Below are 57,473 nucleotides of genomic sequence, written 5' to 3'. Positions count from 1 at the left end.
CTCGCGACCGCCCACCCGGACTCCATGCCCGACACCGCAAGCGGCACGGATGCGCCGGACGACGTGGCGCTCCTGAGCGATCCCAGCTCGGTTCAGATCGTGGTCGCCGGAGCGGACAACGCCGGGGTCTCGAGCGTCGTGGAGATCTTCACCCTCAATCCGCCGCGCAAGGAACCGTTCTCGGCCGTGCGGGTCCAGACGCGCTGACGGGAGGCGGGGAGCCGGCGGGGCTCACGGGCGGCCCCCGCCGGCTCCGCGCGACCGCCGCGGTCTTCCGCCGGCGGGGAAAGGCCCTGCCGCACTGCCCCCTCGCGGGCGTAGCCTGGCATCCCGGTCGGGTCGGCGCGTCCGACTCCCGGCGCGGACGGAGCGGGCGACGAGGCCCGCCGACAGCGTGGAGGCGAGCATGAGCGATACCCGCGAAGCGCGGAGCACGCAGACGACCGGCGGCGAGCGGCCCGTTCCGCGCTCGATCGACCGAGCGCTGTCGGTGATCGACACCTTCCGCCACGACCGCACCCGCCAGACGCTGTCGGAGATCAGCCGCCACTCCGGGCTTCCCATCGCGACGACCTACCGCATCGTGGAGCGTCTGACCGCGTGGGGCGCCCTCGAGCGGGAGCCGGGCGGTCGGTACCACATCGGGCTGAGGCTGTGGGAGGTCTCGACCCTCGCCCCCAGGTCCATGGCGCTGCAGCGAGTCGCGCGGCCCTTCATGCACGATCTGTACGAGATCACGCACTACTCGGTGCACCTCGCGATTAAGGAGGGCCTGGAGGTCGTGTTCGTCGAACGCTTCCAGAGCCCTCACCAGGTGCTGCACCGCGGCCGGGTGGGCGGTCGGCTCCCGATGTACCACTCGGCCACGGGCAAGGTCCTGCTCGCCTACGCCCCTCCCGAGGAGCGGGAGGAGACGCTGCGGGCCCTGGCGGACGCCGAGGATGGGCTGCCGCCGCTCGACGAGGTGCGCAACGTGCTCGCGCACGTGCACGCGCGCGGGTACGCGACGAGCAGTCCGGAGCTCAACCCCGACTACATGGCCGTCGCGGCGCCCATCGTCGCCCCCGGCGGGGCCGTCATCGCGTCACTGTCCCTCGTGGTCAAGGCGGGCGACACCGCCGAGCGGGACGCGCTGCACCTCGTCCGCGTCGCAGCCGGCGGCATCACCCGCGCCCTCGCCGGCCGACGGTGACCCGCGTCGGCCGGCGCTGCCGGTCGATGGAGGTCAGACCCCGACGGAACCCGCGGACAGCGCGGGCGCGTCGGGCGCCAGGTCGGTGCCGAGGTAGACGCCGTCGGCTACGAGACGCTCCTGCAGCGTCGACACGTCCACGTCGCCCACGGGGGTCCCCGCGGCGAGCGCGAGCGCCGCGGCGGTACCGGCCGCCTGGCCCATCGCGAAGCAGGGGCCCGTCACGCGTCCCGACGACTGTCCGCCCTGCGTCATGGATGCGCAGCGGCCCACGACGAAGAGGTTCTCCACCCGCTGCGGCACGATCATCCGGAACGGCAGCTGGTGGAAGCCGCGCGAGTCCTCCGCGCGCGGGAAGACGAAGCGGACGTCGCCCTGCACGTGCGCCTCGGTCGGCCAGCCGTTGACCCCGATCGTGTCGGGGAAGTCGACGCAGTCGAGCACGTCGTCCTCGGTCAGCTGATACCGGCCGACGATGCGCCGGGTCTCCCGGATGCCGATCTGCGGTGCGATGTCGACCACGTACGCGTCCTCGAAGCCCGGGGTGTGCTCGCGGATGAACGCGAACACGTCCTTCACCTGCTGCCGGCCCTGGATCTCGCCGTGGGTGAGCTGGCGCACGTCCGTGCCGTCGACCGCCGTGCCGTCCGGGTTGCTGAGCTGCGTGACGTTCGAGCGCCACTCGATGGGGTTGCGCTGCGGCCGCACGATCGGCTTCTTGCGGGGGAACGAGTGCGTGCCGGCCGCCTCGGCGGCCTCCATCCGCTCACGTACCGTCTGCCAGGCCGGGCCCGCCTTGACCGGATCGACGCCGTTGATGCGGAACATGATCGAGGGGTACAGCAGCCGCTCGGCGCGCTCGAACGGCGCACCCGACCACGCGGCAAGGTCGCCGTCCCCCGAGCCGTCCACGAAGATCCGCCCCCGCACCGCCTGCCGACCCGACTTCGACTCGATCACGACCGCGTCGATCCGGTGCTCGTCGGCCATCACGAGATCAACGGCCTGGGCGTGGAACAGCAGGTCGGCGCCCGAGGCGAGCACCATCTCGTCCGCGGCGATCTTGTACGCGGAGATGTCGAACGACACCGCCATGATGCGGTCCTCGATCGTCAGGTGCGGCCGGTTGATGCCGTCGAGTCGTTCGAGCCGCTCCAGGAGCTCGTCGGTGTGCCCCCGCACGACCCGGACGTCCTCGCCGTGGACGCGAGCGTGCAGGCCGCAGAACGTCGCCAGGCCGCCCATCGTGCCGGCGCCTCCGAGGAAGCCGTAGCGCTCCACCAGCAGCGTCGACAGCCCCTGGCGGCCGGCGGAGACGGCGGCGAACAGCCCCGCCGGCCCGCCCCCGATCACGACGACGTCGTACTCGCCGATCACCGGGACGTCGGCGGCGGGAAGGTGCACGGTGGCGGTCATGGGGCCTCCTTGAGGATCGGGATGTCGGCGCCGGCCGGTGCCGCCGCGGTCTCGCGCTCGCACCGGCCCGCGTCCTTGCGAGCGCACAGCACCGCACCGCAGCTGAGGGGCTGCACGAGCTGCTCGTACTGGTCGAGGAAGCCCCCGCCGGTGTCACGATCGGCGGGCGGCTGGAAGGCGGGACGCTCCGCGAGCTCCTCGGGGTCCACGAGGAGGTCGAGAGCACCCGTGCGCAGGTCGATGTCGATGACGTCGCCGTCGCGCACCTTGCCGAGCGGACCTCCCGCGGCCGCCTCGGGCGAGACCTCGCCCACGGTGACCCCCTGGTTCACCAGGCCGCTGAACTGACCGTCCGTGACGAGCGCGACGCTGTGCTGCAGCCCACGCGCGTGCAGCGCGAAGATGAACGCGCTCGTCATGCCCATGCCCGGGGCCCCGGAGACGCCGATGCCGCGGATGACGGCGACGTCGCCCTCGCGCAGGCGCCCGCTCGTGATGCCTGCGATCGCCTCCTCCCGGTTGGAGAACACCCGCGCCGGTCCGGTGAACCGATGCGGTCCGGGATCCGGGACGGGCCGTTTGGCGACCGCGCCGCCCGGGGCGAGGCTGCCGCGCAGCACCGTGATGGCGGGATCCGTGCCGAACGGGCGGTCGAGCGGACGGATGATCTCCCCGTCGGCGGGCCGCGCCTGCGCGCACACCTCGGCGAGCGTCCGTCCCGTGACGCTGAGCTGATCGCCGTCGAGCAGGGGCAGCAACTCGCGCAGCACCGTGGCGGCGCCGCCGGCGTCCTCGAACTGCTCCGTGAGGGCCGGTCCGTTCGGCCGCACCGACGCGAGCAGCGGCGTCTGCCGCCCCAGGACCCGGAACTCCTCCCAGACGTCGATCTCGACGCGGGCCTCGATCCCGATGGCCTGCAGGTGCTTGATCGTGTTGATGGAGCCGCCGACCGCGAGCATCGTGCGCACGGCGTTGCGGATGGATCCGGCGGTGATGAGCGTGCGGGGACGCCGGTCGTGCTCCAGCGCATCGACGAGTGCTGCGGCGGATCGGCGCACGCTGTCCCACATCCGCTCGCTGCCCGCGCGCACGGGCGCCGCGCCCGGGACGGCCATCCCGAGCACCTCGGCGATGATGTGCATGGAGTTGGCCGTCGCAAGCCCCGCGCACACGCCCGGGCTGAGGATCGCGTCGTCCGCGAGCTCCTCCAGCTCGTCGGTCGGGCCGCCCGTGACGGCCGCCTTCGACGCGAGCAGGAAGACCTCCTCGACGTCCGCCTCACGGCCCGCCGCGAGGCCCGAGTGCTGATATCCGCACGGGATGACGACGGTGGGGATGTCGAGGCGGCCCGCCGCCATGAGGTGGCCGGGCGTGGTCTTGTCGCACGACGACAGGCAGATCATCGCGTCGAGCTTGGCGCCTTCGACGGCCGCCTCGATGTCGTCGACGATCAGGTCACGGCTCGGAAGGATGTAGCGGCCGGCGCGGCCGGCGCTCGTGACGAAATCGGACGGCGCCGTCGTGCGGATCTCGAAGGGGATCACACCGCGGGCGCGCAGCTCGTGCTTGAGCACGGGGACGATGTCGTCGAGGTGGGCGTAGCACGCGGCCAGATCGCTCGAGGTGTTGACGATCGCCACCTTGGGTCGCGTGAGGTCCTCGGCGGGGATTCCCAGCGACCGCCAGTGCGCACGGCGGGCGATGCCGAGCGCGGACGTCGGGGGGAGGTTGCTTCGCAGGTCGCGCATGGTGGTCCTCTCCATGCCCTCGTCATCGAGGGGCGGATGGGTCCATCCTGGCGAGCCCGCGCCGCGTCGCCAGGCCCGTTTCCGATCAGCGAAAGCGCCGTGCGCGGCTCAGCTCGAGGCGGCGCGCACGCGCCCCTCCTCCTCGCCGTCCTCGTCGTCGTCGGACGCCTCGAGGCGGATCGGGGTCGTCTGCGCGCCCTCGTTGCTGAACTCCTCCGGAGCCACCACGGGCTGCGGACGCGTGATGACCGAGATCGGCCGCGTCTCGTCGAGCTCGAGGCGCAGGCCTCCGGATGCGCGGCGGTGCAACCGCCCGGAGGCGATCACCCACGTCACTCCGATGCCGCACGCGACGAGCCCGCCGGCCGCGCCGACCAGGATCGCGACGCGCGGCCCGAACTCGGCCGCGACCCAGCCCACGACGGGCGCGCCGAGGGGAGTGCCGCCCATGAGCACCGCCATGTAGAGGGCGAGCACGCGGCCGCGCACCGACGGATCCGTGGTCGTCTGGACGTAGCCGTTGGCGGTCGTGAGGGTGGTGACGACCGCGAACCCGACGAACACCAGGCACAGCGCGTACAGCGGATACAGGGGCATCGCGGCCGAGACGATCGAGACCACGGCGAACAGGCCCGTGGAGAGGATCGCCACGCGCATGCGGGCGCGGGCCCGGCGCGCGGCGAGCAGCGCCCCCGCGAGGGACCCGATCGCGAGGATCGAGCTGAGCAGGCCGAAGCCGTCGGCCTCCTGCCCGAACTCCAGCGCCATGGTCGAGGCGAAGATCGGGAAGTTCATCGCGAGCGCCCCCATCAGGAACACCATCGCGAAGAGGACCAGCAGATCGGGGCGCCGCGCGACGTACCGGAACCCGTCCGCGAGCCGCGCGCCGGCGTCCATGGCGCGGCGCGGCACGAGCTCGCCGGCCCGGATCATCATCAGCGCGACGACCATCGCGATGTACGTGGCCGCGTTGATCAGGAAGACCCATCCCGTGCCGACCGCGACGATCAGCACGCCTGCGACGGCAGGCCCGATCATGCGCGCGCCGTTGAAGGACGCGGCGTTGAGCGCCACGGCGTTGGAGGCATACTCGCGCGTCACGAGATCGGACACGAACGCCTGCCGGGCGGGGTTGTCGAACGCCATCACGAGCCCCGTCGCGAGCGCGAACCCGAACATCATCGGCAGCGTCATGAGACCGAGCAGCAGCAGGATGCCGATGGCCGTCGAGAACAGCAGCAGGGTGCTCTGCGTCACCATCAGGATCCTGCGCCGATCGAAGCGGTCGGTGACCCATCCCGAGACGCCGACCAGGAGCAGCGGCGGCCCGAACTGCAGCGCCATCGTCACGCCCATCGCGGACGCGTCGTTGTCGGTCAGCTGGGTGAGCACGACCCAGCTCTGCGCGGTCTGCTGCATCCACGCGCCCACGTTCGACACGAGCGCGCCGATGAACCAAACGCGGTAGTTGAACGACGCGAAGGAGCGGAACATCGTGCTCATCGCTCGATCGCCTCCAGGATGATGGCGGCGGCCGCGCGCAGCGTCGCGCGATCCTCCTCGGGGAGCTGGGCCAGCACACCCGCGAGCCACTCGTTGCGCCGGTGCGCGGTCTCCTCGACGACCGCGAGCCCCGCCTCCGTGATGGCGATGTTGACCTTGCGCCGGTCGTCGGCATCCGGCTCGCGCGTGACGTACCCGAGCTCCTCGAGGCAGTTGACGGTGCGGTTCATGGAGGGTGCCGTGACGTCCTCACGCTCGGCGAGCGCCGTAAGCGTGTGCGGACCGCGGAACTTGAGGGCGATGAGCACCGAGAACTGGCCGTCGGACATCGTCGTCACGGCGCGCTGCTGACGCAGGCGGCGGGACAGGCGGAAGGTGGCGGCGCGGATCTCGGCGGCATCGGAGGAGAGATCTGGCATCGTGTTTCTTAGCATAGCTCATTAGTTAGGCTAAGGATTGGTCCTCGCTGTGCGCGCTCCCGGGGAGTGAGAGGATCGGGGCATGCCCGAGTTCGTCGACGACCACGGTGTCGCGATCGTCTATGACGTCCATCCCGCGCGCGGCGGCGGGGACGCCCCGGGAGCCTCGGGCCCCGTTCGCGGCGTGGTGCAGCTGCTGCACGGGGTGGGCGAGCACGCGGGCCGGTACGGCGCGGTGATCGACGGGCTCACGGCCGCGGGCTTCTCGGTCTACGCGGCCGATCACCGAGGACACGGGCGCACCGGCATGCGCCAGCACGGCGACGCGGCGAAGCTGGGACGGCTCGGCGTCGGCGGGCACCGCGCGGCCGTGGCGGCGTGTCGGCGGCTGGGGGAGATCATCCGCGAGGAGCATCCGTCCAGCCCGCTGATCCTGCTCGGCCACTCGTGGGGGTCGTTCGTGGCGCAGATGCTGCTCGACCGGGATCCCGAGCGATACGACGCGCTCATCCTGTCCGGATCCGCGCTGCGCTGGCCGGGTTCGCTGAACCCGGGCGACCTCAACGCGCAGTGGAAGACGCCGGGCGCGATGGGGACGGAGTGGCTGTCGTCGGACCTGTCGGTGGGCCGGGCGTTCCTCGACGACCCGCTCACGACGACCGTGCCGCTGCGCAAGCTGTTCGGCGTGGTGGACGCGGCACGGCTGTTCGGGCTCCCCCGCCGCGGTCTGCGCGCTCTCGCGGGGCACGACATCCCGGTGCTGCTGATGGTCGGCCGCGACGACCCCGTCGGCGGCCCGCACTCGGTCCACCGGCTCGCGCGCGCCTACCGCGAGCGCAGCGGCCTCGAGGACATCACGACCCTGGTCTACCCCGACGCGCGCCACGAGATCTTCAACGAGGTCGGCCAGGCCGCCGTGCGCGCCGACCTCCTGGCCTGGCTCGACGCCCGCTTCCCGGCCCCCTGACCGCCCGACGTCCCCCTCCCGCGCACGATGTCCCACTTCGTGCCGGGTCATGTCCCACTTCGTGCCGGATTGGGGTGCTCTTTCCGGCAGGAAGTGGGACACGGTCCGGCAGCGATCAGGCCTTCAGGGTCAGCGCGAGCTGCTCGAGGGCCCAGTCGAGCTCGGTCGCGCGGATCACCAGGGGCGGCGCGATCCGCAGGGTCTGGCCGTGCGTGTCCTTCGCCAGCACGCCGCGCGCGAGCAGGCGCTCGGCCACCTCGCGGCCGGTGCCCACCTCGGGGTCGATGTCGACGCCCGCCCAGAGGCCGACGGAGCGCACCTCCGTGACGCCGCCGCCCACCAGGCGGTCCAGGCCCGCGCGCAGGTGCGCACCCAGCTGCGCCGCCCGCTCCTGGAAGCGACCCGTGCGCAGCAGCTCGACGACCTTGAGGCCGACCGCGGACGCGAGCGGATTGCCGCCGAACGTCGAGCCGTGCTCGCCGGGCCGGATGACCCCGAGCACGTCCTCGTCCGCGACGACGGCCGAGACGGGCACGATGCCGCCGCCCAGCGCCTTGCCGAGCAGGTAGACGTCCGGCACGACGCCCTCGAGCTCACACGCGAAGGTCGCTCCCACCCGCCCGAGGCCGGTCTGGATCTCGTCGGCGATGAACAGCACGTTCCGGGCGGCCGTGATCTCACGCACGCGGCGCAGATACCCGGCCGGCGGGATCACCACGCCGCCCTCGCCCTGGATCGGCTCGATCAGCACGGCCGCGGTGTCGTCGTCGATCGCGGCGGCGAGCGCGTCCGCGTCGCCGAACGGGACGGCGACGAAGCCCGGCGCGTACGGACCGAAGTCGGCGTGCGCCGTCGGGTCGTCGCTGAAGCCCACGATGGTCGTCGTGCGGCCGTGGAAGTTGCCGTGGGCGACGACGATCTTCGCGCGACCGGCGGGGATCCCCTTCACCCGGTATCCCCACGCCCGGGCGACCTTGATGCCGGTCTCGACCGCCTCGGCGCCGGTGTTCATCGGCAGGACGAGGTCCTTGCCGCACAGCTCTGCCAGCGCGGCGGCAAAGGGGCCGAGCCGGTCGTTGTGGAACGCGCGGCTGGTCAGCGTCAGGCGCCCGAGCTGATCCTTGGCCGCGGCCACCAGCTCGGGATGCCCGTGCCCGAAGTTGAGCGATGAGTACGCCGACAGCAGGTCGAGGTAGCGCCGCCCGTCCGCGTCGGTCACCCAGGCACCCTCGCCCGCCGACACCGTCACGGGCAGCGGGTGATAGTTGCGCGCGACGTGCGCCTCGTCGGCCGCGGTCACGCGGCGCTCCCGCCGGCCGCGCCCCGCAGCTCCAGCGTGCAGCACTTGATGCCGCCCCCGCCCCGCAGCAGCTCGGACAGGTCCACCGCGACCGGGTTGTAGCCGCGCTCGCGAAGCTGCTCCGCGAAGCCGACCGCGCGCGGGGAGACGATCACGTTGAAGCCGTCGCTCGCGGCGTTCAGGCCGAACACCGCGCCGTCCTCCTCCGACGCGCGGATCGCATCGGGGAAGCGGCGCTCCAGCTCCGCGCGGGAAGCGTCGTCGAACGCGCTCGGCAGGTACGCGATGTTCACCCGACCGTCCGCATCCGGGACCGGATCCAGCACCGCCAGGGCGGTGTCGAGGTGGTAGAACCGCGGGTCGACGAGCGTGAGGCTCACGACCTCCCTGCCGAAGACCCGGCCGAGCTCCGCGTGGCTGTCGCCCGTGGAGCGGAAGCCCGTGCCGGCGAGGATCACATCCCCGGCGAGCAGGAAGTCGCCCTCGCCCTCGTTCACCTCCTCCGGCTCGCGGGTGTCGAAGCCGTTCGCCCGGAACCAGGCGATGAAGGCGGGCGCCTCGCCCTGCCGCTCGACGTATCGGAACTTGGGGCCGTACGCGATCCCGTCGATCACGAACCCGCCGTTCGCGGTGTAGACCATGTCGGGGTATCCGGGCAACGGGTCGATCAGCTCGACCTCGTGACCGAGCTCCCGGTACGCGTCGTGGAGGGCCTGCCACTGGCGCACCGCGAGCGCCGTGTCGGTGGGGCGGGACGGCTCCATCCAGGGGTTGATCGAATAGCTGACGGTGAAATGCTCGGGACGGCACATCAGGTAGCGCCGCTTGTGCGCGGTCCGCTGGGGGCGGGCGGCGGACTCCGTCGGGCGGGACGCGGTGTCGGACATCAGGCTCCTCTGCGAAGTGCGGCGGACGCTGTCCAGAGGCCCGGCGGGGCTGTGGGAAGCCGACGGCACGGGCACGCCGGTTCGATTCTCGCACGCGGGGACCGGCGCGGCCCGTGAGTCCGCCCGACGGCGTGGGCCGCCGTCAGTCGAGGTCCGGCACGACGACGACCTTGCCGACGGTGCGCCCGGCGTCGACGTGCGCGAGCGCCGCCCTCGCGTCATCGAGCGGGTAGGTCCGCTCGATGACCGGCCGCACCGTGCCCGCGTCGACGAGTTCCAGGAGCCGGCGGAGCATCTCGGGCCGGCCCTGCGCCATCAGCGGCACGATGCGCCGCCTCGGACGCGACGTGAACAGCGCCGCGAAGATGCGCGGGATGGGCCCGAGCACGCCCCCGCCGTCACCCGCGACCAGCACGGCCGTGCCGCGGTCGCGCAGCGCGCGTCGCAGCGAACGGAGCGGGGCCGTGCCCGCGATGTCGACGATCACATCGCACGACGAGGGCGGTAGGTCCCCGACGCCCGTGCCGCGATAGTCGTGCACCTCCGTGGCCCCGAGGCCAGCGACGAGGCCACGGTTGCGCTCGCCGCACAGCGCCCAGACCTCGGCCCCGCGCGCGACGGCCAGCTGGACCGCGAACGTGCCGACCCCGCCCGACGCGCCCACGACCAGCACGCGGCGGCCGGCGAGGTCGGTGCGGGCCAGCTCGAGCGCCTGCCACGCCGTGCCCGCCGCGACCGGCACGGCGGCCGCGTCCGCGGCGGTCACGGTCTCGGGCCGTCCCACGAGCGCGGTCGCGGGCGCGACGACGTACTCCGCGAGGCCGCCGCCGGGCAGCTCGCCCACCACCTCGTCGCCGACGGCCCAGGCATCCACGCCCTCGCCGAGGGCGACGACGGTTCCCGCGACGTCCATCCCGCGGCCCGGCACGCGCGGTCGCGTCAGGCCGAAGAAGGCGCGCACGAGGTAGGGCGTGCCGCGCATGACGCGGATGTCTCCCGCGTTGAGGGCGGTGGCGCGCACCCGCAGCAGCACCTCGCCGCGGCCAGGCTGCGGCAGGTCGATGCGCTCGCGGGTGACCGTCTCGGGTCCGCCGTAGCGGCGCTGGCGCCAGGCGGTGATGGTGGCGGGAAGGGCCGTGGCGGCGTCCCCGTCGAGGCTGAGGTCGGGCATGGGGTGCTCCTTCGGGTGGGACGCCGGCGGATCAGCCGGACGCGGACTCGGGATAGTGGAAGACGTCTTCGACGCCGACGCCGAAGACGCGCGCGATCTGGAACGCGAGCTCCAGCGAGGGCGAATAGCGGCCCTGCTCGATCGCGATGACGGTCTGGCGCGTCACGCCGATGCGGCGGGCGAGCTCGGCCTGCGTGAGGTCTCCGCGCTCGGTGCGCAGCTCGCGGATGGTGTTGGTCACGCGGGTGGGCTTGGGTCCCATCAGAACCCCCGCCGGTACACGACGATGCGGGCGATGCCGCCGACGACGCTCGAGAGGAAGAACCCGGCGAAGATGGCGTTGCCGATCCAGAACCGCGGCGCGTCCACCATCACGAGGACCAGCGCGCCGAGCCCGCCCAGCACCAGGAAGGCCTGGCCGACACGGTCGCCCAGCCAGCCGATCTCGCGGTCGCGCTGATCCGATCCGGTCGCGTCCTCGCGGTCGCGCATCCCGGCGAGGATGCCCCACACGATCGACAGCACGATGCTCGCGACGATCGCGCCGCCGATCGACCACAGCATCGGCACGATCCAGCCGATCTCCTGGACCGGCCGCTGCGCCAGCTGCGGCAGCACGACCAGCGCGTATGCCGCGGTGAAGACGACGCTCGCAATCACCTGGGACCAGGTCGTGCGCTCGATGTACCCCATGCCACCCCTCCGGTGTCAAACTTTCTTTACACCGAAGTAAAGCGCCCGCACGGGAGGCGTGTCAAGTATCTTTTACATCCGAGCGTCCTCGCGCCGGCGGGACGCACGCGGGACCCGGTCGAGGGCGAGCACCGCGGCCGCAGCACCCAGGCTCGCTACCGCCGTCACCGTCGAGGCCACGACGACAGGAGCGGACGGTGCGACGATCGGCTCGCCGATCAGGGCCTGCCACGTGAGGATCGCGAGGAAGGCCGCGAAGGCGACCGCGCCGATGCCCACCAGGCGCAGCCGCACGCGCGGATCGCGGAGCGCGCGGATTCGCCGGGAGAGCGCCTCGAGCGCGAGCGCGCCGAGGGGGATGGCCTGCAGGGCATGCAGTCCCACGAAGTGGGGGATGCGCAGGTCACCGCCCTCCGTGCTCCAGCCGAGGAAAGGCAGGCCGGGGCCGCCGTCCGCGACGCCGACCGCGTGGGCTCCCGCGATGCCCTGGAAGTCGTCGAGCTGGTGAGGCTGCGGGCCGGTCATGAGGAACGCCAGCGCCATGCCGATCAGGCCCAGGACGACCCCCGACCGCACCGCGAGATTCCGCGCCGCGTCGGGGCCCGGGTTGAGCGCCACGACGACGCCGAGCACGAGGGTCGCGAGCCAGACGACCGTGATCGAGATCGCCATGACGGTCCACAGCGAGGTGTTGAGCGGCGTCGCGACGTTGAAGTGGCTCGTCGTGCCGACCGCGGCGGCGCCGGCGATGATGACGATCTCGATCACGAGCCCCACCACGGCGACCGTGCCGAGAGCATCCGCGAGACGTCGGCGTCGGCGCACCTGAGCGATCAGCCACGCGAGCGTGAGGGCATAGAGCCCGATCGAGAGTGCGAACTTCATGGGCTTGAACCACGCGTTCTGTCCGAGGATCTCCCTCGGGTCCACGATGGCGAGCACGGCCGTCACGATCGTGAGCGCGGCCATCGCGAGCGCGAGGCCGACGAGCGGGCGATGCCAGCGATCGGGACGGAGCCAGGGAGCGCGGGCGGTGGCGTCGGCCGGCCTGGCATCGGCGAGCGGGGATGAGGCGGTCATGCGGGCTCTTTCCTGTCAGTGGGGACGACGCCGCCTCGATAGCGACGGTGCGAGAGGGACTCCTGGGCGATCCGTCGCAGCCCGGCCAGCAGGGCATCGCCGAGCGCGATGCCCACGACGACCGCCTCGGCCATCCGGTCGCGGTCCCCGCTGCCCGCGACGAGATCGAGATCCGCCTCCGCGACGAGATCCACGGCGGCCGCGTAGCGGGACACCAGCTCGGCCACATCGGTGCGCCCGGTCTTCGCGAAGTCGTCGATCACAGCGGCTGCGAGGGGGATCCCCGGGTTGCCCGCAACGGTGGCCCAGCCTCGTTCTCGCATCACCGCGCGCACCTGCTCGAGCGCGTCCTCGGAGGGCGACGCGACCTCGCGCGGCACGGCCCGCTGGGCCACACCGAGCACAGAGTCGACGGGCACGTCGGGATCGTCGATGGCCGCGATCACTCGCGCGGCGGCGGCCACCGTGAGGCCCCCGGTGTCGATCAGCGCCCGGATCAGCCGGAGCCTCGCGACGTGCGCCTCGTCGTACTCCGTCGAGTTGTATCCGGTGCGCGCCCCCGCAGGCAACAGGCCCTCGCGCGCGTAGTACTTGATCGAGGCGGGGCTGACGCCCGTGCGGTCGCTGAGCTCGGAGATGCGCATATCGATAGTATGCCTATCGATAGAGAAACTATCAACCGAGAATCGAGAGCCGAGGCTCGACGGCTCGGCCTGCGTGTCAGAGGCCGAGCAACTGCTCGGATCGATCCCAGAATCGGCGCGCGAGGTCAGCATCGAGGGCCTGGCGGTTCTGCGGTGTGATCGGCTTGCGCTTTGAGAAGTACCGGCCAGGCTCCCAGTCGCGACCAGGCTCGGCTTCGGCGAGCCACACGAGCGTGTCCGCTCCGCGGTCCGGGCTGATGAGCATGAGGCGCCGCGTGATCGGGTTGGTGGCGATGAAGCGCATGAGCGTGCTCTCGGACTGCGCGCCGAAGCTCGAGGCCACATTGCCGGGGTAGAACGAGGCTGCCGAGATCCCCCGGGCGCCGAAACGGCGGTGCAGCTCGGTGGTGAACAGGACGTTCTCCAGCTTCGCGGCCGTGTAGGCCCGGACGGGACTGAAGTTCTTGTCGTGGTCGAGGTCGTCGAGGTCGATCTCTCGCGCGAACTGCAGGGTGCTCGAGGTCTGGATGACGCTCGCGCGGGACTCGACGAGGGTGTCCATGAGCAGCCGCGTGAGGAGGAACGGCGCCAGGTGGTTGATCTGGAATGTGCGCTCGAACCCGTCGACGGTCTTCGTCGGGTCGCCGAAGACACCACCCGCGTTGTTGGCGAGCACATCGATGCGGGGGTAGGCGGCCTTCAGTTCGTCGGCGAGGCTCCGGACCTGCTCGAGCTCGGTGAAGTCGGCGAGGAAGTGATCGGCCCCGATCTCCCGCGCCACGGCGGCGGTCTTCTGAGGCGAGCGCCCGACGACGACGACGCGATGACCGTCGCTGCTCAGCCGTCGGGCCGCCGCGGCCCCGATCCCGTCGCTCGCGCCCGTGATCACGATGGTCTTCGACTCGGTCATGCCAACTCCCGTGGGACTCTATCTCGATCATGAAACACTGTAACGTGTACGGACTGTTGTACCATGATCCGATGGTGCGACAAAGCGGACAGGGTGGCGCGCGTGAGCGTGCGCGCCGGGCCATGCGTGCCCAGATCTCCCAGATCGCCCTGGACCTGTGCGTGGAAGCCGGCTACGACGGCACGACCGTGGAGCAGATCTGCGCCGCTGCGGACATCTCGCGCACGACGTTCTTTCGCTACTTCGCCTCGAAGGACGACGCGCTGCTCGGAGACGTGGACTCCATCGGCCTGGAGCTGCTCGAGGCGCTGCGAGAACGTCCCGACGAGGAACCGGTGTGGCACTCCCTCCGGCACGCGCTCGGAGCGCTCATCCGCGGTTACGCCTCAGACCCCGACCGGACCCGCCAGGTGATCACGCTGATGGACAGCGCTCCGTCGCTGGCCGCCGCCCACCTGGGCAAGCACGCACGCTGGTCCCCGCTCCTTCGGCCCGAGGTCTCCCGCAGACTCCGGATCGACCCCGACGACCGATCGGATCCACGTCCGCACGCGCTGATCTCCTCCGCGCTCTCCTGCGCGGACGCCGCCCTCGCGGCATGGAGCGTCCCCGGCACGCCCGACACGATCGATGAGCTCCTCGCCCACGCGATGACTGCCATCGCGCAGTAGCGCACTCATCCACCCGCTCGCGACGTCCCGCCGCGTCGATGCGCGGATTCGCCGCACGTCAGATGACCTCGGCGCTCCAGGGGTCGGGGGTGCCGGAGCGGTGGGCCGTGATGCTGATGGCCTGCTCGCGCAGGAACGGCAGCAGCTCCAGGCGGCCGGCCGTCGTGACGTCGCCGGCGTACACCGCCAGATCCGGATCGCCGTCGACGCGCTCGCTCAGGAGTGCGTGCAGCCGCGCCACGGCCGGGCGCGAGCCGATCAGTCGCGCTCGCGTGACCCGCGCGCGCGTTCCCAACAGCTCATCGACCGCCTCGAGCCCCGACGCGGCCTCCCCCGCCTCCGCGGACGGCGCCGCCGATCCGCCCGCGGGCTCGGCCGGCGCGCTCCCGCCCACGCGCTCGATCCACTGCTCATCCGTCTCGACGTACACGGGGATGTCCAGCTCGCCGAGCGTCCGTCGCACCGCCGGGGGAAGACCCACGGGCGCCGACAGCGTGAAGCCCCCGCCGGCGCGCACGCCGGCGATCACGACGCGCAGCACCGCCTGCCACGTCGCATCCGCCGTCGCCCGCACGGCGACGGGCACGGGCCGGTACCGGAAGAGGTTGCGTTCCACGCCCAGCTGCGAGACATCCTTGACGCGCCCGAACTCGCGATCCCACACGATCGCGTCGGAGAGGGCCGCGCGGCGCAGCCATTCGAACTCCGCGTAGGCCAGGGAGGGCTGCGCGGCCTCGATGAGCGCGACGATGCGCGTGTCGAGCCCGCGCAGGTGCAACGACTTCGACGCGGCGCCGCCCGACGTGGCCCGCCACGAGCCCAGGCCCACGAGGTAGTTCGGGCCGCCCGCCTTCGCGCCCGCCCCCACGGATGACCGCTTCCATCCGCCGAACGGCTGACGCTGCACGATCGCGCCGGTCGTGCCCCGGTTGACGTAGAGGTTGCCCGCCTCGACCGTGTCGAGCCAGAGCGCCAGGTCCTCCGGATCCTGCGTGTACAGCCCCGCCGTCAGCCCGTAGTCGACGGCGTTCTGCAGCTCGATCGCCGCCGCCAGCGACGGCGCGTGCATGATGCCCAGCACGGGCCCGAAGAACTCCTCGCGGTGGAAGCGCGAGCCCGGTCGCACGCCCGTGCGGATGCCGGGCGTCCAGAACCGCCCTTCCTCCTCGAGCCACCCCGTCCCGCGCAGCTCTTTCGGCTGCACGAGCCAGGACTCACCCTCGTCGAGGGTGGTCAGGGCCCACGCGAGCTTCCCGGAGGGCTTCTCGATCAGCGGTCCGATCTCGGCCAGCGGGTCCGCGGCCGGTCCCACGCGCAGCGAACGCGTCGCGTCCGCGAGCTGCCGCGCGAAGCGCCTCGACCCCGCCACCGGTCCGACGAGGATCGCGAGCGAGGCGGCCGAGCACTTCTGGCCCGCGTGACCGAACGCGCTCTTGACGAGATCGGCCGCCGCGAGATCGAGATCGGCCGATGGCATCACGATCATGGCGTTCTTGCCGCTCGTCTCCGCCAGCAGCGGCAGATCCGGCCGCCACGAGCGGAACAGGCGGGCCGTCTCCCAGGACCCCGTGAGGATCACCCGGTCGACCGACTCGTGCGCGATCAGCCGGCGGCCGAGCTCGCCCTCGTCGAGATCCACGAGCGCGAGGACGTCCCGTGGCACGCCGGCATCCCACAGCGCCTCAGCCACGACCGCGGCGCATCGACGGGCCTGCGGTGCGGGCTTGAACACCACGCCCGATCCCGCGGCGAGCGCGGCCAGCGCGCCGCCGGCGGGGATCGCGATGGGGAAGTTCCACGGTGGCGCCACGACCGTCACGCGCGCCGGCTCGAACACCGCTCCGGGCACACGGTCCAGCTCGCGCGCCGTGACCGCGTAGTACCCGGCGAAGTCCACCGCCTCGCTCACCTCGGTGTCGGCCTCGGGCAGCACCTTGCCGGTCTCAGAGCCCGCCACCTCGATCAGCTCCGCGCGCCGGGCCTCGAGGGAGCGTGCCGCGCGCTGCAGGACCTCGCCGCGCTCCGCCGCCGAGCGCGCTCCCCACTCCGCGGCCGCCGCGCGCACGCGCGCGACGACGGCGTCGAGGGAGGCCCCGTCGGAGACGCGCGCCGCCGCGGCGGTCTGCACTCCGGCGGTCGAGCCCGGGATGCGCGCGAGCACGTCCCGAGCCCACACGCGGTTGGCAGGCAGCGCCGGATCCGTGTCGGGCTCGTTCCGGAAGCCGGGCGCGCCCTCCGCGCGGCCCGTCTCCCGCTGCGCGAACACGGCCGTCTCCACCCAGTCGGCGTCCGCGAGCTCGCGGATCTCGGGCTCGCCTCGCCCCTCGTCCTCGGAGCCGCGGGCGATGTCGAGCACGAGCTGGGTCAGGTCCCCGTCCTCCGCCTCCGCCGCGATCTCGGCGGGCGTCGGCGCCTCGGTGCGGTCCTGGGCGCGGCGGGGCCCCGTGGCGAGCGACGCCTCCGCCGAGCGGCGCGCGGCGGCGACGAAGCGGTCCCGCTCGCGCTCGAACAGCGCGGGATCCCCCGCCATCCCGAACGCGGCGGACAGGAAGTTCTCGCTCGATCCGCTCTCCTCGAGCCGCCGCGCGAGATAGCTGATCGCGACGTCGAACTCGTCGGGGCTCACGACCGGCACGTACAGCAGCACGGGCCCCACCTCGCGGGAGACCGCCGCGACCTGGCCCTGCGCCATGCCGAGCAGCATCTCCACGTCGACGTCCGCGCGCACGCCGCGCTCCCCGGCCAGGAGCCACGCGTAGGCGATGTGGAACAGGTTGTGGCCGGCCACGCCGATGCGGACGGCCCGCGTGCGCTCCGCGCGCAGCGCGCGGTCGAGGCAGCGGAGGTAGTTCGCGTCCGTGTCGAGCTTGGAGTCGTACGTGGCGAGCGACCAGCCGTGCAGAGCCGCGTCGACCCGCTCCATGGCCAGGTTCGCGCCCTTCACGAGCCGCACCTTGATGGGCGCGCCGCCGGCGTCCACGCGGGCCGTCGCCCACTCCGTGAGCTGGTCGAGCGTGGGCAGCGCATCGGGCAGGTAGGCCTGCAGCACGATCCCCGCGCGGTACCCGCGCAGGCGGGGGTCGTCGAGGAGGCGCCGGAACACGGCGACCGTCAGGTCGAGGTCCCGGTACTCCTCCATGTCGAGGTTGAGGAACGTGCCGTGCTCGGCGGCGGTGAGGTACAGGGGCAGGAGTCGCTCGGCCACGCGCTCGACCGTCTCGTCGAACGCCCACATCGACAGGTGGCTCGCGATCGCGGAGACCTTCACCGACACGTAGTCCACGTCGGGGCGGAGCACGAGCTCGCGGATGCCCGCGAGGCGACGGCCGGCCTCCTGCTCGCCCAGCACCGCCTCGCCGAGCAGGTTCAGGTTGAGGCGCGCACCGCTCTCGCGGACGCGTGCGATGGCGGGGCCCAGCTTCTCGGGTCGCGCGTCAGCCACGAGGTGACCGACCATCTCGCGCAGCACGCGACGCGCGAGAGGAACGACGGGCACGGGCAGCAGGGGCCCGATCACGCCGCCCGCGCGCACGGCGCCCCGCAGGTACCACGGCAGGAAGCCCGGGACGAGCGGCGCGACGCGGCTCAGCCCCTGCGCGGCGGCGGTGACGCTCTCGGGCCGCACGACGCGGTCGATGAAACCGAGCGTGAAGGGCAGCCCCTGGGGGTCCTCCAGGACCCCGGCCAGGCGTGCGGCGGCCGGATCCACCTCGGCGCTCGCCGCCTCGTCGATCCAGCGCTGGGCCAGGGCGACGGCATCGACCACGAGGGCGTCGGCGTCTGCGCGCCCGGGCGCCGGGGCGCGCTCGGATCCGCCGGCGGGATCGTCGAGAGCAGCCATGCGATCAGCCTAAGCACCGGGCCCCACGGGTGAGCGGCGCGACCCGATATCCCGCAGGATGGACCCATGCCGGGCCAGAGCGGTCTCACGTACGACGCGATCGGCGCGACGCGCCGGTCCGACCTGCTGCGCCGACCGCCGCGCGGCTACCGCCCGATCGACCGGCGCGTGCGCCTCGGCTCGGGCGACCCCCTCTGGCGCGACGCGGGCGACCAGGTGCTGAGGTGGGCGCTGCAGCGACGCGCCGGCATCCGGGTGCGCGCGCCTCGTGACGACGGCGGGCCCCTGCGGACGGGTGACGTCGCGGTGCTGCGCATCGGGCTGTGGCCGCGCGACGCACCCTGCCGCGTCGTGTACACGATCGACGAGCCGGCCGCGCGGGGCTTCGCCTACGGCACGCTCCCGGGGCACCCGGAGCGCGGCGAGGAGGCGTTCATCGTGGAACGGGATGCGGACGGATCGGTGTGGCTGCGCATCCGGGCGTTCTCCCGCCCGGCGAGTGCCATCGTGTGGGCCGGGTATCCGATCGTCCGGCTCCTGCAGGAGGTCTACACGCGGCGGTACGAGCGCGCCCTGGTCGCGGGGGACACGCGCTCGCGCTGAGCGTCGGACCGGTTCAGTCCCAGTCGCTCGGTGCGGGCCGCCGGGTGGAGGGCAGCGCCGCGCCCTCGGCCCACGCGTGCATCCACGCGGGCACCTCGGGCAGCTCCTCCGGCAGGTCCACGGCCGCGAAGAGCTCCTCCAGGGGCACGGTGCGCGATCCGTCCGGTCCGGGGGATCGGCGCAGCACGCGGGCGCGGATGATCGCGCTCGTGTACACCTCGCCGCGCACGACCGCGCGGTGCTCGAGGTAGATAGCGCGGTCGTCGTGCCCGATCCACCGCGTCTGCACCTCGAAGCGCTGCCAGAGGTTCAGCGACTTGCGGAACGTGATCGTCTCGTTGGCGACGACCGGGTACCAGCCCCGCTCACGCATCATGTCCATCAGCCCCGTGCGCGTCATGAGGTCCCAGCGACCGAGGTCGAACAGCGACAGGTACCGGCCGTTGTTCATGTGCCGGAGGATGTCGATGTCCGTGGGCAGGGTGGTCAGCCGGATGCGGCCCACGGCCGTCATCGGAAGTGTGCCCTGACGACGGCGGAGCCGCCGGGCGCGCAGCATCACGAGCAGGGTTCGCCACAGCACGTTCACGAGCGCCGATCCTGGCACATCCCGCGCCCATCGGCCCGATCCGTTGTCGCGACCCCACAGTCGGCGCCGCCGCCGCGCTCCCGTACTCGGTGCGCCCGCCACGACGTCGACGTCGCGCGGCGGCGTCGATTTCCCGTCCGTCGCGACCCTGCGTAGAGTCTGGCCATGGCACCCGCATCACACACCGACGTGCTGATCCGCCCCATCCGGGAGGTGGACTCCGAGGCCATGGGCCGCGTCCACGCCCAGGTGTGGCACGAGACCTACGACGGCCTCATCTCGGCCGCCTCGCTCGAGAACGTGTCGCCCCGGCGCATGGCCGAGCTGTGGACGCACTACACCTCACAGGGACCCGAGCACCGCCATGCCGCGGCGCTGGTGGACGGCGAGATCGTCGGCTTCGCCGCATCCGGTCCGGCCCGGGAGCAGGACGCGCCCGCCCCGCGCGAGCTGTACTTCGTGTACCTGCTCGACAGCTGGCACCGCAAGGGCATCGGGCGCGCGCTGTTCGACGCCGTGGTCGACGACGGCGAGCCGCTGTACCTGTGGCTGGCCGAGAAGTACCCCGGCGCCCGCACGTTCTACGAGAAGCGCGGGTTCCGCCTGGACGGCGGCCGGCGCGACGAGCCCTTCCTCGGTGAGACGATCACCGAGGTCCGCTACTCGCGCTGAGCCGCATGCTGCAGATCTGGGCACTCGCCGGGATCCCCGAGATCGGGGCGGGCACGGATCTGGTCGAGGTGATCGCGACAGCGGTGGCGGCATCCGACCGACCGCTGCGGGACGGCGACATCTTCGTCGTGACGAGCAAGATCGTCTCGAAGGCGGAGGACCGCTTCGTCGTCGCCGACGACCGGGAGGACGCCATCACGAGCGAGACGGTGCGCGTGGTCGCGACCCGGACCTCCCCGACCGGCCACACCACGCGGATCGTCGAGAACCGGCTCGGCATCGTGTCCGCCGCGGCGGGCGTGGACGCCTCCAACACCCCCGAGGGCACCGTGCTGCTCCTCCCGGTCGACCCCGACGCGTCCGCGCGGGAACTCGCGGCGGGCCTGCGCGACCGGCTCGGCGCCCGCGTGGGGGTGCTGCTGTCGGACACGCTCGGCCGCGCATGGCGCGACGGCCAGACCGACCACGCGATCGGCGCGGGCGGCGTGCGGGTGTTCGACGATCTGCGCGGCTCGACCGACGCGCAGGGCCGCGCCCTCGCCGTCACGCTGCCGTGCGTCGCCGACGAGCTGTGCGCGGCCGCCGATCTCGTGAAGGGCAAGGCGGCCGGGCTTCCCGTCGCGGTCGTGCGAGGCCGGCCCGACCTGGTCGGCGACCTCGGCCTTCCGGGCGCGCGCACCATCCCCCGCACCGGCGAGCGCGACATGTTCCGCCTCGGCTACGACGAGGCCTACGCGGAGGGCTACGCCGCGGGCCGCGCCGCCGCACCGCCGAGCCGCTGACCGCCCCGGCCCCGGGCGCACGCGCCGTCCACCCGACCCCCGGGCGCACCGGCGTCAGCGGTGCGTGAAGCGGGGTTCGCGCTTCTCGCGGAAGGCGGCCATGCCCTCCTTCTGGTCGGCGGTGTCGAAGAGGGAGGCGAAGAGGTGCTTCTCGAGGCGCAGGCCCTCGGCGAGCGGCGCCTCGAGCGCGGCGTCGAGCGCGGCCTTGGCGGCGTAGAGCGCGGGCAGCGGCTTGGACGCGATCGCCGCGGCGAGCGCGGCGGCCTCCTCGTGGAGCGCTTCGGCGGGCACGACGCGAGAGACGAGGCCGATCCGCTCCGCCTCGTCCGCCTCGACGATCCGCCCTGACAGCACCAGCTCCGCGGCCTTGAAGTACCCCACCGCGCGCACGAGGCGCTGCGTGCCGCCCATCCCGGGGATGACGCCGAGCGTGATCTCGGGCTGACCGAAGCGGGCGGTGTCGGCGGCGAGGATGACATCGCACATCATCGCCAGCTCGCACCCGCCGCCGAGCGCGTAGCCCGCGACGGCGGCGATGACGGGGGTGCGGACGTCGGCGAACGACTGCCACGCATGGAAGTGGTTCCCGACCGCCACATCACGGCCCGTGAGCCCCTCCATCGCCTTGATGTCCGCCCCGGCGGCGAACGCGCGGTCCGAGCCGGTGATCACGATCGCGCCGATGCCCTCGTCGGCGTCGAAAGCGAGCGCCGCGGCGACGACCTCGCGCGCGACCTCCGAGTTGAGCGCGTTGAGCGCCTCGGGCCGGTCCAGGGTGATCCAGCCGACCCGGCCGTCCACGCGGGTGCGGATCGTCGTGTTCCGTCGGTCCTCGTCCATGCGCTCAGCACCTCGCCTCTCGTCCGCTCGCCGAGGCGGATCGACCTCCGCCGTCCCCAGATTCTTCCATCTGTTCACCCGCTCGACACCTTGCACCGCTAGGACCGAGGGTGTGGCCCGCCACTCGGGTCCGACCCTACCCCCGACCGAACAGAGGACAGTGATGCCTTCATCCTTCTTCCGGCGCGCCACGGGCGCCGTGGCCGCCGCGGCCACAGCGTGCGCTCTGGCCGTCGTACCCGTCACCGCCGCGAGCGCGGCGATCGTGCCGGAGCCCATCCAGCACTCGGCGGACGCGGACGCACGCCTCTCGCTCACGCCCATCAGCACGTTCGAGACGGGCGTCTTCGACGAGTCCGCGGCGGAGATCGTCGCGTTCCACGGCAACCGCCTCTTCGTCGTCAACGCGCAGGAGGGTGCCGTGACGGTGCTCGGCATCGGCGAGTCCGCCGAGATGACCGAGCTGTACAAGATCACCTCCGAGGGCGTGGCGAACTCCGTCGCCGTGCGCGAGGACGGGCTCGGCGTCATCGCGTTCGAGAACGAGAACAAGACCGCCAACGGGCACCTGCTCTTCTTCGACGCCACGACGGAGACCGCCACCGTGCTCGGTCAGGTCGAGGTCGGCGCGCTGCCCGACATGGTCACCTTCTCCCCCGACGGCGCGTACGCCGTGGTCGCCAACGAGGGCGAGCCGTCGGAGGACTTCACGCGGGACCCCGAGGGATCGATCGGCGTCGTGTCCCTCCCCGCCGTCGGCACGCTGGCCGCGCCCGCGCAGGACGACGTGCGCATCGCCGACTTCCACGCCTTCGAGGAGGACGGGGACCTCACGCTCCACCCCGACGTGCGCGTCTTCGGTCCGACGCCGCACGACGACCGTCCCGTGTCGCGCAACCTCGAGCCCGAGTACGTGACCGTGTCGGGGACGACCGCGTACGCCGTGCTGCAGGAGGCGAACGCCGTCGCGGTCGTGGACCTGCCCACGGCCACGGTGACGGACATCTGGCCGCTCGGCTTCCAGGACCACGGCGAGATCCCGCTCGACCCGTCCGACCGCGACGACCGCGCAGAGCTGCGCACGTACGAGGGCCTGTTCGGCATCTACATGCCCGACGGCATCGAGTCGTACGAGGTCGAGGGCGCCACCTACCTCGTCACCGCGAACGAGGGCGACGCCCGCGAGTGGGGCGACTACGCCGAGGCCACCCGCGTCGGCAGCATCGCGCGCAACGGCCACGGTCCCGTCTGCGACGACAGCCCGCTCGCGCCGTACCTGGGCAACGCTCACCTCGGCCGCCTCAACGTCACGATCGAGAACGGCTTCGACGCCGAGCGCGGCTGCTACGAGGAGCTGTACGCGTTCGGCTCCCGCTCGTTCTCGATCTGGACCGCCGATGGCGAGCAGGTCTTCGACTCCGGCTCGCAGTTCGAGGAGATCCTGCTCGAGGTCGCGCCCGAGTACTTCAACTCGAACCACACCGAGGCGAACCTCGAGGGCCGCAGCGACGACAAGGGCCCCGAGCCCGAGAACCTGGCGATCGGCAAGGTCGGCGACCGCACCTACGCGTTCATCGGCTTCGAGCGCGTGGGCGGCATCATCGTCTACGACATCACCGACCCGCGCGACGCCCAGTACGTCACGTACGTCAACAACCGCGACTTCTCGGTCCGGGGCGACCTGAACGACCCCGCGACCCTCTCGGCCGCGGGCGACCTCGGGCCGGAGGGCGTGGCATTCATCCCCGCCGCGCAGTCCCCGACCGGTGAGCCGCTGCTCGCAGTGGGCAACGAGGTGTCGGGCACGACGACGCTGTTCGCGATCGAGGACCGGCTCGTCAACCTCCAGGTCCTGACGATCAACGACTTCCACGGCCGCCTGGAGCAGAACCTCGGCAGCGGCGAGGCGGGTGCCGCGGTGCTAGCGGGTGCCGTCAAGCAGCTGCGCGAGGAGAACCCGAACACGATCTTCGTGCACTCGGGCGACAACATCGGTGCGTCGACGTTCACGAGCTTCATCTCGCAGGACGAGCCCACGATCGAGGCGCTCGTCGCCGCGGGGCTTGAGCTCGGCGCCGTGGGCAACCACGAGTTCGACCAGGGCTGGGACGACCTGACGGGCCGCGTCACGGAGAGCTTCGGCAGCCCCGACTTCAACCTGGGCGCGAACGTCTACTGGAAGGGCACGACGGACCCGGCCCTGCCGGAGTACGCCGTGCGCGAGGTCGGCGGCGTCGACATCGCGTTCATCGGGCTGGTCACGCCCAGCACGGGCACCCTGGTGAGCCCCGCTGGCATCAGCGAGATCGAGTTCGGCGACATGCTCGAGGCGGCCGACCGCGCGGCGGACGAGATCACCTCGGAGGGACTGGCGGACATCATCGTGCTGCTCGTGCACGAGGGCTCGGCCGCGGCGAACTGCACGGCCGTCGCCGCCGACGCGAGCGACTACGGCACGCTGATCCGCGAGGCCTCGGCCGACATCGACGCGATCGTGTCGGGCCACACGCACCAGCGCTACGCGTGCGACATCGCCGGTCCCGACGGGGTCGAGCGCCCGGTCATCCAGGCGCACCAGTACGGCACCACGCTGGGCCAGCTCGACATCGTGGCCGACCGGAGCACCGGTGAGCTGGTCTCGATCAGCGCCGACCTGCTGCCGCTCGTGGTCGAGGGCGCCGCCGCCTACCCGGCGGACCCCGAGGTCGCCCAGATCGTCGCGGATGCCGTGGCGATCGCCGACGTCGAGGGTGCGGTCGTGATCGGCAAGATCACCGAGAGCATCACGCGCGCGACCACCCCGACCGGGACCGAGGACCGCGGCGCCGAGTCGACGCTCGGCAACCTGCTCGCGGACATCTACCTGTGGGCGACGTCGAACGAGAGCTACGCCGGCACGCCTGCGCAGCTTGCGCTCATGAACCCCGGCGGGATCCGGGCGGACCTGCACCCCGGTCCCGACGGCGACATCACCTACCGCGACGTCGCCACGGTCCAGCCCTTCGCCAACACGCTCATGACGCTGCCGCTCACGGGCGCGCAGATCAAGCAGATCCTCGAGGAGCAGTGGCAGCCCGACGGCGCCGCCCGCGCCTACCTGCACCTCGGCGTCTCGGAGGGCTTCAGCTACGTCTACGACGCGAGCGCCCCGCGTAACCAGCGGATCGTGTCGATGACCCTGAACGGCGAGGAGATCGCGCCGACCGACGAGATCGTCGTCGTGACGAACTCGTTCCTCGCGGCCGGTGGAGACAACTTCTTCACCTTCGCGCAGGCGACCCGCACCGACACCGGCCAGGTCGACCTCGAGGCGACCGTGCGCTACTTCCAGGCGCACCCGGTCGTCGAGCCGGCCCCGCTGGGCCGCGCGGTGGCCGCTGACGGTGAGCCCGGCCCGGTCGACCCGGGCCAGCCGGGCGAGCCGGGTGGTCCGACGCCGCCTCCGGCGCCGGGCGGACAGGACCCTGCGCCGCAGGACCCGGGCGCGCTGCCGACCACGGGTGGCACGCCGGACCCGCGGCTCCTGGACGACAGCAACCGCGGCGCCGCGGACATCCGCTCCGTGTCGGGCCAGCAGGTCACCGTCTACGTGGGCAGCGCCTACGCGGGGCAGACCGTCTACGCGTGGCTGTTCTCCGAGCCGGTGTACCTGGGGGCGCACGTCGTGACCGAGGAGGGCACCATCACGGTGACCCTGCCGGCGGGCGTCACCGGTGACCACCGCATCGCGGTCTACGACGCCGAGGGCAACATCATCGGCTGGACCGAGATCAGCATCCCGGCCGACCGCCTCGCCGCCACCGGCGCCGCCCAGCTGCCGCTGGGGATCGCCTTCGCGGGCGCGACGCTGCTCGTCGCCGGCGGCCTGCTGCAGGTGCTCCGTCGCCGCCAGCGCTCGATCGCCTGACGCCGCACCCAGCCGAGAGGGCCTCGTCGCGCAACGCGGCGGGGCCTTCTCGCATGCGTCGGGGGCGGGCGCAGGGGGACCAACGGGATCCGCGCCTCGGATCAGTCCGATCCGGCTCGATCGTCCGCGCCGCGCCCGCGGAGGTCGGCGAGCTCCTCCTCCAGCGACTCGACCTGCCGGCGCAGCGCGAGCACCTTGCGCACGCCGGGCAGCGTGACCCCCTCGTCCGTGAGCGTCAGCACCTCCCGCAGCCGCTCGACCTCCTGCCGCGAGTAGCGCCGCTGCCCGCCCTCGGACCGCTCCGGCGACACGATGTCCTGGTCGTCGAGACGGCGCAGCGCGGCCTGCGGGATCCCGAGGATCGCCGAGACCTGGCCGATGGTGTAGAAGGGCGCGTCGGCGTCCTGCAGCGGCGAGAGATCCTCGGCGCCCCGCTGCGCGTCCCTTGTCTGCGTGCCCTGTTCCATCGTCATGACCGCGTTCCCATCCGGATCCCCATGGTACGACGGGTCCACAGAGCCCACATCCCCGGTCAGCAGGACCGGGCCACCAGCTCCTCGGGAAGGCCCGTGACCGTGACGCCCTTCTCATCCGCGACGATGTCCACGCGGCGCCCCGCGAGGGGCAGGCCCGTCAACTCGACGCGGCCGAGGGCGGGCGGGACGGCGCATGCACGGAAGACGCCCGCAGGCGCATCGGCCTCGAGGCCGAGCCCGATCCGCAGGATCTCGAACGGCGTGGCGGCGGCCCACGCCTGCGGCGAGCACGAGGTCGGGTACGGGATCGGCACGGGCTTGTCGTCGCGGTCGAATCCGCAGAACAGCTCGGGAAGACGCCCGCCGAACGCCTCGAGCGCGTCGAGGAGGCCGGCCGCGACCTGCATGGCGGCGTCGCGGCGCCCGTAGCGCGCCATGCCGGCCGCCGTGAGCACCGTGTCGTGCGGCCAGACCGATCCGTTGTGGTAGCTCGCCGGGTTGAAACGCCGCGACTGCGCGGAGAGCGTGCGGATGCCGAAACCCGTGAAGAGGTCCGGCTGCAGGAAGCGGTCGATCACGCGGTCCGCGAACTCCTCCGGGACGATGCCCGACCACAGGCAGTGCCCCACGTTGGACGCGAGCACCCGCAGCGGTTCCTTCCGCGCGTCGAGCGCGAGCGCGTAGAAGCCGTCGTCGGGCATCCAGAACGCCTCGTGGAATCGCCGGCGCAGCGTGCCCGCGCGCTCGCGCAGCATCGCCGCGCGCCCCGCGTCCCCGATCGCGTCCTCGAGCTCGGCCGCGGCGAGATACGCCGCATAGCAGTAGCCCTGCACCTCGGCGAGCGCGATGGGCGCCTCGGCGTCGTGCCCGTCCCGGTGCGCGATCGAATCGGAGCTGTCCTTCCAGCCCTGGTTCGCCAGCCCCCGGTCGGTTCCGCGGCGGTACTCGACGAAGCCGTCTCCGTCGCGGTCGCCGCAGCTCTCGATCCACGCGATCGCGCGGTCGACGGCGGGCTTCAGCTCGGCGATCTCCTCATGCGGCACGCCCCAGCGCAGCGCCTGCCCGACGAGCATCACGAACAGCGGCGTGGAGTCGATCGAGCCGTAGTACACGCGGTCCCCGCCCAGCGCGAGCGACAGGTCGGCGCCGAGCCGCACCTCGTGCAGGATGCGGCCCGGCTGCTCCTCCGTCATGGGGTCATCCCGCGTGCCCTGCAGGCGCGCGAGCGTGCGCAGCGTGCCGAGCGCCAGGCCGGGCGCGAAGGGCATCATCATCGAGCTCGTCAGCAGGGAGTCTCGACCGAACAGAGCCATGAACCACGGCGCCCCGGCCGCGACCACGTCCTCGTCCGGATGCTCCGGGTCCACGATCCGCAGTGCGCCGAGATCGCGCTCGCTCGTGCTGAGGGCACCCGCGAGCACGGTGTTCCCCACGGCGATCGTGGGCGCGGCGTCGCGCCATCCCCGCATGCGGCGCGCCGGCTCCGTGGCCTCGAGCGGGCGGTCGAGAGGGAAGGACGCCGCCAGCTCGCTGCCCGCCACGGCCGGCAGCACCTCGACGCTCGCGCTCCACGACTCTCCGGCGGGCACGACCGCCCGAAACAGCAGCGCGCCGGGCACGGCCTGCGCGCCGGGCGCCGACACCCGCACGCCGCGCGCGTCCGAGCCGTCCGCACGTCCGCCGGGGTCCGTCCGCGCGTCCTGACCCATGCCGAAGTGCAGCCCCTCGGCGTCGTAGGACGAGGTCACGCGCAGCGCGCGGACGGGACGGCGCTCCTTGACCTCGAACAGGTCGGCGAAGTCCGCGTCCACGTGAAGCACGACATCCAGGCCCGCCGCCTCGGCGCCGTAGTTCGTGAGCGTGATGTCCTCGCGCATGCCCCGGCCGACCAGGCGGTGCCGCTCCACGATCACCGTGGGCTCGATGGCCCCCTGCCGGGCGGGGATGCGCCCGACGAAACGGCTCTCGTACGGCTCGGCGGGCAGAGCGCTGAGCGGCTCCACCTCGTCGCCGTCGATGCGCAGCTGCCAGCGCGAAAGGACGCGCGTGTCCTGGACGAACAGCCCGTCACCGTGCGTGGGGAGCATGTCCCCGTTCGTCCGGGAGACGCAGAAGGACGAGCCCTCGACGAGCGTGACCGATGCCTGCGGCTGCAGCACGGGAGCGATCCCGCGCGGTCGGGTGCGATCGTCCTCGATGGACCCGCCCGCGGACTCCGGGCGGTCTGAGACCGACGGGGGCGAGGGCTCACGCTCCCCCGACGCGGGGCGGGTGGTCAGGTCGGTCACGGCTTCTCCTCTCCGGCGTCGGCGCCTTTCAAGGTGTAGGAAACATGCAGTTGCGATTGTAGGTTTTCTCCCCTTAGCCTGACAACGGTCGGCTCGACGGCGAGCCCCGCTTCACCCCTTTGCCCGCACCACGCGCCCACTGGAGGAGGAGATACGCGCATGTCGCTCATCGTCGAACGAGAGGACGTCCCGCGGGGCGACGGAGCCGATCGGCCGTTGCGGATCGGCATGGTCGCCCCGCCCTGGTACGAGCTCCCGCCGCGCGGCTACGGCGGCACGGAGGCGGTCGTCGCGACGCTCGTCGATCAGCTCGTCGCCCGCGGTCACGAGGTCACGCTCGTCGCGTCGGGCACGCCCCGCACGCGGGCGCAGCGTCACGTCCGGGTCTACGAGGAGCCACCGTCGCACCTGCTCGGGTCGAGCGTGATGCCCGAGCTCGTGCTCGCCGCGGAGGCGGCGCGGGCCCTCGACGGCCTCGATCTGGACGTCGTGCACGACAACTCGGCCGCGGGTCCCCTGCTGGCGCGCGGCCGCGCCATCCCGACCGTCGTCACCATGCACGGGCCCGTCGGGGGCGACAACGGCGACTACTACCGTCGCCTCGGGTCCTCCGTCGACCTGGTGGCGATCTCCCACGCGCAGCGTCGGCACGCGCCCGACCTCAACTGGGTCGGCACCGTCCACAACGCGATCGACGTGCCGAGCTTCCCGTTCCGAGCGGACAAGAGCGACACGGTGCTGTGGATCGGGCGGTTCAGCCCCGACAAGGGCGCCCACATCGCCATCGAGGCGGCGCGTCGCGCGGGACGGCGCATCCTGCTCGCGGGCAAGCTCTCCGAGGCCGCCGAGAAGGAGTATTTCGACCGTGACGTCCGTCCCCTGCTGGGACCCGACGCCGAGTACATCGGCGAGGCGGACTCCCAGCTCAAGCGCGAGCTGTTCGCGCTCGCGTCGTGCCTGCTCTTCCCGATCCAGTGGCACGAGCCGTTCGGCATGGTCATGGCCGAGGCGCTGGCGTGCGGCACGCCGGTCGTCGCGACCCCGCGGGGCAGCGTGCCGGAGGTCGTCCGGCACGGCGAGACGGGGTTCGTGGTGGAAGGGGTCGACGCGCTCGCAGACGCCGTGACACGGGTCTGTGAGCTCGATCCGGCGGCGTGCCGACGCGATGCCGAGCAGCGATTCGACCTGCCGGTCATGGCCGCGGGTTACGAGCGCGTCTATCGCATGCTCGCCGAGGGCAGCGAGACGATCCGCTCGCTCACGGCCGCCCCGGCGGCTTAGGTCGTCAACGCCCGCGACCGCGTCGCCGTGTCGGACGGCCCGCTCACCGACCGCGCATCCGCACGTCGCCGAACAGCCTCGCGATGGGGGCGATCACGCGGTCGCGCGCGGCGACCCACCCGCCCGCCATCGCCAGGACCGAGACCGTGAAGATCCAGAATCCCGTCCAGTTCACGGCGTCCTGGCCGGCGTACATCGCGTTGAGGTTGCGCAGCGCGCCCGTCGCGAACACGAGCCCGACGTGGACGACGGCGAAGCCCGCGAAGAACAGCATGACCGGGTAGTGCACGGCCTTGGCGAGGTCCAGCGGATAGAGCCGGTTCAGGCGGTCTGCGCCGCGCGGCCAGAACGCGCTCAGGCGCGCACCGGTCAGGATCGCCAGCGGCGAGGCGACGAAGACGATCGCGAAGTAGGACAGCTGCTGCAACGCGTTGTACCCGGTCCATCCGCTGTGGGTCGGCCAGTCGAGCGACACGTACTGGATCAACGCCGACAGGGCGTGGGGGAAGACCTCCCAGCTCGTCGGCACGATGCGCACCCAGTGCCCGGTCGCGAACAGCAGCACGACGAAGACGAGCCCGTTGAGCATCCACAGCACGTCGACCGCGACGTGGAACCACATCGTGAGGCTCATCCGGCGCTTCTTCACGCGACGCGAGGTCCACAGCCCGCTCGGCGACTTCTCGCCGCGGATCCGGACGCCGGAGCGGATGATGAGCAAGAGGAAGAACGCGTTGAGGAAATGCGTCCACGACAGCCACGCGGGGATGCCCACGCCCGAACCGGCGGGCATGGGCGCGGCGCCCGGATACTCCGCGAGGAAGCCCGCGACCGGCGCGAGCGAGACCAGCCAGCGCGTGAAGAACACGAGCATGAACACGCACAGCGCCAGGGCCGCCGCCCCGAAGAGCCCGTAGATCGCGCGCAACAGCACGGGCGTACGGGCAGGAGTCACGAATAGATCATGCCAGGGGATCCCTGGACGCTCCCGCCGGAGGATCAGCGGGCGGCCGCCTCCTGGTCCTCTTCCGTCGCGACGAGCTGGCCGCAGGCGCCGTCGATCTCCTTGCCCCGGGTGTCGCGGATCGTGGTGGGCACCCCGGCGTCGTTGAGGCGACGCACGAACTCCTGCTGCACGGAGCGCTCCGAGGCGTCCCACACCGAGCCGGGCGTCGGGTTGAGCGGGATCGGATTGACGTGCACCCAGCCGCGGCCTCGGGCGTTCAGCTTCTCGGCGAGCAGATCCGCGCGCCACGGGTGGTCGTTCATGTCGCGGATGAGCGCGTACTCGATCGACACGCGCCGTCCCGTCCTGTCGAAGTACTCGCGCGCGGCGTCCAGGGCCTCATCCACCTTCCAGCGGGAGTTGACCGGGATGAGCTCGTCGCGCAGCTCGTCGTCGGGCGCGTGCAGCGACAGGGCGAACGTGACCGGGATGTCCTCGGCCGCGAGCTTGCGGATCGCGGGGACGAGCCCCACGGTCGACACCGTGATGCCGCGCGCGCTCATCCCGAGCCCGTGCTTCTTGTCGACCATCACGCGCACGGCCTGCATGACGCGCGCGTAATTCGCCAGCGGCTCCCCCATGCCCATGAACACGATGTTGGTGACACGCTCATCCGGGTGCTCGGCCCTGCCCAGCCCGCCCGCGCGGATCAGCGCGTTGGCGCGCACGACCTGCTCGACGATCTCCGCCGCCGACATGTTGCGCGTCAGCCCCGCCTGGCCGGTCGCGCAGAACGGGCAGTTCATGCCGCACCCCGCCTGCGACGACACGCACAGCGTGATGCGGCCGGGGTAGCGCATGAGCACCGACTCGACGAGCGCGCCGTCGTGGAGTCGCCACAGAAACTTGATCGTGTCGCCCTTGTCGGTCTGCAGGCGCCGGACCTCCGTGAGCAGGCTCGGCAGCACGCCCGCCACCAGCTCCTCGCGGCCCGCGGCCGGAAGATCCGTCATATCGGAGGGATCCGACGTCCAGTGGGTGAAGTAGTGCTTCTCGAGCTGCTTGGCGCGGAAGCCGGGCAGACCGAGCTCCGTGACCTTCTCGACGCGCTGCTCCGGCGTCAGGTCGGCCAGGTGCACGGGCGGCTTGCCGCGCTTCGGGCTGGCGAACTGCAGCAGAGGGCGCCCCTCGGCGTCCTTCTGCTGCTGCCATCCCTCCGTCTTGGGCCGCACCTGGCGGACGCCGCCGGTGGCGCGCACGGCGGTGTTCGCGGGTCGCTGAGGGGTGTCGGCCATGCCTCCAGGCTAGGGGAGACGCCTGCGAGAGCGCTGGTGCGGACTTCCGGGTGCCGCGGCCGGCGGACACCGTGGCCCTCAGGCGAGGAGGGGCGTTGCAGAGACTGCGACTGATGCGCAGCGCGAACGAGGATGAGGAGATTTAGGGAAGATCAGGAAGTTTTAGGGAGATTCGAGCAGCCGCCTGACCGTGAACCTGCCAGAATCTACCCATGGAGTACCCATCGCTCCTCACGATCGGTGAGGCCGCCCGCATGCTGGGCGTGTCGGTGAAGGTCCTCCGCTCGCTGGCGGATCGCGGCGCCGTGCGGTCTTCGAGGACGCCCGGCGGCCACCGACGCTTCCACGCAACCCAGTTGCGGGAGGACTGGTCCCGGGCGACGACCCCACAGACCCCACCCCTCTCCTCGCTGCCCACGGGGGACGGCGCGATCGAGGCGAACAGCGAGACCGCAGGGAGCGGGACGATGTCCTGGACCCGGACCTACCCGCTGCGGGGCCTGAGCGAGGACACCGTCTGGCTCGAGCTGCGGCGGTGGCTCGAGACGCAGGTGGGGGAACTGCCGCGGAACGCGCGGGAGATCCTGGCGTACGCCGTGACGGAGATCGTCAACAACGCGATCGACCATTCTCGGGGCACCTATGTCGAGGTCACCGCCCGACTGGCAGGACGGCGTGCCGAGATCACCGCACGGGACGACGGGGTCGGCGCGTTCGCGACGCTCCGTGACGGTCTCGGCCTTCCCGACGTCGCCGCAGCGGTCGTCGAGATCACGAAGGGGAAGCGCACCACCGCACCGGATCGTCACGCCGGAGAAGGCCTCTTCTTCACGTCCAAGGCCGTCGACGTCTTCGATCTCCAGGCCAATGGTTATCGTCTGGCGGTCGACAACACGATCGACGACATCGCCTCGGGCAGTTCGGACGCGTCCGGTACGGTCGCCCGCGTCCTCTTGTCGCTGGATACCGAGCGCTCGCTTCGGGAGGTCTTCGAACGTCACACGGACGACGACCTCGCCTTCGTCAAGACCGCTCCCGTCATCAAGCTGATCAGCCGTGAGGGCGAGTTCATCAGCCGCAGCGAGGCGAAGCGATTCGCGACGGGTCTGGAGAAGTTCACCGAAGTGACGCTCGATTTCGAGGGGCTGGATCTCGTCGGTCAGGGCTTCGCGGACGAGCTGTTCCGGGTGTGGCGTCGCGAGCATCCCGACGTGACGCTACGCGTGGTCAATGCGAGCCCTGGCGTGGCGCTGATGATCGGCCGAGTCGACAGATCGCTCGTGACCTGACGCGCGGTGCGCTCGGCCGGTCGATCGCGCGCAGCTGAGCGCTCGCCGGTCAGTCGAGGAAGACGTCGGGGAAGAGGCGGTCGTCGGGGGTGCCCGGGACGGCCGCGTAGCCGGAGAGGTCGGTGACGCCGGCCTCGGCGAGCACGTCCTCGACGATGAGCGTGCGCCCGCTGAGCTCGCGCGCCGGGCGCGAGAGCACGAGGTGCGCGGCGTCGGCATAGATCTCGGGGGTCCGGCTCATCGCCATCAGTCGGTCACCGCCGATGACGTTCTGCACGGCGGCGGTCGCGATGAGCGTGCGCGGCCACAGCGTGTTGGCGGCGATCCCCTCCTTGCCGAACTCGGCGGCGATCCCGAGCGTCGCCATCGTCATCCCGAACTTCGCCAGCGAGTAACCCGTGTGCGCCCCGAGCCACTTCGGCGTGGTGTTGAGGGGCGGCGCGAGCGACAGGATGTGCGGGTTCGGACTCTCGCGCAGCAGCGGGATCGCCGCGCGGCTGAGCATGAAGGTGCCCCGGACGTTGACGTCCTGCATCAGGTCGTACTTCTTGGCTGGCAGGTCCTCGGACCCGCTGAGGTCGATCACGCTGGCGTTGTTGACGACGATGTCGATGCCGCCGAACTCGCCGGCCGTCGCGAGCACGGCGCGCGCGATCGCATCGTCGTCGCGGACGTCGCCCGCGATCGGCAGCGCGTTCCCCCCGGCCTCGCGGATCGCCTCGGCCGCCGTGTGGATCGTACCCTCGAGCTTCGGGTGCGGACGGTCGGTCTTGGCGAGCAGCGCGACGTTCGCGCCGTCGCGCGCGGCGCGCAAAGCGATGGCCAACCCGATGCCGCGGCTCCCCCCGGACATCAGGATCGTGCGGCCCGCGAGGGGCTTGTGGGTGTCGTTCTCGACCTGCGGCATCCGGCTCCCCTCACCCCGTGCAGCATCGCCCGGTTCCCCGCCAGCCTACGCGAGCCCTGGAACGCGCCCCGCTCGCGCGGCAGACTCGAGGCATGTCGCGCATCGTGCAGATCGTCCGCTCCGGGCTGGCTCCCCTCACGCGCACGCGCGCCTTCCGCGCGCTCGGGCCGCGCCTGCTGCCGGCGGCCGAGCGGCTCGTGCGCGGGCTGACGGGTGGGCGCGTGCAGGTGAGCGGGCTCCTCGTGCCATCGCTCACGCTCCACACGATCGGCGCCCGCACCGGCGAGCCGCGCGCGAGCGAGCTGATGTACACGCCGGACGGCCGCGGCAACGCGATCGTGGCCGGCACCAACTTCGCCCGCGGGAAGCACCCCGCCTGGACGCACAACCTCCTGGCGCATCCGGGGGCCGAGATCACCTCGCGCGGGCGGCGCTTCGCGGTCGTGGCGACCCGGATCGACACCGATCCCGCCGAGCGGGAGGCGGCGTGGGAGCTGATCCAGCGGCAGTGGCCCGGCTACCGCGCCTACGAGCGCGACTCGGGCCGCCAGGTCCGGCTGTTCCGCCTCCGCCTCACGCGCGAGCTCTGACCCGTTCGGCCGCCGCGTGCGTCCCTGTCCGTCCCTCACCCGTCCCCCGGCCGTCCCGGTCACAGGACGGATGTGACGGGCGACGTGCGACGGGGCCTGTCGGACCGCGGATCCGGCATCGAGCCTGTGAGCGGGACGGCGCGACCTGCGAGCGGGACGGGCGGATGGACGGGGTCCGCGTCAGAGACCGAGCACGAACGTCCAGGTGCCCGCCCAGACGGCGGCGCCCACGGAGGCGGCGGCGATGCCGACGGCCAGCAGCACGAGCACCCCGTCGCGCGGACGGAGGCGGGACGGTCGGGCCCAGGTACGAGCGACCGGGGCGCCGAAACCCCGCGCCTCCATGGCGGTGGCGAGCTTGGATCCCCGCCGGATGGCCAGCACGAACAGCGCGAAGGTCTGGCCCGCGAAGCGTCGCAGGCGGCCCGTGTCGGCCACGCCGCGCGAGCGACGCGCGTGCCCGAGCTCGCGCCAGTCGTCGATGAGCAGGCCCACGAGCCGCAGACCGGCAAGCGCTCCCAACACGAACCGCGCGGGCAGCCGCGCGAGCTGGCCCAGCGCATCGGCCAGATCGGTCGGATCCGTCGTGGCGAACAGGATGACGCTCGGCACGGCGATCGCCAGCACGCGCAGCAGGATGGCGAGCGCGAGCTCGATGGACCCGTCGCTGACGCGCAGCACGCCCCACTGCACGTAGATCTCCCCGCTGGGGCGACCGTAGAGGGTCGTCCCCAGCGCCGCGATCACCGCCGACAGCGCGATGGGCCATACACGCAGCCAGAGGTCGCGCCACGAGAGGCGGGCGAACGGCAGAAGCGCCAGCGTGAGCGCGAGAGAGACGCCCGCCGACACCGGATCGATCGACAGCAGCAGCGCGACGCCGAGGACGAGCGCCGCGACCAGCTTCGCGAGCGCGTTGACGCCGCCCAGCGCGCCACGCCGCGCATCGATGGTCATGAGGCTCACGTCGTCACCGCCGCGCGGCGCAGCTCGAGCACATCATCGGCGAGCGCTTCGACGAGCTGCTCGTCGTGCGTCACGCACACGATCGCCCGCCCGTCGGCGCGCACGCCGTCGAGCAGCGTCGCCAGCTCCCGCCACGTGCGGGCGTCCTGGCCGTACGTCGGCTCGTCGAGCACGAGCACCCGAGGGCGCGTGGCGAGCATCGTCGCGACCGTGAGACGCCGCTTCTCCCCTCCCGACAGCGTGAACGGGTTGACCGACGCCAGGCGCGCGAGCCCCAGCCCGTCGAGCAGCGGCTCGACGCGCGCGGCCACCTCGCGCGGTCCCAGCCCGAGCGCGCGCGGCCCGACCTCGAGCTCCGCCCGGACGGACGTGGCGAGCAGCTGGTGCTCGGGCGACTGGAACACCATCCCGATGCGCGTGAGCAGGTCGCGGGAGGACCACTCCGAGGGCGCGGATCCCGCAACCGGCGGTCGTCGGCGACGACGCGTCCCGTGAGCCCCTCCGGATGCCGCGAGAGCCTCCGTGGCGGCGAGCGTCCCCGCCGCCGGCGGCAGCAGCCCCGCCAGCGTCAGCGCCAGCGTCGACTTGCCGGCCCCGTTCGGGCCGACCACAGCGAGTGCCCGTCCGCCCCTGACGTCGGCGGACAACGCCTCAGCCGCGACCACCGGTTCGCGCGCGCCGAACGGTCGGCGGCCGACGGAGAGCGCCTCGGCCGTGAGCAGCGACTCCGCACCGGAGGGCGGCTGCGTCCGCGGCACGACGGGCGCGACCCCCGGCACCCACACCCCCGCCTCCGTGAGCGTGTCCGCGTGGGCGCGGAACACGTCGTCCGGGGTCCCGTCGGCGACGACGCCTCCCCCCGGGGCCAGGACGATCACGCGATCGACGTGAGGCGCCCACACGCCGACGCGGTGCTCGACGACGACGAGGGTGGCACCTGTCGCGCGGGTCGCGGCGATGACCGCATCGCGCACCGAGGCCACGCCCTCGGGGTCGAGGTTCGCGGTCGGCTCGTCGAGCAGCAGCAGTCCCGGCCGCATGGCCAGCGCGCCCGCGAGCGCCAGCCGCTGCTTCTGCCCTCCCGACAGGGCGGACGTGGAGCGGTCCAGCTGCAGGTCCAGCCCGACGGCCGCGAGCGCAGAGGGCACGCGGCGCCAGATCTCGTCCCTCGGCACCCCGAGGTTCTCGCACGCGAACGCGACGTCGTCGCCGACCCGGGAGAGGACGACCTGGGCGTCCGGGTCCTGCAGGACGAGCGCCGCGCGCCCGCGCGCGTCGGCGGGGACCCGGCCGTCGATGAGCAGGGCGCCCTCGGCTTCCCCGTCCTCGTCGTCGCCGAGCACACCCGCGAGCCCGCGCAGCAGCGTGGACTTGCCCGACCCGCTCGCCCCCAGCAACAGGACGCGCTCTCCGGGTTCGATCCGCACGTCCAGGGCGCGCACGGCCCAGCGCGACCGCCCGGCGTGGCGCCATCCCCACCCGCGTGCGTCGACGCGGGCGGGGGCGGCTGGCGGAGTCGTCACGCCCCGTCGGCCTCCGCGCCGCCTCGAGCACGGACCTCCCGGCCGATCGCGAAGCGGTCGAGCGCTCCCGTGGCGGCCAGCGCGCGGGAGATCACCCACGACAGCAGGCCGGCGATCACGATGCCCGACACCACCGCCGCGACGAAGTAGACCGCGCGCGCCTCGAAGGCCAGCGCCGCGACCGAAGAGAAGTTCGTGTCCAGCACGGCGACCGCGATGCCGGCGAGTGCACCGGAGACGAGAGCGCCCAGCACGCGCCAGTTGGCGTAGAGGAGCAGAGCGAAACCGAGCTCGGCGCCGATGCCCTGGAAGAGCCCCCAGATGAACGTCGTGTAGCCCCACTGGGTGCCCACGAGCATCGACACCACGGCGGCCACGACCTCCGTGTAGAGGGCAGCGCCGGGCTTGCGGATGATGAGTCCGCCGAGCACTCCGGCGAAGAGCCATCCCCCGGCGAGCAGGCCCGAGAGCCCGGGCGTGAACGCCAGGAGCGTGTCGAGGGCCGGCCAGGCCTGGCCCCACAGCCAGAAGACGACGCCGGCTGCGACGCCGATGACGCTGGCGACGACGATGTCGACGACGCGCCAGCGATAGCGGCGGGTCGTCTTCTCCGTGACGGACGAGCGTGCGGACGTGGACGTGTTCATCTCTCTCCTCCCTGCGCCGGCATGATCCGGATCAGGTTCGACGGTCGAAGCGCGGTTCGCTTCCTCTCAGCCCGGCTCGCCGGACTCCCGTGGGTTGTGAACGTGATTCTAGGGCATCGACGGCGCCACGGATCACCCGCGACACCGCGCGCGTCCAGCCCACGTCGAGCGCAAGCCGGGTACCGTAGGCGGGTGGCATCCGACGACGTCTTCGAGCGCACCGACGCCGACGCCCCCGCCGCGCCCGCCGTCCTGCCCGACGAGCCCGCGGGCCCGGCCGGCGTGTCCTCGGTGCTGCCTGACGCGCCCGCGCGGCGCGAGCCCGCCCCCGCGGTGACGAGCGTCGCCGAAGCGTTCGCCGCCGCCGACGCCGCGGCGGCCCCCGTGGCACCGCCGCAGTGGCGAGCGGTGTCGGCGAACGACCTGGAGGCGCAGGCGCCGTTCGACGCGCCCCCCGCGGCCGAGCCCACCGAGCCCGCAGCCGCGCCCCCGCTGCGGCGCCGCAATCGACGGACCCTGCGCGCGACCGCCGACTCCCCCCCCACCGGGACCGGTCTCACCGCACCCGCGGGCGCGCCTCTCGCGCCGGGCGCCGCCGGCGCCCCCGCACCGGTTCCCGCCGTGCCGGAGACGGTGCCGCCTGCGACGGACACCCCCGCGCGGCTCGACGAGCCGAGCGCCGCCGCCACGGTCGTGGACGCGGCACCCCGCCCGGCACTGCCCACCGAGTCGGCCCTCCTCGCGCCGCCTGCCACGGAGGAGCTCCTTCCGGAGGAACCGGCTTCTCACGAGTCGGCGTCCGACGAGCCGTCGCCTGCTGACGAGCCGTCACCCGAAGCCGAGCTTCTGGCCCTGGTCGACGAGGCGCCGCCGCTCGCCGCTCTCAGCTGGGTCGACCCCGCGACGCTGGGGACGCGCCCGAGCGCCGATGCGAGCACGACGGACCCTGCACCCGACCTTCTCCCTGCGCGCCGGCGCCGACGTGGCGCTGTCGCGGCACCGCTCGTGACGGCTGCCGTGCTCGCGGCCGGCTACGTCGGAGCGTGCGCCGTGTGGCCGCTCACCGAGGTCGCGCCCGTCGTCTCGGCCGCGACGGTCGAACCCGTCCCCGGCCACGAGCTCGCGCTCACGTGGCCCGACGTCGGCAACGCCGCGGTGGGCGCCGAGGGGATCGGAGCCGTGACGTCGATGAGCTCCGAGGCGACGCCGATGGCGAGCATCGCGAAGCTCGTCACGTCGCTGATGATCCTCGAGAAAGCGCCGCTCGCGGTGGGCGAGGAGGGCCCGTCCTACGACTTCAGCTATGCCGACAGCGTCAGCTACTGGGCGTACCGGCGCGCGAACGAGTCGGCTCTGGACGTGCCTGTCGGCGGAACCCTCACGCAGCGCCAGCTGCTCCAGGGCATCCTCATCGGCTCGGCCAACAACTACGTCGACCGTCTCACCACCGAGCTGTGGGGCTCGAGGGACGCGTTCGTGCTCGAGGTGCCGGGCTGGCTCGAAGCGCACGGACTCGAGGGGATCACGATGGTCGACGCGAGCGGGATCGGCACGGGCAACACCGCGACCCCCGAGGCCATCGTGAAGCTCGCGAGCCTGTCGCTCGCGAACCCCGTCATCGCCGAGATCGTGGCGACGCAGGAGATCGAGCTGCCGGGCGCGGGGCACGTGGAGAACACGAACCCGCTCCTCGAGCAGCCGGGCGTCGTCGGCATCAAGACCGGCGCGCTCTGGAACTCCTGGATGGCCGCGTGGAACCTCGTGACCGCGAAGAACGTCACGATCGGGCAGACGACCGTGACCACGTACGTCGCCGTGCTCGGCCAGCCGGACGCGGAGAGCCGCGATCGGGTGAGCGAGACGCTCCTGCGGGAGGTCGAGGCATCCCTGCAGTCCGGGCCGTCCGTGCCCGCCGGCACGCGCGTCGCGAGCGTCGCCACGGAGTGGGGCGCGTCTGCGGACGTCGTCACGTCCGCAGACGCCACCGTCGTGCTGTGGGACCGGGGCACCGCGGCGATCGACGCGCAGTACGACATCGAGGTGGGGCTCGCGGAGGGCGCCGAGGTGGGCAAGCTCACCGCGACGGGCCCCTTCAACTCGGCGGACGTCCCCCTCACGCTCGACAGCGAGCTGGCCGGCCCCGACCTGCTGTGGCGCCTGTCGCACCCGCTCAAGCTGCTCGGCCTCGACTGATAGGTGAGGGTATATCCCGTTGACTAGCGCCCGTGCTGCTTACTAGCGCGGGGAGCGCTAGTAAGCAGCACGAAGGCTAGTCAACGCCCTGTCATACGTCGGCGGGGGCCGGGTCCTCGCCGGGGGCGCCGGCGGCCGCCGGCACGTCGGTCGCCGCCGGGTCCGCCGCGGCGACGAGCTGCTCCTCGGCGTCGAGATCGACGGCCGCGTGCTCGAACTGCGACTGGTACAGCCGCCAGTAGGCGCCCTCGCGGCGGATGAGCTCGTCGTGGGTGCCCTTCTCGACGATGTCGCCGTGCTCCATCACGAGGATGAGGTCGGCGTCGCGGATCGTCGACAGACGGTGCGCGATGACGAACGACGTCCGTCCCTCGCGCAGCGCGGCCATCGCGTGCTGCAGCAGCAGCTCCGTGCGGGTGTCGACCGAGCTCGTCGCCTCGTCGAGGATGAGGACGCTCGGCCGCGCCACGAACGCGCGCGCGATCGTGATCAGCTGCTTCTCGCCCGCCGAGACGTTCGACGCGTCCTCCTCGAGCACGGTGTCGTAGCCGTCCGGGAGCGCGCGGACGAACCGGTCGACGTAGGTCGCCTGCGCGGCCTCGAGCACCTCCTCGTCGCTCGCCGACTGCCGGCCGTACCGGATGTTCTCCCGGATCGAGCCCGCGAACAGCCACGGGTCCTGCAGCACCATGCCGGTCCGCGAGCGCACGTCGTTGCGCGTCAGCTCGGCGATGTCCTGGCCGTCGAGCAGGATCGCGCCCCCGTCGAGCTCGTAGAACCGCATGATGAGGTTGACGAGCGTCGTCTTGCCCGCGCCGGTCGGCCCGACGATCGCGACCGTCTGTCCCGGCTCGACGCGGAACGACAGGTCGCGGATGAGGGGGCGCTCGGGGTCGTACGAGAACGAGACGTTGCGGAACTCGATGACCCCGCGACCGGCCACCGGCTCCGGCGCATCCTCGGCGTCCGGCTCCTGCTCGTCCTGGTCCAGCAGCTCGAAGACCCGCTCGGCCGAGGCCGTGCCGGACTGGACGACGGCGGCCATGCCGCCGAGCTCGGCGAGGGGCTGCGTGAATTGCTGCGAGTACTGCACGAAGGCCTGCACGTCGCCGATGCGGATCTGCCCGCCCGCCACCATCAGGCCACCCAGCACCGCGATGCCGACGTACGTGAGGCTGCCGACGAACTGCATGCCGGGCATGATGATGCCCGAGAGGAACTGCGCCTTGAACGCGGCGTCGTACAGCTCCTCGTTCTCCCGCTGGAACGCCTCGCTCGTGGCCTTCTCCCGGCCGAACACCTTCACGAGCGCGTGGCCGGAGAAGGACTCCTCCACGCGCGCGTTGAGACGCCCGACCTTGCGCCACTGGGTCTGGAAGGCCTTCTGGGAGCGGGGCCCGATCACACCGAAGATCACCGCCATGAGCGGCAGCGCGACGAGCGCGACGAGCGCGAGCTGCCACGAGATCGAGAACATCATGACGAGTACCCCGATGACGGTCAGCACCGAGGTCAGGGCGCTCGAGAGCGCCTGCTGCAGGGTCTGCGTCATGTTGTCGACGTCGTTCGTGACGCGCGAGATCAGCTCGCCCCGCTGGACGCGGTCGAAGTACGACAGCGGGAGGCGGTTGATCTTGGCCTCCACCTCCTCGCGCACACGCCACATCGTGCGGACCATGATCACGTTGATGACATAGCCCTGGAGCCAGGTCAGCAGCGCCGACCCGACGTAGATCGCGAGCACCGCGACGACCACCATCCGCAGCCGGTCGAAATCGATGCCCGACCCGATCTGGAACTCGGCCATGGCGCCGACCATGTTCGCGAGCTCCGTCTGACCGGCCGCGCGCAGCGCCTCGACGACGTCCTGCTGCGAGGTTCCCGCAGCGAACTGCTCCGCGAGTCCGCGCTGCACGACGCCCTCGAACACGATGTTCGTCGCCTCGCCGAGCACCTTCGGAGCGATCACCGCGAGCACCACGGCGACCGCGCCGAGCAGAGACACGATGCCGAACGCCCAGGCGTGCGGCCTCAGCAGCCCGATGAACCGCAGGAAGCTCTTGCCGAAGTTCGCCGCCTTGCCGGGCGCGACCGAGTCCCAGTCGCCCGCGCTCTGCCGTGCCCGCTCGGCGAGCTCGAGCTCATAGCGCTCGTCCTCGTCCAGCGGCTGCCCCGTCGTGTCCTGCGCGCTCACGCCCGCACCTCCCGTTCCTGCGAACCCGGCCCGCTGTCCTCGGCCCCCAGCTGGGACGCGACGATCTCGCGATAGGTCTCACTGCCGGCCAGCAGCTCGTCGTGCGTGCCGATGCCCGCCATGCGGCCGCCCTCGACGACGACGATGCGATCGGCGTCCGTGATGGTGGACACGCGCTGCGCCACGACGATCTTCGTCACGCCGGGAAGCTCGCGCCACAACGCCTGACGCAGTCGGGCGTCGGTCGTGAGGTCGAGTGCCGAGAACGAGTCGTCGAACAGCAGGATGGCGGGGCGGCGCACGATCGCGCGCGCGATCGCGAGGCGCTGCCGCTGGCCCCCGGAGACGTTGGTGCCGCCCTGCGCGATGCGCGAGTCGAGGCCGTCGGGCATCTGCGACACGAAGTCGCGCGCCTGCGCGATCTCGAGCGCGTGCCACAGCTCCTCGTCCGTGGCGTCCTCCCGCCCGAAGCGCAGGTTCGACGCCACGGTGCCGCTGAAGAGGAAGGGGCGCTGCGGCACCAGGCCGACGCCGCGCCACAGCGCGTCGAGGTCCGCGCGCCGCACGTCCACGCCGTGCACCTCGACGGCACCCTCCGTGGCGTCGAACAGGCGCGGGATGAGCGAGACGAGGGTCGTCTTCCCGGACCCGGTCGAGCCGACGACGGCGACGGTTTCGCCCGGGGAGGCGTGGAACGTGATCCCGTGCAGCACGGGGGACTCCGCGCCGGGGTAGGTGAAGCCGACGTCTCGGAACGCGACGCTCCCGGGTGCCGGGAAGTCGGACACGGGGTCGTCCGGACGATCGAGCGTCGACGTGCTGCGCAGCACCTCGCCGATGCGATCGGCGGAGACCGCCGCGCGCGGGATCATGATCGTCATGAACATCGCCATCAGCACGCCCATGAGGATCTGACCCACGTACTGCATGAAGGCGAAGATCGTCCCGATCTGCACGGCGCCCGCGTCGACCTCGATGCCGCCGAACCACACCACGCCCACGATCGTGACGTTGAGCACGAGCATCGCCAGCGGGAACATCAGCACGAACAGCGAGCCCACCTTGCGGCCGACGACCATGATGTCGGTGTTCGCGAGCCGGAAGCGCTCCTCCTCGATCGCCTCCCGCACGAACGCCCGCACGACGCGCACCCCCGTGAGCTGCTCGCGCATGACGCGGTTCACGGCGTCCAGCTTCTGCTGGTACGTGCGGAACAGCGGCACCATGCGGCTGATGATCAGCGTCGCGACGATGAGCAGCACCGGCACCGACACGGCGATGATCCAGCTGAGCCCGACGTCCTGGCGCAGGGCCATGATGATGCCGCCGATGGCGAGCATGGGCGCCATGACGAGCATGGTGGCGCCCATCATCGCGAGCATCTGCACCTGCTGCACGTCGTTCGTGTTGCGCGTGATGAGCGATCCCGCGCCGAACTGGGACACCTCGCGCTCGGAGAAGGCGCTCACCTTGTCGAAGACGTCGCGGCGGATGTCGCGGCCCGCGCCCATCGCGGCGCGCGCCGCGCAGAACGTCGCCGCGACCGCGAAGAGGATCTGTCCGAAGGAGATCACGACCATCAGGCCGCCGGTCGACCAGATGTAGCCGGTGTCGCCCTGAGCGACGCCGTGGTCGACGATGTCGGCGTTCAGGCGCGGCAGATACAGCGCGGCGAGCGCGCTGAGCAGCTGGAACACCAGCACGCCGAGCAGCGCCAGGCGATAGCGCGACAGATAACGGATGAGAAGCTTGCCGAGCACAGGCACTCCTGAGGGGGATTCCCGCGTCGACGACGCGGTCACCTCACCCTGCCACGGGCCGCCGACATCCCACCACCCGACGCCCGGGCGGTCCGCCCAGGGCGAAATCGCCCGCCGTGCGGGGAGGGGCCGCCGGGCGGAGGCACCCGCCGCAGCGATCGACGCGATAGCGTCTGGACATGCCCGCCCGCGCTCCGGTGCCGCACCGCGACGTCACGCGCGAGCGTACCGTCCTCCTCAATCAGCTGCTGCTCACGGGCGTCGTGCTGTTCGCCTGTCTCGTCATGCTGCTGACCGGCGAGTACCAGGATGCGACGGCCCTGGTCATCGGCTTCACGGGGATCATGGTGATCAGCGCCTTCGCCGTGACGGTGCGGTGGGAGCTGCTCCCGAGCGCCGCCACGCTCGCCATCCCCGCCGCCGACATCGTCGCGATCGCGTTCCTCCAGCTGGGTCAGCCCCTCGGCGGCCTGGGCCTCGTGTGGCTGTTCCCCGTGCTGTGGATCGCGATGAACTTCACGTGGGCCGCCACGGCCGCGGCGGTGCTGGGCACGAGCGCGATCTACTGGAGCCTCGTCGCCGGGTTCACGGACGGCTTCGAGTTGCGCGCCGTCATGCTGCCGCTCACCCTGGCCTCGATCGCTGTGTTCGGCCAGGTCATCGCGCGCCGCGCGGCCGCTCAGCGCGCGCTGCTCGCGCGACAGTCCCGGGTGCTGCAGAACGCGCTCGAGCGGGCTCGGCGGGAGGAGGCGCTCGTGACCGAGGTGCTGGACGCGGTCGACTTCGGCGTCATCCGGATCGCGCCCGACGGCGGCCTCGCGGTGACGAACGAGGCGCACGCGCGCCTGCAGGGGGACGAGACGACGGCCGCCTTCCACGCCGACGGCGTCACGCCCCTGCCCCCCGAGGATCGCCCGCTCGCCCGCGCGCGCCGCGGCGAGACGTTCGAGGGGGCGGTGATCTGGTACGGCGCCGTGGGCGACGATCGCCGGGCCCTCCACGTCACCGCCCGCCGCATGCGCGGGGGGCCGGCGGGAGAGGCCGGCGCGCTCGTCGTCTCCCGCGACGTCACGGCCGAGCTGCTGGCGCTGCGGGCCCGCGACGACCTCGTCGCGTCCGTCTCGCACGAGCTGCGTACGCCGCTCACGTCGATCCTCGGCTTCCTCGAGCTGGCCCTCGACGACCCGGATCTCCCGCCCGCCGCGCGACGCAACCTCGAGATCGCCGACCGCAACGCCGAGCGCCTGCTCGGCATCGTCTCGGACATCCTGACGGCGTCAACCGACGCGCGCGCGGGCGTCTCGCTCCGTCGGTCGGAGACGGACGTCGCCGACATCCTCCGGCACGCGGTGGAGGCGGCCGCCCCGCGCGCCCGCGAGCGCGACATCTCCATCGACGTCTCGGACGTCGAGCCGACCACGGCGTTCGCGGATCCGCAGCGGATTCGGCAGGTGGTCGACAACCTGCTCTCCAACGCAGTGCGGTACGGGCGGCACGGCGGCCACATCGAGGTGGCCTGCGCGAACGACGAGGGGGACGCCGTGATCGCGGTCAGCGACGACGGGCCGGGCATCAGCGAGGCGGAGCAGGAGCACCTGTTCGAGCGGTTCTTCCGCTCCGACTCGGTGCGCACGTCGAGCGTGCACGGCAGCGGACTGGGGCTGGCGATCTGTCACGACATCGTGCGGGCTCACGGCGGCGACATCGCCGTGCAGAGCCGGCTCGGCGAGGGCGCGACGTTCGTCGTGAGGCTCCCGGCCGCCGATCCGCGAGGAGGCGGCAGGTGATGCACCTCGACCTGCACTCGACGTCGCTGGTGGCGGCCCTCGTCGTCTTCGCCGCGGGATCGACGTTCCTGCTGGAGACCGTCACCCGCCGCGACAGCGGTGCCGGCCGGTACTGGGCCGCGTCCTTCCTCACGGGCATCCTGACCGTCTTCTGCTACCTCGTGTGGGCCTTCGAGCGCTCGCTGTGGGGCGCCGTCGCCGTCGGCAACGGCGCCTTCGCCGCGCAGATGGGGTTGATGTGGCTCGGCTGCCGGGTGTTCAACGGCCGCCTCGGCGGGCTGCCGCGCATGCTCACGGCGGCCGCCAGCCTGATCGTGTTCGCCGCGGCGCTGCTCGACGGGCCCGAGGGAGGAGACTGGGCCGGCGCGCCCGCCCTGTTCGCCGCCATCGTGGTCCTCGCCTCGCTCGGCGCCGTCGAGAGCAGGCGCGGCGCCCTGCGGCGCGCCTTCAGCGCCATCGGCCTGACCCTCGTCCTGTCGGTGGCCGCCGCGTTCTACGCCGGACGGGCGGTCGTCTTCCTCATCGTGGGCCCGGAGAGCGCACTGTTCCGCGAGTGGTTCGACACGAACGCCACCTCGCTGCTGACGGCAGCGCTCACGGTGGTCGCGGTCGTGTCCACGTCGGTGCTCCGCCTGCAATCGCTCGGCGCACCGCCCCCCACCCTCGAGCTGCGTCCCGCGGACGCCTCGCCGCGCGACCCGCTTCCGCGTCACGTCTTCGACGTGGTGCTGCGCGATCTCGTCTCGCGAGCGCGCGACGTCGAGGCCGACGTGGCGGTGATCGCCTTCCGCATCGAGGACCTGCGCGCCCTGTCGGCCGCCTTCGGACCGGCGGTCACCGAGCCGATCGAGTCGGGCTGGCGATCCAGCGTGCGGCGGCACGCGCCGCTCGACGCCGCGGTGGGGCACCTCGACGCGCACACGATCGCCGTGTCGCTGGTCCTGCCCGATCCCGGTGAGGGGATCCGCGTGGCGCAGCACGTGCAGCGATGCCTGCTGGACGATCTGCTGGCCGCGGACGACGTGGTGCTGCCCACGGTCGGCGTGGGCGTCGCGGTGAGCGCGGGCGCGACGGCCCGCGCCCGCGCGCTCGTCGAGGCCGCCCGGGAGGCCGCGGGACGCTCCGCGTCGTCGCCCGACGCGGAGGTGGCGCTGACCGAGCTCTGAGTCAGCGCGCCGTGAGGCGGTAACCGACCCCGCGGACGGTCTCGATCCAGCGGGGCCGCGTGGCCGACTCCCCCAGCTTCCGGCGGAGGTTCGCCATGTGGACCTCGATCGCGCGCAGGTCGTGGTCGCTGACGAACTGTCCGCGGCTTTCGTCCCGCAGGGCCAGCGAGAGCTGATGCTTCGAGACGACGCGCACGCCCGCGCGCAGCAGCTTTTCGAGGAGGTCGAACTCGGTCCGCGTCAGCTCCAGCGCCTCGCCCTCGACCGTCACGACGCGCATGTCCGGGTGCAGACGCACCCCGCGGTGCTCGAGCCAGCCGACCTCCGCCGGCGGCGACGCGCTGTCGGGCGCCGGCGCGACGACCGCCGTCGGCACCCGGGGCCGTCGCATCATCGCCTCGACGCGGGCGCGCAGCTCTCGCGGACGGAAGGGCTTCGTGAGGTAGTCGTCCGCCCCCGCCTGCAGACCCTGGAGCACATCGATCTCGTCGGCGCGCGCGGTCAGCATGACCAGATACGTCACGCTGATGGCCCGGATCCGCTTGGCCGTCTCGAATCCGTCGATCCCCGGCATGCTGAGATCCAGAGTGGTCACGAGCGGCTGATGCTCCTGCACGAGCCGCACCCCCTCCAGTCCTGTGGACGCAGAGTGCACCTCGAAGCCCGCCTGCACGAGCACCTCGTTGATGAGCACTCGGATGTCCTCGTCGTCCTCGACGACGACGGCGACGCGGGGGTGCTCCACGGCCCTGCCTTCCGACGCCCGGTTCGATTCCGGCCGCCACGATATCGCAGAACCGCTCCCGGAATGCGCCCACGCTGACACGGGCGCGGTCGGGACGGTGCAGCCGGGGTACACCGCAGCGATCGCAGTGGCGCGACGTGGAAGTGATGGCGGCCGTGCGACAGGGCGATTCGTGGGGGGTGCTTCCTGTCGCGGGACGGCTCGTTCGGGTCCCGCCGTCACGGCCGCCATCAGGTAGAAACCTACGGGCGTAGCCTCAATCCCGGCTCAAGTTCGCCCTAAGGATGCCTTCAGATTTGTCCCCCGAATGGGGGACACGCTCGAGTGCTCTCAGCGACGGGGCGGAAGCTCGAGGCTCTCCGCGAGCAGCTCGAGCGCGCCGAGCGGGTCGTCCCCCAGCGCCTGCGCGCTGACGTGATCGGCCCCGGCATCCAGGTGCGCCCGCAGCCCCGCGACGCCGGCGTCGACCGTGGGGTTGGAAGCGACCGCGTCGATCAGGTCGTCCGAGCCCCCTCCCTCGAACTGGCTCTCGTCCACGCCGTGGCGCACAAGCGCGCCGACGTAGTTCTCGAGCCGGAAGTAGCGCTTGAGGTATGCGCGGGCGGTGGCGCGCGCCGCGTCCGCGTCGTCGGCGATCGCGATCTTCTGCTCGGGCGCCAGGAGCGCGCCGGGCCGGGCGGCGTCCATGACGGCGCGGGCGTGACGCGTGTGGGCCGGAACCGTGAGGTAGGGATGGGCGCCGAGGGAGCGCTCCGCGGCGAGCGCGAGCGTGCGGTCGCCGAGCGCGGCGAGCAGACGCTGATCGGGGCCGACGCCCTCGGCGTCGAGCACGTCGAGGTACGCCGCGAGCGAGGCGAGCGGACGGACGCGCTCCGCGGTCGCCTCACGGTGACCGGAGCCGATCCCCAGCACGAAGCGTCCGGGGTGGTGCTCGTCGATGCGGCGGAAGGACCGCGCGACGGTCACCGCATCGTCCTTCCAGATGTTCACGATCCCGGTGGCGATCACGATCGCCTCGGTCGCGTCCAGCAGCTCCTCGACGATGCCCAGGTCGCCGCTCGGCGACCCGCCGATCCACAGCGTGCCGTAGCCCAGCGCTTCGACACGACGCGCGAAGGGCGCGTCGAGCAGCGCCGCGCCGCGCCACACGCCGAACGTACCGAAGTCAGCCGCCTGCGTCATGCCGCCAGTCTGCCAGCGCGCCGACCGGGCCTCAATGCGCGCGGCGGTCCGCCGTGCCCGAGGGTCAGTCGAACAGCGCCCGTGCCGGCTCGTGGGCGAAGGCCTCTCCGACGATCTCCGCCGGCACATCCGCGAGGTCCGCCGGATTCCACCGCGGGGAGCGGTCCTTGTCGACGAGCTGCGCCCGGATGCCCTCCGCCATGTCCGGCTGCGTCGCCATGAACCACGACACGAGGCCGTACTCCTGCTCGAGCGCGGCGCGCAGGCCGGGCAGCGCGCGCGAGGACCGCACGGCGGCGAGCGACACGACCAGTCCGGTCGGCGAGCGCTCGGCGAGCGCGGCGAGCGCGTCGGACGGGGGGACCCCGTCGCCGTCGGCACCGCCCGCGGAGCGCTCGAACTCGCGGAGCCGCGCCACGATCTCCGGCACGGTGTCGGCGGCGAACGCCTCGTCGATCCAGGCTCGCGCGCGCTCGATCGGGCCCGGCTCCGGAGTCTCGTCGAACAGCATCGCGAGCTCCGCCGGGGTGGCCGGATCGGCGCGGGTGACGAGCGCGTCGTGGAGCGAGGCCAGGCGCTGCGCCGGCACGACGTGGTCGGCGAACCCGGCGTGGACGGCGTCGGCGGGACCCATGACCCAGCTCGTCAGGGCGAGGAACTCTCCGACCCTGCCGGGTGCGCGGCCCAGCAGCCACGACCCGCCGGCGTCCGGGGTGAAGCCCAGCCGCGTCTCGGGCATCGCCAGCTGCGAGGTCTCCGTGACGATCCGCACGTGCGCGTGGCCGGCGATGCCGATGCCCCCGCCCATGGTCACACCGTCGGCGAAGGCGACCACCGGCTTGGGGTACTCGGCGATCGCGGCGTTCATGGTGTACTCCGCGCGGAAGAACTCATCCGGCCCCGCGACGTCCCCCGCCGCGAGCGCGGCGTGAAGACCCCGCACGTCGCCGCCGGCGCTGAAGCCCCTCGTCCCCGCCCCGTCGAACAGCACGACCTGGACGTCGGGATCGTCGAGCCATGCGTCGAGCACCGAGCGGATCGCACGCACCATGGCGGTGTCGACGGCGTTGATCGCCTCGGGCCGGTTCAGCGTGATCGTCCCCAGCCCGCCCCGGCGGCGCGCGAGGATGCGGGGGTCGTCCGTGGGCCAGGTCACACCGCAACGTTACCCGGCGCGCGCGGCCCCTCCGGCGGCCGCCCGCCGGGCCCCGACCGCGCCCGGAAACCGCCGGATCCCCAGGATCGGCGGAATATCCGCCAAGATAAGCGGAAGACCTGAACACCCAGAGAGGGAGCGGATGACGGACGGCAAGGTGCTCGAGTTCCGGGGAGTCACGAAGATCTTCGGCGACGTCGCGGCGGTATCCGACTTCACGGCGCGCGTGGAACCCGGCGCGGTCACCGGCTTCGTCGGGCCCAACGGAGCGGGCAAGACGACGACGCTCCGGATCCTCCTCGGCGAGATCCGGCCCACCTCCGGAACGGCCACGATCGGCGGGGTGCCCTACAGCGGTCTCTCGCGCCCCCGCTCCGAGGTCGGCGCGGTCCTCGAGCACCCGCAGTTCCGTCCGCGGCGCACGGCCGCCAAGCACCTCACCGCCGTCGCCCGCGCCGCGGGCGTATCCTCGGCCCGGGTCGCCGAGGTGCTCGATGTCGTGGGCCTCAGCGACGTGGCCACCATGCGCATCGCGGGATTCTCCCTGGGGATGCGCCAGCGGCTGGGCATCGCGGAGGCCCTGCTGGGCGATCCGGGGGTGCTCGTCTTCGATGAGCCGGCGAACGGTCTGGATCCCGAGGGCATCCGCTGGATGCGCCTGCTGATGCGGCGCCTCGCGGACGAGGGCCGCACCGTGCTCATGTCCTCGCACGTGCTCGCCGAGGTGCAGCAGGTGGCCGACGACGTGCTGATCATCTCGAACGGCCGGCTGCTGTTCAGCGGCGGGATCGAGCAGCTCGCCTCGCACGAGGGCACCGTGGTGGCGGTCGACTCCCCGGACCGCGCCGGCCTGCGCGACGCGCTCGCGGCGAAGGGGCTGAGCTTCGAGCTGCTGCGCTCGGGTATCAACGTGCACGGCGCGACCACGACGGAGATCGGCGTGCTCGCCGCGGAGGCGGGAGTGCCGCTGTCCTCACTGCAGCCGCGCATCCAGAGCCTCGAGGACGTGTTCCTCAAGATCGTCTCCGGGGAATGGACCGGGTCGCCCGGGGAGGGCGCCGGGGAGGGCGTGCCCGCGGAGCCGGAGGCCGCAAAGCCCGAGGCCGCGGAGCCCGAGGCCGCGGAGCCGGAGGCCGCAGAGCCGGAGGCGGACACGCCGGCGGAGACGGACGCCGCGAACGCGGGGGACGCCGGGGACATCGCGTCGGAGGCGTCGGCGGATGGCGCGTCGCCCGATGCGGAGACGACGGACGACGCGCCCGAGACCGCGCCGGCCGCGCCGGTCGTCGACGCCGCGGGTGCACCCGTCGCCGCCGTGGACGAACTGCCCTTCGTCGCGACGACGGTCGACGCCGAGGTCGCCACCGACGACGTGCGCTCGACCGAGGTCGCGGACGACGATCCGACCGGCGACAGCAGCGGTTCCACCGAGGATGCGCCCGCTCACGCCGCCGAGCTGGGCGGCCCGACTCCGGAGATCGAGCGTGCGGTCGCCGCGGGGGAGGCCGAGCTGATCGCCGCGTCGCTGCCGGGCGAGCAGCCCACGCCGGGCTGGCTCCCCCGCCGCGACGAGGACGACATCCCGCATCCCGCGGCCGAGGACGCCGACGATCCCGACGCTCTCGAGACGGCCGACTCGGTCATCGAGCTGCCCTCGGGCCCCGAGGAGGACACGGGCGGCGAGCAGGACGGCCCCCGTCCCGAGCCGAGCTTCGACGCGCTCCTCCACGGTTCGTCTCCCGCCACCGGCGCCGAGGACGGTGATCGCCCGTCCGGACCCTTCGCGGCGGCGTTGGGCGAGGCCGCCCAGGCGGAGACCCGCGATGCACTCGAGTCCGTCACCGTGACGGAGACGGACGCGCCCCGTGCCGACGACCCTCACCCCGACTCGCCGCGCCACGACGAGCAGGAGCGCGGCGACGACGACCCGGACGGGCACCCTAAGGGCTGAGCGCTTCCCCCACCCATCCCGGCACCGCCATAAGTTCCCGGATGTCGTCGACGAGCCGCGCCGTATGGAACCCGTCGGCGGATGCATGGTGCACCTGGACGGCCAGCGGCATGAACGTGCGCCCGTCGCGTTCGACGTGCCGGCCGATCGTGAAGATGGGCAGCAGGTGCCGGGTGCCGTTGTCGATCTGGAGCGAGAACCCGGTGAAGTGCGTCCACGGCACGCTCGAGACGTCGAACACGTCGGGCGGTAGCTCGCCCTGCGGGAACATCGTGGTCGCGGATGCCGCATCCGCGAGCACCTCGGCAGTGCGGTCGTGGAAAGCAGCGAAGTCCGTGTCGTACTGCGACCAGACCGCAGCGAACGTCTCGCGCGCCGCGTTGAACACGGTGAACGCCGGATGCACGACGGGCCATGTCGCGGGCGCGCCGGCCTCGGTGAGCGCCATCCGGAACTCACGGCGACGATTGACGGCGTTCGCGATCGCCCAGATCTGCGCGATGTACGTCTTGCGTCCTGTGCGTCGCAGCGCAGCGAGGAGCCGGGTCACGTCGATCTCGACGGTGATGGCGTAGGTGCACGGCACCTGCACGCGGTAGTACTCGAACGTCTCGCGGCGCGTCCACGTTTCGAGGTCGATCGGCTCGGGCAGGATCATCCGCCCATCCTCGCAGCACCGCGACGAGCGCACGGGCGGCTCAGACTTCGGCGTCGTCCTGGTCCAGGTGGAGCGCCTTGGCGAGCGCCAGCCCGTGCCGCGTCGACAGCACGAGCCGCTCGAAGCGATCGTCTCCGTCGAGGTCGATCACGACGCCGGGGCGGCCGTGCCGGATCGCGACGAAGTCGCGGCCCTGCGCCGAGCGCCACGTGCCGAGCGACAGCAGCCGCGGCACGTGCGTGCCCGGCGACCTCACGCCGCGCAGCCACGTCGCGGGTTCGTCAGTGAGCTGCAGCCTCGCGATCGCCCCGCGGTCGACGCGGATGTTGCCGCTCTGCGCGGCGAGCACGCGTTCCGTCCGCGTGAGCACGACCTCCAGCTGCGTCCGGTCGAGCAGCAGAGTCACCATGAACCCATCCTGCCAGGGGCGTCCCGTCCGGCAGGCCCCGCAATCTCACGGGAACGCAACGATCGCAGAGGATCGCCGCATCGCGACGGATCCCGCCCGATCCGATGCCCAGCGGGTCCCGCCGGTGCGAGACTGAAGCGATGACACTCGTCGACCGGGAGATCACGCCGCGCCTCGAGGCCGCGCTCGCACGAGCCGCGGACGGCGCTCGCCTGGACGTCGACGATGCGACGACGCTGCTGGGGGCCCGTGGCGACGCGCTTGAGCGGCTGCTCGACGCCGCCGCTCGCGTGCGCGACGCAGGCCTGGCGGCGATCGGCCGCCCCGGCGTCATGACGTACTCGCGCAAGGTGTTCATCCCGCTCACCACGCTGTGCCGTGACCGGTGCCACTACTGCGTGTTCGTCGACACCCCGGCACAGCTGCGGGCGCAGCACCGGCCCGAGTACATGTCGCGCACCCAGGTGCTCGCCGTGGCGCGCCAGGGCCAGGCCCTCGGTTGCAAGGAGGCGCTGCTGACCCTGGGCGACCGGCCCGAGGACCGGTGGCCCGAAGCGCGCGCGTGGCTCGACCGGCACGGCTATGCGTCGACGCTCGAGTACGTCGCGGACATGGCGCGGCTCATCACCGCGCACACGGGCCTGCTGCCCCACCTCAACCCCGGCGTCATGACGGCGGCGGAGCTCGCGATGCTGCGCCCCGTGGCCCCGTCCATGGGCGTCATGCTGGAGACGACGTCCCGGCGGCTGTACGAGGAGCGCGGCCAGGTGCACTTCGGTTCGCCGGACAAGGACCCCGCGGTGCGCCTGCGGCTGCTCGAGGATGCCGGCGCGGCCCGCGTCCCGTTCACCACCGGGGTCCTCGTCGGCATCGGCGAGACCCTGCGGGACCGCGCCGAGTCCCTGCTCGCCCTGCGTGCGACCCACGAGCGCCACGGGCACCTGCAAGAGGTGATCGTCCAGAACTTCCGGGCCAAGCCGCGCACCGCGATGCGGGACGCGCCGGACGCGGAGCTGATCGAGTACGCAGCGACCGTCGCCGTCGCGCGGCTCGTGATGGGACCGGGCATGCGCATCCAGGTGCCGCCCAACCTCTCCGACCCGCAGGAGTTCGAGCTGCTGGTGCGGGCCGGAGCCGACGACTGGGGCGGCGTCTCACCCCTCACCGCGGATCACGTCAACCCCGAGCGCCCCTGGCCCCACCTGGACGACCTGGCGGCACGCACGGGCGAGCTCGGGTTCGCGCTCCGCGAGCGGCTGACGGCGCACCCGCCGTACCTGGACGATGCGTGGCTCGATCCGGCGATCCGTGCCGCGACGTACGCGCTGCGCGACCCCGCGACCGGCCTCGCCCGCGTCGGCGCAGGCGGCGCCGTGATACGTCCGGAGGGCGCGGCGCGACCCTCCCCCCAGCACGGCGGCGGTGCATCCGGGACGGACGCCTTCCGCGCGTTGCTGGATCGCGCGGCGGCGGATCCCGCATCGCTCGATGACGCGGAGTGGGAGCGGCTGCTGCGCGCCGAGGGCCCGGAGGTCGACGCCCTCGCCGCCACGGCGGACGACGTGCGCCGATACACGGTCGGAGACGCGGTCAGCGCCGTCGCGAACCGGAACGTCGCGACCACCGGCTTCCGCCGCGTCGCGACCGGCGAGCCGGGCACCTACGACCTCGCGGCGCTCGCCGAGCTCGCTCGCGACGCGGTCGAGCTCGGTCTGACCGAGATCTGCGTCCAGGGTCTGGTCGCCGCCGGCGAGGACGCCGAGTCGTACCTCGACGTGGCCCGGACCCTGAAGCATGCCGCACCCGGAATACACCTGCACGCCTTCCGTCCGCAGGACGTCGCCGACCTGGCGGACCGCTCCGGGCTGGGCCTGGCGGGCGCGCTGGAGGCGATGCGGGAGGCCGGGGTCGACACCGTGCCCGGCACGGGCGTGAAGATCCTGAGCGAACGGGTCCGGCGACTCGTGGCGCCCGCAGACCTCGAGATCGAGCGCTGGCGCGAGGGCATCGTCGCCGCGCACCGCGCCGGGTTCCGCTCGACGTCGGTCCTGTTCTACGGGCACGTCGAGACCGCGGCGGAGCGGATCGCGCACCTGCGCGAGCTCGCGGCCATCCAGCGCATCGCGCGCGGCTTCACCGAGTTCGTGCCGATCCCGCTGCCGCCGCCGCTGGGAGGCGGCGTCGCGCTCGTGACGGGACGCGAGCCGCTCGACGAGCACCGGGCGATGGTGGCCGTCTCGCGCCTGTTCCTGTCGGGCACGATCCCGCACATCCAGATCCCGTGGACACGGCACGGCATACCCGCGGCCGTCGAGCTCCTCCGCTGCGGCGGCGACGACCTGGGCGGCACGCTGCTCGACGGGCGCGTGCTCCCCGAGGCCGGCGTCGAGCACGGGCTCGAGCTGCCCCTCCCCGAGGCCCGGCGCATCGCCCGAGGCCTGTTCCGCCCGTTCCGCCAGCGATCGACGACGTACGGGGAGGTCAGCGTGGTGCGGCCGGTGCGCGGCGGCCGTCGCGGCGGCGACGATTCCGAAGGGATCCGCGGACCCGAAGAGGGAGTGCCGCGATGATCCCTTCGCAATCGCAGATCCCTTCGCCTGTGCGACGGGGGACCGGCGCCGGGGCCGTGGAGACCGTGATCGTGGGAGCGGGCTTCGCCGGCATCGCGGCGGCGCTGGCGCTGCGAGCGGCGGGCCGGGACGACTTCGTCATCCTCGAGCGCGCACATGCCGTAGGCGGCACGTGGCGGGACAACACCTATCCCGGCGTGGCATGCGACGTGCCGGCGCCCCTGTACGGCCTGTCCACCCACCCGTGGCCGGGATGGTCGCGAGCGTTCGCGCCGGGTGCCGAGATCCGCGAGTACCTCGAGCGCGTCGTCCGTGTGGAGGGGCTCGACCAGAACCTGCGGCTCGGAACGGCGCTGATCGACGCCCGGTGGCACGACGATCGCTGGCAGGTCGCGACCGGTGAGGGCGTGATGGAGGCGACCCACCTCGTGCTCGCGTGCGGGCGGCTGACCGAGCCGGCGCTGCCCGCGCTGCCGGGACTCGAGACCTTCCCGGGACGCGCCTTCCACTCGGCGCGCTGGGACCATGACGCGCCGATCGACGGCGCACGGATCGCCGTGGTCGGCACGGGAGCCAGCGCGGTGCAGCTCGTGCCGGAGCTGGCCCGACGGGGCGCCGAGGTCACGCTGTTCCAGCGGACGCCCGCGTGGATCGTCCCACGCGGCGACCATCCGTACGAGGAGACGGAGCGGGCCGCGTGGGCCGCGCGACCCGCCGAACTCTCGCGGCTGCGGCACGCCCTCTACGCGGAGGGCGAGGCGCGGTACGCGTCCCGCGCCGGCGACGCCGAGGCCGCGCGGGAGGCGCGCGCGGCCGCCCTAAGCCACCTGCGCGCCCAGGTCCCCGACGAGCGGCTGCGCACGCAGCTCACACCGGACTACGCGTTCGGGTGCAAGCGCGTGCTGCTGAGCGACGACTTCTATCCCGCCCTCGCGAGCGGGCGCGTGCGCCTCGAGCCCTCGGCGCTGGCCGGCGTCGAGCGCGGCACGCTCGTCGCCGCGAGCGCCGCCCGCCACGAGGCGGACGTGCTGGTGCTCGCCACCGGCTTCGAGTCGGCGCGCCAGCCGTATGCCCGGCTGGTCACCGGGGAACACGGGCGCACGCTCGACGAGCACTGGGCGCACGGGATGACGTCGGTCGGATCGACCCTCGTGCACGGCTTTCCGAACCTGTTCGTGCTCAACGGCCCCAACGCGTCCCTCGGCCACAACTCGGCCGTGCTCATGATGGAGGAGCAGGCGGCGTTCGCCGCCGCTCTCATCGCCGAGGACACGACCGTGCGCGTCAGCGCGCAGGCGGAGGCCGCCTACACGCGCGAGATCGACGACCGCTCCGCCGGGACCCCCTGGGTCGCCGGTGGATGCCGCAATTGGTATACGGATCCGCGGTCGGGCCGCCTGACCCTGCTGTGGCCGGGCACCGTCTCCGCCTTCCGCGAGCGCCTCGCCCGCGTGCGGTCCGAGCTGGCCGCGGACGTGCCCGATCCGGTCCTCACCTCCTGACACCCGCCCGCGCCCGATCACCACTGCGCCCCTCACCACTGCGCCCGATCACCACTAAGGAGCAACGACATGACGGTTCCGATGCGTTTCGGCTACAAGGCGTCGTCCGAGCAGTTCGGGCCGCGCGAGCTGCTGGACTACGCCGTGCTCGCGGAGG

General features: G+C 72.6%; 47 protein-coding genes and 1 riboswitch (1 of these 48 running past the window's edge). Of the genes, 17 read left to right on the top strand and 30 right to left on the bottom strand.

The window, feature by feature from the left end:
* Together IEX37_RS13465 and IEX37_RS13460 are read left to right on the top strand one after the other, a co-directional pair.
* Positions 1-207: the final stretch of a hypothetical protein gene (locus tag IEX37_RS13465; RefSeq protein ID WP_188756797.1), read on the top strand. 900 nt of this gene lie to the left of the window's left edge; 207 of the gene's 1,107 nt are visible here — the last part of the coding sequence; the start codon falls outside the window, past its left edge; it ends in the stop codon at positions 205-207.
* A 199-nt stretch (positions 208-406) separates the two neighbouring features.
* The gene (locus tag IEX37_RS13460) at positions 407-1,192 is read left to right on the top strand and encodes an IclR family transcriptional regulator (RefSeq protein WP_188756796.1); all 786 of its coding nucleotides are present in this window, start codon (positions 407-409) and stop codon (positions 1,190-1,192) included.
* A gap of 33 nt (positions 1,193-1,225) precedes the next feature.
* On the opposite strand, the gene IEX37_RS13455 is transcribed toward IEX37_RS13460, so the two are convergent.
* The 4 genes from IEX37_RS13455 to IEX37_RS13440 form a co-directional block, all read right to left on the bottom strand.
* Entirely contained in the window at positions 1,226-2,608 is a 1,383-nt protein-coding gene (locus IEX37_RS13455; RefSeq protein WP_188756795.1) for an FAD-dependent oxidoreductase, read from the bottom strand.
* Entirely contained in the window at positions 2,605-4,371 is a 1,767-nt protein-coding gene (locus tag IEX37_RS13450) for a dihydroxy-acid dehydratase (protein ID WP_188756794.1), read from the bottom strand. Before IEX37_RS13450 ends, IEX37_RS13455 begins: the two co-directional genes overlap by 4 nt.
* A gap of 93 nt (positions 4,372-4,464) precedes the next feature.
* A complete protein-coding gene (locus tag IEX37_RS13445; RefSeq protein WP_188756806.1) occupies positions 4,465-5,850 on the bottom strand; it encodes an MFS transporter in 1,386 nt (461 codons plus the stop codon).
* A 5-nt stretch (positions 5,851-5,855) separates the two neighbouring features.
* Complete coding sequence (locus tag IEX37_RS13440) at positions 5,856-6,278, bottom strand: MarR family winged helix-turn-helix transcriptional regulator (RefSeq protein ID WP_188756793.1); 423 nt, start codon at positions 6,276-6,278, stop codon at positions 5,856-5,858.
* Positions 6,279-6,360: 82 nt separating this feature from the next.
* Between IEX37_RS13440 and IEX37_RS13435 the strand changes: the two genes are divergently transcribed.
* Complete coding sequence (locus IEX37_RS13435; protein WP_188756792.1) at positions 6,361-7,245, top strand: alpha/beta fold hydrolase; 885 nt, start codon at positions 6,361-6,363, stop codon at positions 7,243-7,245.
* A gap of 115 nt (positions 7,246-7,360) precedes the next feature.
* Here the strand turns inward: IEX37_RS13435 and rocD are convergent, their stop codons facing one another.
* The 8 genes from rocD to IEX37_RS13395 all read right to left on the bottom strand — a co-directional run bounded on the left by rocD (position 7,361) and on the right by IEX37_RS13395 (position 13,930).
* On the bottom strand, positions 7,361-8,545 hold the full coding sequence (gene rocD, locus IEX37_RS13430; RefSeq protein WP_188756791.1) for an ornithine--oxo-acid transaminase: 1,185 nt from the start codon (positions 8,543-8,545) through the stop codon (positions 7,361-7,363).
* Entirely contained in the window at positions 8,542-9,432 is an 891-nt protein-coding gene (gene ddaH, locus IEX37_RS13425; protein WP_188756790.1) for a dimethylargininase, read from the bottom strand. Before ddaH ends, rocD begins: the two co-directional genes overlap by 4 nt.
* 142 nt (positions 9,433-9,574) lie before the next feature.
* Complete coding sequence (locus IEX37_RS13420) at positions 9,575-10,603, bottom strand: NAD(P)-dependent alcohol dehydrogenase (RefSeq protein ID WP_188756789.1); 1,029 nt, start codon at positions 10,601-10,603, stop codon at positions 9,575-9,577.
* 31 nt (positions 10,604-10,634) lie between these two features.
* Positions 10,635-10,865 (bottom strand): helix-turn-helix transcriptional regulator, encoded by a 231-nt coding sequence (locus IEX37_RS13415; protein WP_188756788.1) that lies wholly within the window; start codon positions 10,863-10,865, stop codon positions 10,635-10,637.
* Complete coding sequence (locus tag IEX37_RS13410; protein WP_188756787.1) at positions 10,865-11,296, bottom strand: hypothetical protein; 432 nt, start codon at positions 11,294-11,296, stop codon at positions 10,865-10,867. Before IEX37_RS13410 ends, IEX37_RS13415 begins: the two co-directional genes overlap by 1 nt.
* A 72-nt stretch (positions 11,297-11,368) precedes the next feature.
* Complete coding sequence (locus tag IEX37_RS13405) at positions 11,369-12,376, bottom strand: hypothetical protein (RefSeq protein WP_229663267.1); 1,008 nt, start codon at positions 12,374-12,376, stop codon at positions 11,369-11,371.
* Positions 12,373-13,020, bottom strand: a complete 648-nt coding sequence (locus IEX37_RS13400) for a MerR family transcriptional regulator (RefSeq protein WP_188756786.1) — start codon at positions 13,018-13,020, stop codon at positions 12,373-12,375. Before IEX37_RS13400 ends, IEX37_RS13405 begins: the two co-directional genes overlap by 4 nt.
* Positions 13,021-13,096: 76 nt before the next feature.
* Positions 13,097-13,930, bottom strand: coding sequence for an SDR family NAD(P)-dependent oxidoreductase (locus IEX37_RS13395; RefSeq protein ID WP_188756785.1), 834 nt, complete (start codon positions 13,928-13,930; stop codon positions 13,097-13,099).
* A gap of 71 nt (positions 13,931-14,001) precedes the next feature.
* On the opposite strand from IEX37_RS13395, the gene IEX37_RS13390 reads away from it, so the two are divergent.
* Positions 14,002-14,601 carry a TetR family transcriptional regulator gene (locus tag IEX37_RS13390; protein WP_188756784.1) on the top strand — a complete coding sequence of 200 codons (600 nt, stop codon included), beginning with the start codon at positions 14,002-14,004 and terminating at the stop codon, positions 14,599-14,601.
* 58 nt (positions 14,602-14,659) lie between these two features.
* Here the strand turns inward: IEX37_RS13390 and IEX37_RS13385 are convergent, their stop codons facing one another.
* Positions 14,660-18,442 (bottom strand): proline dehydrogenase family protein, encoded by a 3,783-nt coding sequence (locus IEX37_RS13385; RefSeq protein ID WP_188756783.1) that lies wholly within the window; start codon positions 18,440-18,442, stop codon positions 14,660-14,662.
* Positions 18,443-18,508: 66 nt separating this feature from the next.
* Between IEX37_RS13385 and IEX37_RS13380 the strand changes: the two genes are divergently transcribed.
* Positions 18,509-19,045: a DUF1990 domain-containing protein gene (locus tag IEX37_RS13380; RefSeq protein ID WP_188756782.1), complete on the top strand. Its 537-nt coding sequence runs from the start codon at positions 18,509-18,511 to the stop codon at positions 19,043-19,045.
* A gap of 13 nt (positions 19,046-19,058) precedes the next feature.
* On the opposite strand, the gene IEX37_RS13375 is transcribed toward IEX37_RS13380, so the two are convergent.
* Positions 19,059-19,634, bottom strand: a complete 576-nt coding sequence (locus IEX37_RS13375) for an acyl-CoA thioesterase (protein WP_188756781.1) — start codon at positions 19,632-19,634, stop codon at positions 19,059-19,061.
* A gap of 165 nt (positions 19,635-19,799) precedes the next feature.
* Between IEX37_RS13375 and IEX37_RS13370 the strand changes: the two genes are divergently transcribed.
* Positions 19,800-20,306, top strand: coding sequence for a GNAT family N-acetyltransferase (locus IEX37_RS13370; protein WP_188756780.1), 507 nt, complete (start codon positions 19,800-19,802; stop codon positions 20,304-20,306).
* A 5-nt stretch (positions 20,307-20,311) separates the two neighbouring features.
* On the top strand, positions 20,312-21,088 hold the full coding sequence (gene cofE / locus IEX37_RS13365) for a coenzyme F420-0:L-glutamate ligase (protein ID WP_188756779.1): 777 nt from the start codon (positions 20,312-20,314) through the stop codon (positions 21,086-21,088).
* Between the two features lie 54 nt (positions 21,089-21,142).
* Here cofE and IEX37_RS13360 read toward each other — a convergent pair whose 3' ends face one another.
* A complete protein-coding gene (locus tag IEX37_RS13360; protein ID WP_188756778.1) occupies positions 21,143-21,928 on the bottom strand; it encodes an enoyl-CoA hydratase-related protein in 786 nt (261 codons plus the stop codon).
* A 163-nt stretch (positions 21,929-22,091) separates the two neighbouring features.
* On the opposite strand from IEX37_RS13360, the gene IEX37_RS13355 reads away from it, so the two are divergent.
* Positions 22,092-25,835 (top strand): choice-of-anchor I family protein, encoded by a 3,744-nt coding sequence (locus tag IEX37_RS13355; RefSeq protein WP_188756777.1) that lies wholly within the window; start codon positions 22,092-22,094, stop codon positions 25,833-25,835.
* A gap of 101 nt (positions 25,836-25,936) precedes the next feature.
* On the opposite strand, the gene IEX37_RS13350 is transcribed toward IEX37_RS13355, so the two are convergent.
* Positions 25,937-26,308 carry a MerR family transcriptional regulator gene (locus IEX37_RS13350; RefSeq protein ID WP_229663266.1) on the bottom strand — a complete coding sequence of 124 codons (372 nt, stop codon included), beginning with the start codon at positions 26,306-26,308 and terminating at the stop codon, positions 25,937-25,939.
* A 59-nt stretch (positions 26,309-26,367) separates the two neighbouring features.
* Entirely contained in the window at positions 26,368-28,599 is a 2,232-nt protein-coding gene (locus IEX37_RS13345) for an amylo-alpha-1,6-glucosidase (protein ID WP_229663265.1), read from the bottom strand.
* Positions 28,600-28,758: 159 nt separating this feature from the next.
* Between IEX37_RS13345 and IEX37_RS13340 the strand changes: the two genes are divergently transcribed.
* Positions 28,759-29,880 carry a glycosyltransferase family 4 protein gene (locus tag IEX37_RS13340; protein ID WP_229663264.1) on the top strand — a complete coding sequence of 374 codons (1,122 nt, stop codon included), beginning with the start codon at positions 28,759-28,761 and terminating at the stop codon, positions 29,878-29,880.
* Positions 29,881-29,923: 43 nt separating this feature from the next.
* Here the strand turns inward: IEX37_RS13340 and IEX37_RS13335 are convergent, their stop codons facing one another.
* Complete coding sequence (locus IEX37_RS13335) at positions 29,924-30,835, bottom strand: cytochrome b/b6 domain-containing protein (RefSeq protein WP_188756776.1); 912 nt, start codon at positions 30,833-30,835, stop codon at positions 29,924-29,926.
* 44 nt (positions 30,836-30,879) lie between these two features.
* On the bottom strand, positions 30,880-32,121 hold the full coding sequence (rlmN, locus tag IEX37_RS13330; RefSeq protein WP_188756775.1) for a dual-specificity RNA methyltransferase RlmN: 1,242 nt from the start codon (positions 32,119-32,121) through the stop codon (positions 30,880-30,882).
* A gap of 212 nt (positions 32,122-32,333) precedes the next feature.
* Here rlmN and IEX37_RS13325 point away from each other — a divergent pair, with 212 nt between their 5' ends.
* A complete protein-coding gene (locus IEX37_RS13325) occupies positions 32,334-33,410 on the top strand; it encodes an STAS-like domain-containing protein (protein WP_188756774.1) in 1,077 nt (358 codons plus the stop codon).
* A gap of 49 nt (positions 33,411-33,459) precedes the next feature.
* Here the strand turns inward: IEX37_RS13325 and IEX37_RS13320 are convergent, their stop codons facing one another.
* A complete protein-coding gene (locus tag IEX37_RS13320; protein ID WP_188756773.1) occupies positions 33,460-34,317 on the bottom strand; it encodes an SDR family oxidoreductase in 858 nt (285 codons plus the stop codon).
* Between the two features lie 92 nt (positions 34,318-34,409).
* Between IEX37_RS13320 and IEX37_RS13315 the strand changes: the two genes are divergently transcribed.
* Complete coding sequence (locus tag IEX37_RS13315) at positions 34,410-34,907, top strand: nitroreductase family deazaflavin-dependent oxidoreductase (RefSeq protein WP_188756772.1); 498 nt, start codon at positions 34,410-34,412, stop codon at positions 34,905-34,907.
* Positions 34,908-35,087: 180 nt separating this feature from the next.
* On the opposite strand, the gene IEX37_RS13310 is transcribed toward IEX37_RS13315, so the two are convergent.
* The 3 genes from IEX37_RS13310 to IEX37_RS13300 form a co-directional block, all read right to left on the bottom strand.
* Complete coding sequence (locus IEX37_RS13310; RefSeq protein WP_188756771.1) at positions 35,088-35,864, bottom strand: energy-coupling factor transporter transmembrane component T family protein; 777 nt, start codon at positions 35,862-35,864, stop codon at positions 35,088-35,090.
* 5 nt (positions 35,865-35,869) lie between these two features.
* Positions 35,870-37,396, bottom strand: a complete 1,527-nt coding sequence (locus IEX37_RS13305; protein WP_229663263.1) for an ABC transporter ATP-binding protein — start codon at positions 37,394-37,396, stop codon at positions 35,870-35,872.
* Entirely contained in the window at positions 37,393-38,043 is a 651-nt protein-coding gene (locus tag IEX37_RS13300) for an ECF transporter S component (protein WP_188756770.1), read from the bottom strand. Before IEX37_RS13300 ends, IEX37_RS13305 begins: the two co-directional genes overlap by 4 nt.
* Positions 38,035-38,144, bottom strand: a riboswitch (TPP riboswitch). (Overlaps the previous gene by 9 nt.)
* A gap of 91 nt (positions 38,145-38,235) precedes the next feature.
* Between IEX37_RS13300 and IEX37_RS13295 the strand changes: the two genes are divergently transcribed.
* Entirely contained in the window at positions 38,236-40,236 is a 2,001-nt protein-coding gene (locus tag IEX37_RS13295; RefSeq protein ID WP_188756769.1) for a D-alanyl-D-alanine carboxypeptidase, read from the top strand.
* A 91-nt stretch (positions 40,237-40,327) separates the two neighbouring features.
* Here the strand turns inward: IEX37_RS13295 and IEX37_RS13290 are convergent, their stop codons facing one another.
* Together IEX37_RS13290 and IEX37_RS13285 are read right to left on the bottom strand one after the other, a co-directional pair.
* A complete protein-coding gene (locus tag IEX37_RS13290) occupies positions 40,328-42,430 on the bottom strand; it encodes an ABC transporter ATP-binding protein (RefSeq protein ID WP_188756768.1) in 2,103 nt (700 codons plus the stop codon).
* Positions 42,427-44,190, bottom strand: a complete 1,764-nt coding sequence (locus IEX37_RS13285) for an ABC transporter ATP-binding protein (RefSeq protein ID WP_188756767.1) — start codon at positions 44,188-44,190, stop codon at positions 42,427-42,429. Before IEX37_RS13285 ends, IEX37_RS13290 begins: the two co-directional genes overlap by 4 nt.
* Positions 44,191-44,369: 179 nt before the next feature.
* Between IEX37_RS13285 and IEX37_RS13280 the strand changes: the two genes are divergently transcribed.
* Both IEX37_RS13280 and IEX37_RS13275 read left to right on the top strand, forming a co-directional pair.
* On the top strand, positions 44,370-45,977 hold the full coding sequence (locus tag IEX37_RS13280; protein WP_188756766.1) for a sensor histidine kinase: 1,608 nt from the start codon (positions 44,370-44,372) through the stop codon (positions 45,975-45,977).
* A complete protein-coding gene (locus tag IEX37_RS13275; protein WP_188756765.1) occupies positions 45,974-47,143 on the top strand; it encodes a hypothetical protein in 1,170 nt (389 codons plus the stop codon). The genes IEX37_RS13280 and IEX37_RS13275 overlap by 4 nt, the downstream gene beginning before the upstream one ends.
* Before the next feature lies 1 nt (position 47,144).
* Here IEX37_RS13275 and IEX37_RS13270 read toward each other — a convergent pair whose 3' ends face one another.
* From IEX37_RS13270 to IEX37_RS13260, 3 genes are all read right to left on the bottom strand, one after another.
* Positions 47,145-47,888, bottom strand: coding sequence for a response regulator transcription factor (locus tag IEX37_RS13270; RefSeq protein ID WP_188756764.1), 744 nt, complete (start codon positions 47,886-47,888; stop codon positions 47,145-47,147).
* Positions 47,889-48,218: 330 nt separating this feature from the next.
* The gene (locus tag IEX37_RS13265) at positions 48,219-49,070 is read right to left on the bottom strand and encodes a TIGR03620 family F420-dependent LLM class oxidoreductase (RefSeq protein ID WP_188756763.1); all 852 of its coding nucleotides are present in this window, start codon (positions 49,068-49,070) and stop codon (positions 48,219-48,221) included.
* 64 nt (positions 49,071-49,134) lie between these two features.
* A complete protein-coding gene (locus IEX37_RS13260) occupies positions 49,135-50,226 on the bottom strand; it encodes an enoyl-CoA hydratase/isomerase family protein (protein WP_188756762.1) in 1,092 nt (363 codons plus the stop codon).
* A 142-nt stretch (positions 50,227-50,368) separates the two neighbouring features.
* Here IEX37_RS13260 and IEX37_RS16000 point away from each other — a divergent pair, with 142 nt between their 5' ends.
* On the top strand, positions 50,369-52,177 hold the full coding sequence (locus IEX37_RS16000) for an ATP-binding cassette domain-containing protein (RefSeq protein WP_229663262.1): 1,809 nt from the start codon (positions 50,369-50,371) through the stop codon (positions 52,175-52,177).
* Here the strand turns inward: IEX37_RS16000 and IEX37_RS13250 are convergent.
* Together IEX37_RS13250 and IEX37_RS13245 are read right to left on the bottom strand one after the other, a co-directional pair.
* The gene (locus IEX37_RS13250; RefSeq protein WP_188756761.1) at positions 52,167-52,835 is read right to left on the bottom strand and encodes a CatA-like O-acetyltransferase; all 669 of its coding nucleotides are present in this window, start codon (positions 52,833-52,835) and stop codon (positions 52,167-52,169) included. The genes IEX37_RS16000 and IEX37_RS13250 overlap by 11 nt on opposite strands.
* 40 nt (positions 52,836-52,875) lie before the next feature.
* Entirely contained in the window at positions 52,876-53,244 is a 369-nt protein-coding gene (locus IEX37_RS13245) for a hypothetical protein (protein WP_188756760.1), read from the bottom strand.
* A 140-nt stretch (positions 53,245-53,384) separates the two neighbouring features.
* On the opposite strand from IEX37_RS13245, the gene cofG reads away from it, so the two are divergent.
* Together cofG and IEX37_RS13235 are read left to right on the top strand one after the other, a co-directional pair.
* Positions 53,385-55,814 carry a 7,8-didemethyl-8-hydroxy-5-deazariboflavin synthase CofG gene (gene cofG, locus IEX37_RS13240; RefSeq protein WP_188756759.1) on the top strand — a complete coding sequence of 810 codons (2,430 nt, stop codon included), beginning with the start codon at positions 53,385-53,387 and terminating at the stop codon, positions 55,812-55,814.
* Complete coding sequence (locus IEX37_RS13235) at positions 55,811-57,316, top strand: flavin-containing monooxygenase (RefSeq protein ID WP_188756758.1); 1,506 nt, start codon at positions 55,811-55,813, stop codon at positions 57,314-57,316. The genes cofG and IEX37_RS13235 overlap by 4 nt, the downstream gene beginning before the upstream one ends.
* Positions 57,317-57,473 lie beyond the last annotated feature (157 nt).

Source organism: Microbacterium album, assembly GCF_014643695.1.
Taxonomy (GTDB): domain Bacteria; phylum Actinomycetota; class Actinomycetes; order Actinomycetales; family Microbacteriaceae; genus Microbacterium; species Microbacterium album.
Note: the sequence above shows the minus strand (reverse complement) of the source record. Positions and strands in the feature narration are given on the sequence as shown.

Excerpts from the sequence above, each read along its gene's own strand:
- IEX37_RS13460 (WP_188756796.1), top strand. The coding sequence starts at position 407 with ATGAGCGATACCCGCGAAGCGCGGAGCACGCAGACGACCGGCGGCGAG.
- IEX37_RS13455 (WP_188756795.1), bottom strand. The coding sequence starts at position 2,608 with ATGACCGCCACCGTGCACCTTCCCGCCGCCGACGTCCCGGTGATCGGC.
- IEX37_RS13450 (WP_188756794.1), bottom strand. The coding sequence starts at position 4,371 with ATGGAGAGGACCACCATGCGCGACCTGCGAAGCAACCTCCCCCCGACG.
- IEX37_RS13445 (WP_188756806.1), bottom strand. The coding sequence starts at position 5,850 with ATGTTCCGCTCCTTCGCGTCGTTCAACTACCGCGTTTGGTTCATCGGC.
- IEX37_RS13440 (WP_188756793.1), bottom strand. The coding sequence starts at position 6,278 with ATGCCAGATCTCTCCTCCGATGCCGCCGAGATCCGCGCCGCCACCTTC.
- IEX37_RS13435 (WP_188756792.1), top strand. The coding sequence starts at position 6,361 with ATGCCCGAGTTCGTCGACGACCACGGTGTCGCGATCGTCTATGACGTC.
- ddaH (WP_188756790.1), bottom strand. The coding sequence starts at position 9,432 with ATGTCCGACACCGCGTCCCGCCCGACGGAGTCCGCCGCCCGCCCCCAG.
- IEX37_RS13420 (WP_188756789.1), bottom strand. The coding sequence starts at position 10,603 with ATGCCCGACCTCAGCCTCGACGGGGACGCCGCCACGGCCCTTCCCGCC.
- IEX37_RS13415 (WP_188756788.1), bottom strand. The coding sequence starts at position 10,865 with ATGGGACCCAAGCCCACCCGCGTGACCAACACCATCCGCGAGCTGCGC.
- IEX37_RS13410 (WP_188756787.1), bottom strand. The coding sequence starts at position 11,296 with ATGGGGTACATCGAGCGCACGACCTGGTCCCAGGTGATTGCGAGCGTC.
- IEX37_RS13405 (WP_229663267.1), bottom strand. The coding sequence starts at position 12,376 with ATGACCGCCTCATCCCCGCTCGCCGATGCCAGGCCGGCCGACGCCACC.
- IEX37_RS13400 (WP_188756786.1), bottom strand. The coding sequence starts at position 13,020 with ATGCGCATCTCCGAGCTCAGCGACCGCACGGGCGTCAGCCCCGCCTCG.
- IEX37_RS13395 (WP_188756785.1), bottom strand. The coding sequence starts at position 13,930 with ATGACCGAGTCGAAGACCATCGTGATCACGGGCGCGAGCGACGGGATC.
- IEX37_RS13390 (WP_188756784.1), top strand. The coding sequence starts at position 14,002 with ATGGTGCGACAAAGCGGACAGGGTGGCGCGCGTGAGCGTGCGCGCCGG.
- IEX37_RS13385 (WP_188756783.1), bottom strand. The coding sequence starts at position 18,442 with ATGGCTGCTCTCGACGATCCCGCCGGCGGATCCGAGCGCGCCCCGGCG.
- IEX37_RS13380 (WP_188756782.1), top strand. The coding sequence starts at position 18,509 with ATGCCGGGCCAGAGCGGTCTCACGTACGACGCGATCGGCGCGACGCGC.
- IEX37_RS13370 (WP_188756780.1), top strand. The coding sequence starts at position 19,800 with ATGGCACCCGCATCACACACCGACGTGCTGATCCGCCCCATCCGGGAG.
- cofE (WP_188756779.1), top strand. The coding sequence starts at position 20,312 with ATGCTGCAGATCTGGGCACTCGCCGGGATCCCCGAGATCGGGGCGGGC.
- IEX37_RS13360 (WP_188756778.1), bottom strand. The coding sequence starts at position 21,928 with ATGGACGAGGACCGACGGAACACGACGATCCGCACCCGCGTGGACGGC.
- IEX37_RS13355 (WP_188756777.1), top strand. The coding sequence starts at position 22,092 with ATGCCTTCATCCTTCTTCCGGCGCGCCACGGGCGCCGTGGCCGCCGCG.
- IEX37_RS13350 (WP_229663266.1), bottom strand. The coding sequence starts at position 26,308 with ATGACGATGGAACAGGGCACGCAGACAAGGGACGCGCAGCGGGGCGCC.
- IEX37_RS13340 (WP_229663264.1), top strand. The coding sequence starts at position 28,759 with ATGTCGCTCATCGTCGAACGAGAGGACGTCCCGCGGGGCGACGGAGCC.
- rlmN (WP_188756775.1), bottom strand. The coding sequence starts at position 32,121 with ATGGCCGACACCCCTCAGCGACCCGCGAACACCGCCGTGCGCGCCACC.
- IEX37_RS13325 (WP_188756774.1), top strand. The coding sequence starts at position 32,334 with ATGGAGTACCCATCGCTCCTCACGATCGGTGAGGCCGCCCGCATGCTG.
- IEX37_RS13320 (WP_188756773.1), bottom strand. The coding sequence starts at position 34,317 with ATGCCGCAGGTCGAGAACGACACCCACAAGCCCCTCGCGGGCCGCACG.
- IEX37_RS13315 (WP_188756772.1), top strand. The coding sequence starts at position 34,410 with ATGTCGCGCATCGTGCAGATCGTCCGCTCCGGGCTGGCTCCCCTCACG.
- IEX37_RS13310 (WP_188756771.1), bottom strand. The coding sequence starts at position 35,864 with ATGACCATCGATGCGCGGCGTGGCGCGCTGGGCGGCGTCAACGCGCTC.
- IEX37_RS13300 (WP_188756770.1), bottom strand. The coding sequence starts at position 38,043 with ATGAACACGTCCACGTCCGCACGCTCGTCCGTCACGGAGAAGACGACC.
- IEX37_RS13280 (WP_188756766.1), top strand. The coding sequence starts at position 44,370 with ATGCCCGCCCGCGCTCCGGTGCCGCACCGCGACGTCACGCGCGAGCGT.
- IEX37_RS13265 (WP_188756763.1), bottom strand. The coding sequence starts at position 49,070 with ATGACGCAGGCGGCTGACTTCGGTACGTTCGGCGTGTGGCGCGGCGCG.
- IEX37_RS16000 (WP_229663262.1), top strand. The coding sequence starts at position 50,369 with ATGACGGACGGCAAGGTGCTCGAGTTCCGGGGAGTCACGAAGATCTTC.
- IEX37_RS13250 (WP_188756761.1), bottom strand. The coding sequence starts at position 52,835 with ATGATCCTGCCCGAGCCGATCGACCTCGAAACGTGGACGCGCCGCGAG.
- IEX37_RS13245 (WP_188756760.1), bottom strand. The coding sequence starts at position 53,244 with ATGGTGACTCTGCTGCTCGACCGGACGCAGCTGGAGGTCGTGCTCACG.
- cofG (WP_188756759.1), top strand. The coding sequence starts at position 53,385 with ATGACACTCGTCGACCGGGAGATCACGCCGCGCCTCGAGGCCGCGCTC.
- IEX37_RS13235 (WP_188756758.1), top strand. The coding sequence starts at position 55,811 with ATGATCCCTTCGCAATCGCAGATCCCTTCGCCTGTGCGACGGGGGACC.